Origin of the sequence: Vreelandella aquamarina, assembly GCF_044805175.1 — a bacterium.
GTDB classification, from domain to species: Bacteria; Pseudomonadota; Gammaproteobacteria; order Pseudomonadales; family Halomonadaceae; genus Vreelandella; species Vreelandella aquamarina_B.
In genome coordinates this window covers 1,666,330-1,721,609 of sequence record NZ_CP085232.1, presented here as the reverse complement: position 1 = coordinate 1,721,609, position 55,280 = coordinate 1,666,330, and the positions used below count along the sequence as shown (strand labels likewise).

61 protein-coding genes and 1 tRNA gene (2 of these 62 only partly in view) are annotated in these 55,280 nt (G+C 56.1%); 21 read left to right on the top strand and 41 right to left on the bottom strand.

The features are described from left to right. From LG300_RS08195 to LG300_RS08170, 6 genes are all read left to right on the top strand, one after another. Window positions 1-642, top strand: the 3' portion of a protein-coding gene (locus LG300_RS08195) for a class I adenylate-forming enzyme family protein (RefSeq protein WP_404377900.1). The gene continues 960 nt to the left of window position 1, outside the view; only the last 642 of its 1,602 coding nucleotides appear in the window; its start codon lies beyond the left edge, outside the window; the stop codon is at window positions 640-642. Beyond that, window positions 639-1,109: a PaaI family thioesterase gene (locus LG300_RS08190; RefSeq protein ID WP_404377899.1), complete on the top strand. Its 471-nt coding sequence runs from the start codon at window positions 639-641 to the stop codon at window positions 1,107-1,109. Before LG300_RS08195 ends, LG300_RS08190 begins: the two co-directional genes overlap by 4 nt. Next, window positions 1,106-2,491, top strand: coding sequence for a hypothetical protein (locus LG300_RS08185; RefSeq protein ID WP_404377898.1), 1,386 nt, complete (start codon window positions 1,106-1,108; stop codon window positions 2,489-2,491). The genes LG300_RS08190 and LG300_RS08185 overlap by 4 nt, the downstream gene beginning before the upstream one ends. Window positions 2,492-2,616: 125 nt before the next feature. Next, entirely contained in the window at window positions 2,617-3,366 is a 750-nt protein-coding gene (locus LG300_RS08180; RefSeq protein WP_159342059.1) for an electron transfer flavoprotein subunit beta/FixA family protein, read from the top strand. Window positions 3,367-3,411: 45 nt separating this feature from the next. Next, complete coding sequence (locus tag LG300_RS08175) at window positions 3,412-4,338, top strand: electron transfer flavoprotein subunit alpha/FixB family protein (protein ID WP_404374710.1); 927 nt, start codon at window positions 3,412-3,414, stop codon at window positions 4,336-4,338. Window positions 4,339-4,583: 245 nt separating this feature from the next. Then, a complete protein-coding gene (locus tag LG300_RS08170; protein WP_404377897.1) occupies window positions 4,584-5,543 on the top strand; it encodes an NAD(P)H-dependent flavin oxidoreductase in 960 nt (319 codons plus the stop codon). Here the strand turns inward: LG300_RS08170 and LG300_RS08165 are convergent. The 8 genes from LG300_RS08165 to LG300_RS08130 all read right to left on the bottom strand — a co-directional run bounded on the left by LG300_RS08165 (window position 5,525) and on the right by LG300_RS08130 (window position 16,600). After that, window positions 5,525-6,304: an enoyl-CoA hydratase/isomerase family protein gene (locus LG300_RS08165; RefSeq protein ID WP_404377896.1), complete on the bottom strand. Its 780-nt coding sequence runs from the start codon at window positions 6,302-6,304 to the stop codon at window positions 5,525-5,527. The two genes, LG300_RS08170 and LG300_RS08165, sit on opposite strands and share 19 nt — an antisense overlap. Before the next feature lie 10 nt (window positions 6,305-6,314). Then, the gene (locus tag LG300_RS08160) at window positions 6,315-7,433 is read right to left on the bottom strand and encodes an acyl-CoA dehydrogenase family protein (RefSeq protein ID WP_404377895.1); all 1,119 of its coding nucleotides are present in this window, start codon (window positions 7,431-7,433) and stop codon (window positions 6,315-6,317) included. A 10-nt stretch (window positions 7,434-7,443) separates the two neighbouring features. After that, window positions 7,444-8,637, bottom strand: coding sequence for an acyl-CoA dehydrogenase family protein (locus LG300_RS08155; RefSeq protein ID WP_404377894.1), 1,194 nt, complete (start codon window positions 8,635-8,637; stop codon window positions 7,444-7,446). Further along, window positions 8,634-10,085, bottom strand: coding sequence for an enoyl-CoA hydratase/isomerase family protein (locus LG300_RS08150; RefSeq protein WP_404377893.1), 1,452 nt, complete (start codon window positions 10,083-10,085; stop codon window positions 8,634-8,636). Before LG300_RS08150 ends, LG300_RS08155 begins: the two co-directional genes overlap by 4 nt. Window positions 10,086-10,273: 188 nt before the next feature. Further along, a complete protein-coding gene (locus LG300_RS08145; protein ID WP_404377892.1) occupies window positions 10,274-11,419 on the bottom strand; it encodes a TAXI family TRAP transporter solute-binding subunit in 1,146 nt (381 codons plus the stop codon). Window positions 11,420-11,439: 20 nt separating this feature from the next. Next, window positions 11,440-13,446 (bottom strand): TRAP transporter permease, encoded by a 2,007-nt coding sequence (locus LG300_RS08140; RefSeq protein WP_404377891.1) that lies wholly within the window; start codon window positions 13,444-13,446, stop codon window positions 11,440-11,442. 49 nt (window positions 13,447-13,495) lie between these two features. Continuing rightward, window positions 13,496-14,656, bottom strand: a complete 1,161-nt coding sequence (locus LG300_RS08135) for a TAXI family TRAP transporter solute-binding subunit (RefSeq protein ID WP_404377890.1) — start codon at window positions 14,654-14,656, stop codon at window positions 13,496-13,498. A 240-nt stretch (window positions 14,657-14,896) separates the two neighbouring features. Next, entirely contained in the window at window positions 14,897-16,600 is a 1,704-nt protein-coding gene (locus tag LG300_RS08130) for a SulP family inorganic anion transporter (RefSeq protein ID WP_404377889.1), read from the bottom strand. Between the two features lie 243 nt (window positions 16,601-16,843). On the opposite strand from LG300_RS08130, the gene LG300_RS08125 reads away from it, so the two are divergent. Beyond that, on the top strand, window positions 16,844-18,502 hold the full coding sequence (locus LG300_RS08125) for a methyl-accepting chemotaxis protein (RefSeq protein WP_404377888.1): 1,659 nt from the start codon (window positions 16,844-16,846) through the stop codon (window positions 18,500-18,502). On the opposite strand, the gene rarD is transcribed toward LG300_RS08125, so the two are convergent. Next, window positions 18,473-19,381, bottom strand: a complete 909-nt coding sequence (gene rarD / locus LG300_RS08120) for an EamA family transporter RarD (RefSeq protein ID WP_404377887.1) — start codon at window positions 19,379-19,381, stop codon at window positions 18,473-18,475. The two genes, LG300_RS08125 and rarD, sit on opposite strands and share 30 nt — an antisense overlap. Before the next feature lie 72 nt (window positions 19,382-19,453). Between rarD and LG300_RS08115 the strand changes: the two genes are divergently transcribed. Both LG300_RS08115 and LG300_RS08110 read left to right on the top strand, forming a co-directional pair. Then, on the top strand, window positions 19,454-20,269 hold the full coding sequence (locus LG300_RS08115; protein ID WP_404377886.1) for an amidohydrolase: 816 nt from the start codon (window positions 19,454-19,456) through the stop codon (window positions 20,267-20,269). After that, entirely contained in the window at window positions 20,269-20,973 is a 705-nt protein-coding gene (locus tag LG300_RS08110) for a pseudouridine synthase (protein WP_404377885.1), read from the top strand. Before LG300_RS08115 ends, LG300_RS08110 begins: the two co-directional genes overlap by 1 nt. A 159-nt stretch (window positions 20,974-21,132) precedes the next feature. On the opposite strand, the gene LG300_RS08105 is transcribed toward LG300_RS08110, so the two are convergent. The 6 genes from LG300_RS08105 to gloB all read right to left on the bottom strand — a co-directional run bounded on the left by LG300_RS08105 (window position 21,133) and on the right by gloB (window position 28,935). Next, entirely contained in the window at window positions 21,133-22,725 is a 1,593-nt protein-coding gene (locus tag LG300_RS08105) for an ABC transporter ATP-binding protein (protein ID WP_404377884.1), read from the bottom strand. After that, a complete protein-coding gene (locus tag LG300_RS08100) occupies window positions 22,718-23,806 on the bottom strand; it encodes an ABC transporter permease (RefSeq protein WP_404377883.1) in 1,089 nt (362 codons plus the stop codon). The genes LG300_RS08105 and LG300_RS08100 overlap by 8 nt, the downstream gene beginning before the upstream one ends. 1 nt (window position 23,807) lies before the next feature. Then, entirely contained in the window at window positions 23,808-24,881 is a 1,074-nt protein-coding gene (locus LG300_RS08095) for a microcin C ABC transporter permease YejB (RefSeq protein ID WP_404377882.1), read from the bottom strand. A gap of 82 nt (window positions 24,882-24,963) precedes the next feature. Next, window positions 24,964-26,835, bottom strand: a complete 1,872-nt coding sequence (locus LG300_RS08090; protein WP_404377881.1) for an extracellular solute-binding protein — start codon at window positions 26,833-26,835, stop codon at window positions 24,964-24,966. 72 nt (window positions 26,836-26,907) lie between these two features. Further along, complete coding sequence (locus tag LG300_RS08085; protein ID WP_404377880.1) at window positions 26,908-28,137, bottom strand: transglycosylase SLT domain-containing protein; 1,230 nt, start codon at window positions 28,135-28,137, stop codon at window positions 26,908-26,910. Between the two features lie 30 nt (window positions 28,138-28,167). Continuing rightward, a complete protein-coding gene (gloB, locus tag LG300_RS08080; RefSeq protein ID WP_404377879.1) occupies window positions 28,168-28,935 on the bottom strand; it encodes a hydroxyacylglutathione hydrolase in 768 nt (255 codons plus the stop codon). Window positions 28,936-29,034: 99 nt separating this feature from the next. Between gloB and LG300_RS08075 the strand changes: the two genes are divergently transcribed. Genes LG300_RS08075 through nudC form a run of 4 tightly spaced genes read left to right on the top strand, consistent with a single transcriptional unit; the run spans window position 29,035 to window position 31,807 of the window. Then, window positions 29,035-29,832 carry a class I SAM-dependent methyltransferase gene (locus tag LG300_RS08075; protein ID WP_404377878.1) on the top strand — a complete coding sequence of 266 codons (798 nt, stop codon included), beginning with the start codon at window positions 29,035-29,037 and terminating at the stop codon, window positions 29,830-29,832. Further along, window positions 29,825-30,304 (top strand): ribonuclease HI, encoded by a 480-nt coding sequence (gene rnhA, locus LG300_RS08070; protein ID WP_404377877.1) that lies wholly within the window; start codon window positions 29,825-29,827, stop codon window positions 30,302-30,304. The genes LG300_RS08075 and rnhA overlap by 8 nt, the downstream gene beginning before the upstream one ends. Further along, window positions 30,292-31,041, top strand: a complete 750-nt coding sequence (gene dnaQ / locus LG300_RS08065; protein ID WP_404377876.1) for a DNA polymerase III subunit epsilon — start codon at window positions 30,292-30,294, stop codon at window positions 31,039-31,041. Before rnhA ends, dnaQ begins: the two co-directional genes overlap by 13 nt. After that, entirely contained in the window at window positions 31,034-31,807 is a 774-nt protein-coding gene (gene nudC, locus LG300_RS08060; RefSeq protein ID WP_404377875.1) for an NAD(+) diphosphatase, read from the top strand. The genes dnaQ and nudC overlap by 8 nt, the downstream gene beginning before the upstream one ends. A gap of 10 nt (window positions 31,808-31,817) precedes the next feature. On the opposite strand, the gene LG300_RS08055 is transcribed toward nudC, so the two are convergent. Further along, window positions 31,818-32,129, bottom strand: a complete 312-nt coding sequence (locus LG300_RS08055) for an SCP2 sterol-binding domain-containing protein (RefSeq protein ID WP_404377873.1) — start codon at window positions 32,127-32,129, stop codon at window positions 31,818-31,820. Window positions 32,130-32,299: 170 nt separating this feature from the next. On the opposite strand from LG300_RS08055, the gene sohB reads away from it, so the two are divergent. Beyond that, entirely contained in the window at window positions 32,300-33,346 is a 1,047-nt protein-coding gene (sohB, locus tag LG300_RS08050) for a protease SohB (RefSeq protein WP_404377872.1), read from the top strand. Between the two features lie 64 nt (window positions 33,347-33,410). Here sohB and LG300_RS08045 read toward each other — a convergent pair whose 3' ends face one another. Continuing rightward, on the bottom strand, window positions 33,411-33,731 hold the full coding sequence (locus LG300_RS08045) for an ArsR/SmtB family transcription factor (protein ID WP_404377871.1): 321 nt from the start codon (window positions 33,729-33,731) through the stop codon (window positions 33,411-33,413). Between the two features lie 304 nt (window positions 33,732-34,035). On the opposite strand from LG300_RS08045, the gene LG300_RS08040 reads away from it, so the two are divergent. From LG300_RS08040 to LG300_RS08030, 3 genes are all read left to right on the top strand, one after another. Beyond that, the gene (locus tag LG300_RS08040) at window positions 34,036-35,952 is read left to right on the top strand and encodes a propionyl-CoA synthetase (RefSeq protein WP_404377870.1); all 1,917 of its coding nucleotides are present in this window, start codon (window positions 34,036-34,038) and stop codon (window positions 35,950-35,952) included. Window positions 35,953-36,156: 204 nt separating this feature from the next. Further along, a complete protein-coding gene (locus LG300_RS08035; protein ID WP_404377869.1) occupies window positions 36,157-36,825 on the top strand; it encodes a 7-cyano-7-deazaguanine/7-aminomethyl-7-deazaguanine transporter in 669 nt (222 codons plus the stop codon). A gap of 16 nt (window positions 36,826-36,841) precedes the next feature. Next, window positions 36,842-37,645 (top strand): alpha/beta fold hydrolase, encoded by an 804-nt coding sequence (locus LG300_RS08030; RefSeq protein WP_404377868.1) that lies wholly within the window; start codon window positions 36,842-36,844, stop codon window positions 37,643-37,645. On the opposite strand, the gene LG300_RS08025 is transcribed toward LG300_RS08030, so the two are convergent. Next, a complete protein-coding gene (locus LG300_RS08025) occupies window positions 37,626-39,011 on the bottom strand; it encodes an exonuclease domain-containing protein (RefSeq protein ID WP_404377867.1) in 1,386 nt (461 codons plus the stop codon). The genes LG300_RS08030 and LG300_RS08025 overlap by 20 nt on opposite strands. Window positions 39,012-39,059: 48 nt before the next feature. After that, window positions 39,060-40,217, bottom strand: coding sequence for an ABC transporter substrate-binding protein (locus LG300_RS08020; RefSeq protein ID WP_404377866.1), 1,158 nt, complete (start codon window positions 40,215-40,217; stop codon window positions 39,060-39,062). Between the two features lie 147 nt (window positions 40,218-40,364). On the opposite strand from LG300_RS08020, the gene LG300_RS08015 reads away from it, so the two are divergent. Continuing rightward, complete coding sequence (locus LG300_RS08015; protein ID WP_404377865.1) at window positions 40,365-42,071, top strand: potassium/proton antiporter; 1,707 nt, start codon at window positions 40,365-40,367, stop codon at window positions 42,069-42,071. A 58-nt stretch (window positions 42,072-42,129) separates the two neighbouring features. Continuing rightward, a tRNA-Ser gene (locus LG300_RS08010) sits at window positions 42,130-42,220 on the top strand. Between the two features lie 133 nt (window positions 42,221-42,353). Here the strand turns inward: LG300_RS08010 and LG300_RS08005 are convergent. The 22 genes from LG300_RS08005 to LG300_RS07900 all read right to left on the bottom strand — a co-directional run bounded on the left by LG300_RS08005 (window position 42,354) and on the right by LG300_RS07900 (window position 54,863). After that, entirely contained in the window at window positions 42,354-43,373 is a 1,020-nt protein-coding gene (locus tag LG300_RS08005; RefSeq protein ID WP_404377864.1) for a tyrosine-type recombinase/integrase, read from the bottom strand. Continuing rightward, a complete protein-coding gene (locus tag LG300_RS08000) occupies window positions 43,370-43,591 on the bottom strand; it encodes a DUF4224 domain-containing protein (RefSeq protein WP_404377863.1) in 222 nt (73 codons plus the stop codon). Before LG300_RS08000 ends, LG300_RS08005 begins: the two co-directional genes overlap by 4 nt. A gap of 456 nt (window positions 43,592-44,047) precedes the next feature. Continuing rightward, window positions 44,048-44,491 carry a hypothetical protein gene (locus LG300_RS07995; protein WP_404377862.1) on the bottom strand — a complete coding sequence of 148 codons (444 nt, stop codon included), beginning with the start codon at window positions 44,489-44,491 and terminating at the stop codon, window positions 44,048-44,050. 3 nt (window positions 44,492-44,494) lie between these two features. Next, on the bottom strand, window positions 44,495-44,851 hold the full coding sequence (locus LG300_RS07990; RefSeq protein ID WP_404377861.1) for a hypothetical protein: 357 nt from the start codon (window positions 44,849-44,851) through the stop codon (window positions 44,495-44,497). Further along, entirely contained in the window at window positions 44,848-45,348 is a 501-nt protein-coding gene (locus LG300_RS07985) for a hypothetical protein (protein ID WP_404377860.1), read from the bottom strand. The genes LG300_RS07990 and LG300_RS07985 overlap by 4 nt, the downstream gene beginning before the upstream one ends. 199 nt (window positions 45,349-45,547) lie before the next feature. Next, entirely contained in the window at window positions 45,548-46,087 is a 540-nt protein-coding gene (locus LG300_RS07980; protein WP_404377859.1) for a single-stranded DNA-binding protein, read from the bottom strand. Between the two features lie 52 nt (window positions 46,088-46,139). Then, a complete protein-coding gene (locus LG300_RS07975; RefSeq protein ID WP_404377858.1) occupies window positions 46,140-46,934 on the bottom strand; it encodes a DUF2303 family protein in 795 nt (264 codons plus the stop codon). Further along, on the bottom strand, window positions 46,934-47,293 hold the full coding sequence (locus tag LG300_RS07970; protein ID WP_404377857.1) for a hypothetical protein: 360 nt from the start codon (window positions 47,291-47,293) through the stop codon (window positions 46,934-46,936). Before LG300_RS07970 ends, LG300_RS07975 begins: the two co-directional genes overlap by 1 nt. A 60-nt stretch (window positions 47,294-47,353) precedes the next feature. Continuing rightward, window positions 47,354-47,599: a hypothetical protein gene (locus tag LG300_RS07965; RefSeq protein WP_404377856.1), complete on the bottom strand. Its 246-nt coding sequence runs from the start codon at window positions 47,597-47,599 to the stop codon at window positions 47,354-47,356. Beyond that, window positions 47,596-47,853, bottom strand: a complete 258-nt coding sequence (locus tag LG300_RS07960) for a hypothetical protein (protein ID WP_404377855.1) — start codon at window positions 47,851-47,853, stop codon at window positions 47,596-47,598. Before LG300_RS07960 ends, LG300_RS07965 begins: the two co-directional genes overlap by 4 nt. Continuing rightward, window positions 47,850-48,443: an exonuclease domain-containing protein gene (locus tag LG300_RS07955; protein WP_404377854.1), complete on the bottom strand. Its 594-nt coding sequence runs from the start codon at window positions 48,441-48,443 to the stop codon at window positions 47,850-47,852. Before LG300_RS07955 ends, LG300_RS07960 begins: the two co-directional genes overlap by 4 nt. Before the next feature lie 51 nt (window positions 48,444-48,494). Further along, window positions 48,495-49,457: a hypothetical protein gene (locus LG300_RS07950; protein WP_404377853.1), complete on the bottom strand. Its 963-nt coding sequence runs from the start codon at window positions 49,455-49,457 to the stop codon at window positions 48,495-48,497. Further along, window positions 49,450-50,289, bottom strand: coding sequence for a hypothetical protein (locus tag LG300_RS07945; RefSeq protein WP_404377852.1), 840 nt, complete (start codon window positions 50,287-50,289; stop codon window positions 49,450-49,452). Before LG300_RS07945 ends, LG300_RS07950 begins: the two co-directional genes overlap by 8 nt. 73 nt (window positions 50,290-50,362) lie before the next feature. Continuing rightward, window positions 50,363-50,653, bottom strand: coding sequence for a hypothetical protein (locus LG300_RS07940; RefSeq protein WP_404377851.1), 291 nt, complete (start codon window positions 50,651-50,653; stop codon window positions 50,363-50,365). Continuing rightward, on the bottom strand, window positions 50,650-50,946 hold the full coding sequence (locus tag LG300_RS07935) for a hypothetical protein (RefSeq protein WP_404377850.1): 297 nt from the start codon (window positions 50,944-50,946) through the stop codon (window positions 50,650-50,652). Before LG300_RS07935 ends, LG300_RS07940 begins: the two co-directional genes overlap by 4 nt. A gap of 8 nt (window positions 50,947-50,954) precedes the next feature. Continuing rightward, on the bottom strand, window positions 50,955-51,227 hold the full coding sequence (locus LG300_RS07930; RefSeq protein WP_404377849.1) for a hypothetical protein: 273 nt from the start codon (window positions 51,225-51,227) through the stop codon (window positions 50,955-50,957). A 122-nt stretch (window positions 51,228-51,349) separates the two neighbouring features. Continuing rightward, window positions 51,350-51,628, bottom strand: a complete 279-nt coding sequence (locus LG300_RS07925) for a PA3496 family putative envelope integrity protein (protein WP_404377848.1) — start codon at window positions 51,626-51,628, stop codon at window positions 51,350-51,352. Window positions 51,629-52,240: 612 nt separating this feature from the next. Next, the gene (locus LG300_RS07920) at window positions 52,241-52,603 is read right to left on the bottom strand and encodes a hypothetical protein (RefSeq protein ID WP_404377847.1); all 363 of its coding nucleotides are present in this window, start codon (window positions 52,601-52,603) and stop codon (window positions 52,241-52,243) included. Window positions 52,604-52,737: 134 nt separating this feature from the next. After that, entirely contained in the window at window positions 52,738-53,163 is a 426-nt protein-coding gene (locus tag LG300_RS07915; RefSeq protein WP_404377846.1) for a DUF6941 family protein, read from the bottom strand. Then, a complete protein-coding gene (locus tag LG300_RS07910) occupies window positions 53,160-53,648 on the bottom strand; it encodes a helix-turn-helix domain-containing protein (protein ID WP_404377845.1) in 489 nt (162 codons plus the stop codon). The genes LG300_RS07915 and LG300_RS07910 overlap by 4 nt, the downstream gene beginning before the upstream one ends. Beyond that, the gene (locus LG300_RS07905) at window positions 53,590-53,991 is read right to left on the bottom strand and encodes a hypothetical protein (protein ID WP_404377844.1); all 402 of its coding nucleotides are present in this window, start codon (window positions 53,989-53,991) and stop codon (window positions 53,590-53,592) included. The genes LG300_RS07910 and LG300_RS07905 overlap by 59 nt, the downstream gene beginning before the upstream one ends. Before the next feature lie 83 nt (window positions 53,992-54,074). Continuing rightward, a complete protein-coding gene (locus tag LG300_RS07900; protein WP_404377843.1) occupies window positions 54,075-54,863 on the bottom strand; it encodes a helix-turn-helix transcriptional regulator in 789 nt (262 codons plus the stop codon). A gap of 70 nt (window positions 54,864-54,933) precedes the next feature. On the opposite strand from LG300_RS07900, the gene LG300_RS07895 reads away from it, so the two are divergent. Both LG300_RS07895 and LG300_RS07890 read left to right on the top strand, forming a co-directional pair. Further along, entirely contained in the window at window positions 54,934-55,161 is a 228-nt protein-coding gene (locus tag LG300_RS07895; RefSeq protein WP_404377842.1) for a hypothetical protein, read from the top strand. A gap of 58 nt (window positions 55,162-55,219) precedes the next feature. Beyond that, on the top strand, window positions 55,220-55,280 hold the 5' portion of the coding sequence (locus LG300_RS07890; protein WP_404377841.1) for a hypothetical protein. Its footprint extends 269 nt past the window's final position; 61 of the gene's 330 nt are visible here — the first part of the coding sequence; it begins with the start codon at window positions 55,220-55,222; its stop codon lies beyond the right edge, outside the window.

Below are 55,280 nucleotides of genomic sequence, written 5' to 3'. Positions count from 1 at the left end.
TTAACACTACACAATGGCTACGGCTTGACCGAAGCCAGCCCTACCATCAGCCAAACCCGCATTGAAGACCGCCACCAGAGCAGCACCGTGGGCCGCGTGCTGCCGCTGTTGGAGTATCGGTTGGAGCCTTTAGGCAGTAGCGGAACCACTGAAAACGCGGGCGAGGAGATCGGCGAATTGTGGGTGCGTGGCCCTAATATCATGAAGGGCTACTTCCGCCAGCCGGACGCCACCCGCGCCACCCTAACGGAAGATGGTTGGCTCAACACCGGTGATATCGCCAAGCTGGATCACGACGATCAGCTCTATATCGTGGGCCGCAGCAAAGAGCTGATTATTCGCTCGGGCTTCAACATCTACCCGCCGGATGTGGAAGCAGTGATTAATGAGCATCCTGCGGTGACGTTAACCGCAGTGGTCGGGCGGCAAGTGGCAGGCAATGAAGAGGTCGTGGCATTTGTGCAGTGTGAGCCGGGCATTGAGGTTGATATGGCAGAACTCAAAGCCTTTATTGCCGAGCGGCTTGCGCCCTATAAGCGTCCGACCCAAATTGTGCTGATGGATGCGTTGCCTTCCACCGCCAGCGGTAAGATTTTGAAAGGGCGGCTACGCGACTTGGCCCAGCAGGAGAGCGCTTTATGAGCGACACAGGCAGCGCGATCGCTTCCACCACGCCCCAGGCGCTGATGGGCTATCACGAATTGCTGGGCATGCACGTGGTGGATTGGGAAGAGGGGCGCGCAGTGGTGGAACTCACCATTGAACCCAAGCACCTTAACCGCAGCGGCAACGTGCATGGCGGCGTACTGGCTTCCATGCTGGACAGCGCCCTGAGCCTAGCGGGCCTGCACTGCGAAGTGCCGGGGAATATTCGTCGCGGGATGACGCTGTCACTTACCACCACCTTTGTGGGGCCTGCTCGGCAAGGCGTGCTGCGTGCCACGGGCACGTTGCGTGGTGGCGGGCAAAAAACTTATATGACTAGCGGTGAGATCGTCGATGAACGGGGCAATCTTGTTGCCATGGGCGAAGGCTCGTTTCGTCGTCGCAGCGGCAGCGAATCGTCACAAGGTGTTCCCGACCCGCAGTTGAGGGAGCCTAGCGAGTGAGCCCTGCCCGCCTGCGGGTTTCCTTTTTACTACTGGTTACGCTTGCCACACTGATTCATTTGGTGGGTGGCAGCGTGGCGTGGCAAGCCGCAGGCGTTGGCGTGCTGCTGCTCTATTTGATGACCCTGAAGGGCCAACTCACCCGCATGGCTAAGGGGCTGCTGTGTGCCGCTGGCGTACTCACACTGCTCGCGCTGTGGCGCTCGCCCACGCCTGGGCAGCTGCTGTTTGAGGCGAGCGGACGTTTCGCGTTTTTTGCCACCTTTATAGTGGCGCTGAGTATGTTGCGCTTACCTGCCTATCGCTCCCGTTTAGTGCGCCGCTGCGGGCAAAGCATGCTGCTTCAGCCCCCCAGTCGTCGTTACCCGATCTTATCACTGGGCTCGGCGCTGTTTGGCATCATTCTTAACATTGGCGTGCTGAATCTGTTCGCCGCGATGATCGAGAAGAGCAATACCCTGAGTGCCGCCCAAGGGCGCGCCTGGGTGCGCGAGGCCCGCCAGCGCCGCATGATGTTGGCGCTGCTGCGTGGATTTTCGCTGGCACCGCTAATTTCGCCCATGGGGATTGGGGTGGCCGTGGTGCTCTCAAGCCTTCCCCAGGTCACCTGGCCACAGCTGGCGCCCTATATTCTCGGGGCCGCCGCGCTGATTTTTATGGCGGGCTGGGCGGTGGACTATTTCACCGGCCCGCACCCACCCGCCAATAAAACCTATGTCACCCCGTCGCTGCGCCCGTTGGCGCAGTTTAGCGTTTTGCTAATCGGCATTGTGGCGCTGGTGTTTTCCATTGCGTGGCTGTTGGATTTACGACTGCCCATTGCCGCGCTGCTGGGCGCGCCTACCGGGGCGCTTTTATGGCTGGCTTGGCAGCGGCGTAGGCTGGGCTTTGGCGGGCTACCTGCAGCTATAACGGCGGTGCATCGTCAGCTACCTTGGTTGCTGTCTCCCAGCGCTAATGAGATCGTGGTGCTGGGGGCGGCAGGCTATTTGGGGCATTTATGCGTGGGCTTGGTGGATACTCAGCAGCTCGCGCCGCTTTTGGCAGTGCTTGGCCCTTTAGGCGCTTTAAATTCGGTGTTGGCCATGCTGATGGTGGTGGGCCTAGCGCAAATAGGCGTCAACCCGATTGTTACGGTGACACTGTTGGTGGGCTTGCTCCCCACGCTAGGCATCGAGGGGTTAACGCCTGAGCTGATTGGGGCATCGTTAATGGTAGGCTGGGCGCTGGCGCTGATGTCATCACCAATGACCGCTTCCATGCTGATTCTCTCGCGCTTTACTGGCGTACCCGCCACCCGCATCGGTTACCGATGGAACGGGCGCTTTCTGATCGCGGCGATACCGCTGCTGGCGTTATGGTTTGGTTGGTCGCCTTTCTGAGGTGGGCTGTTCAAGGAAACGCTTGACCTTTGGCAGGCGTTTTTTTATTGTTATTTTTATAAAGTGAAATATTATTTTGCTATGCGGAATAAAAAGCCGATGGTTCAATCGCTGGAGCATGCCTTATGAAAATCCTCGTCGCGGTGAAACGCGTCATCGACTATAACGTCAAAATCCGTGTCAAAGCGGACCATTCCGATGTGGACCTTACCAACGTCAAAATGGCCATGAACCCCTTCTGCGAAATTGCCGTGGAAGAGGCGGTGCGCCTGAAAGAGAAGGGTGTGGCTACCGAGGTCGTGGCCGTGACCGTAGGCCCCAAAGCCGCCCAAGAGCAGCTGCGCACCGCGCTGGCGCTGGGGGCCGACCGCGCCATCCACATTGAGACCGACGAGCGCGCCGAATCGCTGGCGGTGGCCAAACTGCTGGCCAAAGTGGTGGACGAAGAGCAGCCCGGTTTGGTGATCCTCGGCAAACAGGCCATCGACACCGACAACAACCAAACCGGCCAGATGCTCGCCGCGCTGACCAATCTGCCGCAAGGTACGTTCGCTTCGGAAGTCGCGGTAGACGGCGACAAGGTTAATGTGACGCGTGAAATCGACGGCGGCCTGCAAACTGTCGCGCTGACACTCCCGGCGATTGTCACCACCGACCTGCGCCTGAACGAGCCGCGCTACGCCAAGCTGCCGGACATCATGAAGGCCAAGAAAAAGCCGCTGGATGTCAAAACCCCCGCCGACTACGGCGTTGAGGTGGCTTCCAAGGTCACGCTGCTCAAAGTGGAATCCCCCGCCGAGCGCAAAGGCGGCATCAAAGTCGCCTCGGTCGACGAGCTGATCGACAAACTGAAAAACGAAGCCAAAGTGATCTAAAGTCGGCACGACGTTGATTGTCCTGCTTTGAAAGGAGCGAATTCTATGAGCATTCTGGTACTTGCCGACCTGCACGACGGCCAACTGGCCAGCACCACCGCCCACGTCGTCGCGGCGGCCCGCGCCATTGGTGGCGAGATTGATGTGCTGGTCGCCGGTGAAGGCGTCCAGGCGGCGGCAGACGCCGCTGCAAAACTCGACGGCGTGCGCAAAGTACGCGTCGCCGATAACGCCGTGTACGCCCACCAGCTGGCCGAGCCCATGGGCGCGCTGCTGGTGGAACTGGCAGGCGACTATTCCCACGTACTGGCCAGCGCCTCCACCACCGGCAAAAACGTCCTGCCGCGCCTAGCCGCGCTGAAAGACGTCAGCCAGCTATCGGATATTATCGCGGTAGAGAGCGCCGATACCTTCAAGCGCCCGATCTACGCCGGTAACGCCATCGCCACGGTGAAAAGTGACGACGCGCTGAAAGTGATCACCGTGCGCACCACCGCGTTCGATGCGGTGGGTCAGGGCGGCAGCGCAGCCGTGGAAGCGGTAGCTTTCGCCGCCGACAACGGCCAATCCAGCTTTGTCAAAGAAGAGCTGGCCCAGAGCGACCGCCCAGAACTCGGCGGCGCCAAGGTGGTCATCTCCGGCGGCCGCGGCATGGGCAACGGCGATAACTTCAAGCTGCTGGACGGCATTGCCGACAAGCTGGGGGCGGCCATTGGTGCCTCCCGTGCAGCGGTAGACGCCGGCTTTGTGCCCAACGACATGCAGGTGGGTCAGACCGGTAAGATCGTCGCGCCCGAGCTGTACATTGCCGTGGGTATCAGCGGCGCGATTCAACACCTGGCGGGCATGAAAGACTCCAAGGTGATTGTCGCGATCAACAAAGACGAGGAAGCACCGATCTTCCAAGTGGCCGACTACGGCCTGGTGGGGGACCTGTTTGAGATCCTGCCGGAGCTGGAAAGTAAGCTGTAAGTTTAGGAGGCTGTCCGGAATAGCCCTAGGCGGGGGCGCTGTAAACCCGTCCATGGGCGCTACTTTCGCTTCTGACCGCCATGGATGGCGGGAATGCTGGTAACGTCAGGAACGTGTTACCTGCCATGGCGAAAGATCCCCGCTACGGGCTGTTCCGGCCATGCCAACTATTTTAGCCATGCTTTAAAACCCCTATTTGGGGTTTTCACGCTGATGGGCTTACAAACAATGATAATGAGCCACGTATGCTAACCCAACTGACTGCCTCCATGACGCTGCCGGTTATCGGCTCTCCCATGTTTATCGTTTCTGGCCCTGAGCTGGTCGTTGCCCAGTGTCAGGCGGGGGTTATTGGCGCGTTTCCGGCGCTGAACGCCAGGCCTGCGGAAGTGCTCCGGGAGTGGCTGCAGCAGATTACCGATACCTTAGACGACTATAACGCGCAGAACCCGCAGCAGCCCGCCGCGCCGTTTGCGGTGAACCAGATCGTGCACCCCACCAATGACCGTATGGATCATGATGTGGCGCTATGCGCTGAGTTTAAGGTGCCGTTGATTATCACCAGCCTGCATGCGCCTAACCGGGTGGTCGAGCAGGTACACGCCTATGGCGGCTTGGTATTTCATGACGTGACCACGCTGAGGCACGCTAAAAAAGCCATCGATGCAGGCGTGGATGGGCTAATTTTGGTCTGCCATGGGGCAGGCGGCCATGCGGGGCGGCTTAACCCCTTCGCTTTTGTGGCGGAGGTCAGGCAGTTTTACGATGGCCCGCTGGTGCTGGCAGGGGCGATTACCAAAGGCGAGCAGATCGCCGCCGCCCAGGCGCTGGGCGTGGACATGGTGTATATGGGCACGCGCTTTATTGCCACCCAAGAAGCCAATGCTCAGCCCGCGTACAAGCAGATGGTACTGGAAGCCGCGGCGGGGGATATCGTCTATACCAACCTGTTTACCGGCGTACACGGTAACTACCTGCGCCAAAGTATCGAGCTGGCAGGCCTGGACCCAGAGGCACTGCCAGAGGGCGACAAAAATGCCATGCGCTATGGATCAGGCGGCAGCAGTAAGGCAAAAGCGTGGCGGGATATTTGGGGGGCCGGGCAGGGAGTGGGGGGCATTACCACACTGAACAGCGTGGCGGATGAAGTAGCCACGCTGCGTGCAGATTATCAGCAAGCACTTGATCAGTTACGACGGCGCTGACGAAAAGCAGCCACGCGGGTGTGAAAATCCTCGGTGGCTTTACACTCATCCTGCAGTGCACCTTCAAGCGTTAGAGTGTCGTCAAGCGACAGGTTTGCGGCCTGTCGCATGGCCCGTTTCGTCGCCCCTAGTGCCTGGGGAGATTGGGCCACCAGAGCCTTTGCAAGCGCTCGTGCTTCCGCTAACAGCTGATCATCTTCCACAACTCGGTTGGCCAAGCCGAACGCCATGCAACGCTCGGCGTCGATGGGGGGAGCCAGCGCTGCCATCTCAAAAGCTTGAGCGTGGCCAAGTTTGCGTACCAAATGCCAGCAAGCACCGCCGTCGGGAATCAAGCCAATATTGATAAAGGCCAGTTTTAAATAAGCAGAGCGGCCCATCACCACCATATCGCTGGCCAGCACATAGGACACACCAATCCCCGCGGCAGCGCCGCTCACCGCGGCGATCACGGGCTTTTCCATCGTCATCATGCTGTGCAGCGCAGGCAAAAAAAGCGTTGCCAGCCGCTCGCTGGCAGGCTGGGTGGAGGCCTTTTCGAATTCCGCTAAATCAGCACCGGCACAAAAAGCGCTACCTTCACCGCTGAGGATCACGCAACGTACCTGCGGGTCGGTCGCCACGGTCGCTAATGCTTCATTGAGCGCCAGGGCCGTGGGCTCGTTGAGGGCATTGCGCACCGCAGGGCGCGCAATGGTCACTTCGGCGATACCGCCCTCGGTAGTCTCAACGCGTACAAGTGACGTTTCTTCACTGCGCATGAGCTTCTCCTTAGGCGGCGTCGAGCTGTTCGCTCACCGTCTCAAGGTGATAGTCGCTGTCGCCCAGGTAGTGATCAAACATCACCAGATGTTTGGCGTAGTGGGCCACGTAGCACTCTTCGGTCATGCCCATGCCGCCATGAAGCTGAATGGCCTGTTCCGCAATAAAGCGCGCAGACTCGCCGCAGTAAGCCTTGGCCGCGGCGATTTTATAGTTCCGCTCATCAGCAGGCAGCGAGAGGCTGGTGGCGGCGAGAATCGCCATAGAGCGCGACTGCTCTAAGTGAAGGTGCATATCCACCATGCGGTGCTGTAGCGCCTGGAATGTGGCCAGCGGCAGGCCAAACTGCTTGCGCTCTTTTAAATAGGCGAGGGTTTGGTCGCAGGCGGTTTCCATTGCACCGATGGCCTCGGCGCACAGTGCGGCGCGGCCCAGGGCCAGCACCTCTGCCAGGGCGTCACTGGCGTCTTCGCTTAGGCAGTTCTCTAGCGGCAGAGTCACGCTGTTCAACGTTAGGTCACCGGCGGGCTGGTCATCCATCGTGCGGTAGGTATGTAAAGCGATGCCTTGGGTATCCGCAGGCACGATAAACAGCCCTAACTTGCCGCTGGGCAGTTGGGCGGTCACCAGCGTGGCGGCGGCATTGCCGAGATTCATCACTACATCTTTGCGGCCGTTAAGCTGCCACTGGCCATCGTGTTGGCTCGCTTGGGTCGAAATATCGAAAGCGTCATAGCGGGCGATGTGTTCTTGCCAAGCCAAGGCGAGCTGGTGTTCACCTTCCAACAGCGGAGCCAGCCAGCGCTCCTGCTGTGCTGAGTTGGCGCATAACGCAAGCAACTGCCCCGGTATGACTAACCCAAACAGGTACGCTTCCGGCACCAAGCCGCGCCCCAACGCTTGCATAATAATCATTAAATCGGTGCCGTCGCCGCCTAGCCCGCCTACGTCTTCGCTAAACGGCATATGCAGCAGGCCTAATTCTGCGAACGTGCGCCATAGCGGGCTAGCCCCTTGGGCTGGCGCTTCCAGCATAGCGAGGCGCTGCTCGGGCGTTACCTGGTCGGCCACTAAGCGTGTCAGTGTCTCTTCGAGCATGCGCTGCTCGTCGGTGAGTGCAAAATCCATGGTGACCCCCTTACATACCTAAAATGGTTTTAGCGACGATGCTTTTTTGAATCTCGTTAGCACCGCCATAAATCGACAGCTTGCGACGATTAAAATACTGGGCGCTGGCGGCAGCACCTTGGGCGTATTCATCATCCAGCGATTCATTACCATGGAGAAACTCGGGGAAGAACGGCAGTGCAGCAGGCCCAAGCGCACGGCGGGTGAGTTCGCTGATCTCCTGGCGCAGCTCAGAGCCGCGTACTTTTAGCAGCGAGCTCTCTGCACCCGGCACGCCGCCATCTCGCGCTGCGGCAATTACGCGTAGGTTGGTCACCTCCAGCGCCATCAGCTCAAGCTCGGCTTTAATCACCCGTTGGCGAAAGCTGGGCAGTGATAAAAGCGGTTTGCCGCGATGCTGTACGCGAGAAGCGAGGGACTTCAAATGGCGCAGTGCTTGTTTGGCGTGGCCAAGACCGGCAATGCCGGTGCGCTCGTGGGTTAGTAGGAATTTGGCGCAGGTCCACCCTTGACCCTCTTCGCCTACGCGGTTCTCCACCGGCACGCGAACGTTGTCGAGAAATACCTCGTTGACCTCATGGGCACCGTCGAGAGTAATAATCGGTCGTACAGTAATACCAGGGCTCTGCATATCAATCAGCAAGAAGCTGATACCCGCCTGCTTTTTTGCATGGGGGTCGGTGCGCACCAAACAGAACATCATGTTGGCGTGCTGGCCCAGGGTGGTCCAGGTTTTCTGGCCATTGACGATGTAGTGGTCACCATCGCGTACGGCGCGGGTGGATAAACCAGCCAAATCCGAGCCAGCACCCGGTTCGGAGTAGCCCTGGCACCACCAATCCTGATTCTTCAGGATACGCGGCAGGTAGTGCTGTTGCTGCTCAACGCTGCCAAATTTCATGATGACCGGCGCGACCATGTTGACGCCAAAGGGCACCACCGTAGGGGCGTGGGCGGCCGCGCACTCTTCATCGAAGATATGCCGCTGCACCGATCCCCAGCCTGGGCCGCCGTGCTCAACAGGCCAGTTGGCGGCAAGCCACCCTTGATCGCTGAGAATATTCTGCCAGCGAATGTGGTCATCGGCACGCAGATGGCGGCCTAGGCGCACTCGCTCACGAATATCACTCGGCAGTGCATCGGCTAAAAATCGGCGGACTTCCTCGCGGAATGCCTGCTCTTCGGGGCTAAACGTCAGATTCATGAGTGTGCATCCTTGGAAGGCGTCTTTTTGTGAGTCGATGAATGAGTAGAAAGCAGAGTGGCTTGGCGATGTGGCCCGCCCAGGTGGCGTGGGTAGCCCAGCGCTTCCACTGCCAGCAGGTCAATATCGCTCTCGCGGTAGCAGGCGCCTTGCTGCGCTAGCGTCAGGCTCGCCTGCTCCATGGCTGACTGAGCGTCGTTGTTGGGCGCTTGCTTTGTGGCTTTATAAAGGGTGCTCAGCACGCTATTCGACTTGCTCACCACCACGTTGGAGCGCAGGGCTTTAAGCGTTAATGCCACCCGCTGCTGGTCGGTCGCGCTGGCGCTGTGATTGACCAACTCATGGAACTGGCCGCGCTCGGCAACTACGAGGCTGAGAGGCGTGGCTGTGGCGCTGGCGGTTAACGACTGCAGCGCCACGGTAACCGCCTGAGAGGGGCAGGCGCTTGCATCTGCGCCAGGGGCGAGCAGGCACAGCTCAGTGCTGGCGTCAGGGGTGTCGGTAAGTGTCACGTTAGCGCGCTGGGCAGCGTGATGCAGCTTGTCGAACAGCGGGTGCTCGCCGATCAAAGCAACATGCTCAAAAGGCCCAGCGTTGTCTACTCCAGGTACCACGTGTGGGCTTCTTGCGGCAAAAAAGAGGTGAATCAGCCCAGCGCGCTGTGGGGAGTCCATACAGGCCAGAAACAGCTCCCGCTCGCGGCGCAGACCCTCTTCCAGCGATGCCGCTTTCGTGCAGGCGTCAATAGCTTCCACAATGCGAAACGGTGAAAACAGTGCCGGTGTGTTGGTTTCAAGCTGTTCTTGCACAGCGGCAATGGCTTGGGGGTTGGCCTCTGGGGCAGGTAACTGCCCGGTGATGCGCGCCTGCTGTTGTCCCGCTAATACCTCTTTTGCCGCTGCCAAACCTGCCTCCAGCGGCGTTTGGGCATCACTGATGCCATCAATAATGCCGATTTCAAGCGCTTCATCGGCCTCTACAAAGCGTCCGCTGGTGATGATGTCTAAGGATCTTTCCACACCTACCAAGCGGGGCAACCGCTGGGTGCCGCCAGCGCCGGGCAGTAAGCCAAGCTTCACTTCTGGTAAGCCAACGCGGGTGCCTGACAGTGCAACCCGATAATGGCAACCCAGCGCGACTTCCAAGCCGCCGCCTAGCGCGGTGCCATGTAGCGATGCGATGAGCGGTTTGGGGCAGGCTTCCAACTGTGTAATCACGTCCGGTAGCAGCGGCGCTTGGGGCGGCTTACCAAATTCTCGTATATCGGCACCGGCAATGAAGGTTCGCCCCTCTGCCATCACCACCAGTGCCTTAGCCTGTTGATCGGCCACTCCTTCTTTAAGGGTGCTGAGCAAACCGTTACGCACCGTTTGGCTTAAAGCATTGACGGGCGGGTTAGCGATACTGATGACGCCAACCTCGCCGTGTCGCTGGTAGTGAACACTCATAGAGGCTTCCTTGTTTCGCTATGTGGAATATAAGATTGTTGTTCGGAATTTGGTGATCATGGCGAAAGACGCCGTTGGAGTCAATAATGCAAAATATGATTCTGCATTGCGGAATTTAGCGGGCTAAACAAAAGGCCGCTCAGAGGCGGCCTTAAGTAAGAACTTTTCGTAATGATATTAAAATATAATTAGAAAATGGGGTTTAACCCAGCTTCCTGTAAGGCGGCGCGCCGGGTTTCCATCCAGCCGTCGATAAATGCCGCTTCCTCTTCGGGCGCATTGGCTTGATAGGTTTCCCAGGTGTCCATTAGCAGCTGTTGACGTTCAACCAGAGCGTTTTGATGAGCCTCCATTTCATCGGTCCACACACCGCTTTCCTGGTAGTACTCCACCACGGCATCGTGGAAAGGCACCACCCAGGTCATGTTTTGATTCTCAAGCGCATAGCCGCTAGCCCCTGGGGCGTTGTCTTTATAGTCGTCAAACGACTCCACCAACGTGGTAATCAAGCCAGTGACCGTTTCCGGCGCTAAATCGGCGTTACTCACCATAATAGGGTAGGGGTAGCTGGCGCTGGCCAGCGGCTGCTCGGCATCAATGCCAGCGCCTGAGGTAACCTCGTGAGGTTGAAAGTAGGGCGCTATGTCCAGCATCCGCGCCCAGCCAGCCTTATCATCAGTAGGCAGTTCTGGCCACTGTAAACCGCGGGGGCTAGCCGCCAAGCGTTGGGCGGCGGGGGTGACGGTGGTGGTAATCGCGGCATCGGCGCGGCCGCTGATAATACCGTCGAAGGCGGCGTTGTAACCTGGGAAGTCGACGCGCTCGACGTCATCCCAGGTCAAACCAGCAAATGCCAGGTAGGCCTCGGCGGCTTTATTCAGCGCGTCGTCGCCGCGTAGGTAGGCTAACCGCTTGCCTTTAAGATCGGCGATGGACTCAATGTCCACGTCGCCTGCCACCGCCATGCCTAACCCAAAACTTGCCATGGAGGTGGAAATCACGCGTATCGGTTGCGGGCCCCAGTCAGGCCCAGCGAACATCATCACGCCTTCGGAACCGTAATAGCTGGCAATACCGCAGGCGCAGAGATCTACACGACCGGTTTTCAGCGGCGTCATACGCATAGTGTCGTTTTCACCGGGAATAACGCGGGACTGAGTACCATGCTCCTCCTGCAGCAGCTGGCTAATCGCCATGATCTGTGCATGTCCGCTGGTGCCGGTGCCATAAGCTGTCCAATTCAGCGTGTTGGGCATGGCGCTGGCGCTGCCCGCAGTGAGCAGGCCAGCGGTTAGGCTACTAAGTACGAGGGTGAGGGTTGTTTTTGTGCTCATAAATATCCTCGATAGTGGTATTAAGCGTTAGCAGTGTGCGAACGCTGATGATAGCGCTGGCTAAGGCGGGCAAGGACAACGCCCGGTAGCAGAGCCGCTGCGGCTAACCCAATTAATTCCCATTGGCTTAGTGGCACCATGCCACCGCCTGGTAGCGCCAGCAGTAGCCCGGCGATCAGTACCAGGGCGCGAATCACGATTTCCTGCAGCGCGCCATAGCCCAGTCGACCAACCCCCATGAGGTAGCCTTGCATCGCGGAGGCAAACAGGATGATGCCGATGACTGCCTGGATAAATACGGCGATGATCATCAGCGGCTCGCCCTGCATAATCAGCGCCGGGTTAAGCACGAATAGGAAAGGGATAAAGTAAATGACGCTGCCTAGGCGCATGGCTTGCAGGCCGGTTTCCATCGGGCGGGCGCCAGCTACGGTGGCGGCGGCGAAGGCACCCAGCGCCACGGGTGGCGTAATAAAGCTGAGCATGCCCCAGTAGAGAATGAACATGTGTACCGCCATGGGGTCCAGTCCGCCACCTTGAATCAGCGCGGGTGCTAGGGCGACTGCTAGGAAGATGTAGGCAGCGGTGACGGTCATGCCAATGCCCAGCACAAAGCTGGTGACCGCGCCCATAATCAGCAGCAGCGGCACGCTACCACCAGCAATATTGATAAAGTCGTTGGCAATGGTGCCCGACAGGCCGGTCATGGAGAGCGCGCCTACCAGCATACCCACGCCCGCCAGAATGGCGATGAGCTCGGCAAACAGCTTGGCTGCAGATGACAGCGTTTCGGTGACATCCTTCCAGCCCCAGCGATTTTGTTTAGAGAGTTGGTTCAGGATCAGCAGCAGAGCGGTGGCGTAGAAGGGGGCAACTGCTTCCCGTTGCATGACTAGCAGCATCCAGACCAGCAGGCCAAAGACAAAGATAAAGTACCAACCCTCTTTCAGAGTTTGCTTGATGGAAGGTAGCTCAATCGCCGGGAGGCCTTTAATGTCATTACGCGCGGCGTAAGCATCGATTTGGATAAACAGGCCAAGGAAGTAGAGAATGGACGGAATTACCGCTGCCAGGGCAACCGCAGCGTAGGGAATATCCAAAAACATCGCCATGACGAAGGCGGTAGCACCCATCACGGGGGGCATCAGCACACCACCCGTTGAGGCACAGGCTTCCACACCGCCGGCAAATGAGCGGCTCATGCCAATGCGGCGCATGGCAGGAATTGAGAGAACGCCGGTGGTCAGCACGTTGCTAATCACGCTGCCGCTCATAGAACCCATCAGGCCGCTTGAGAAAATCGACACCTTAGCCGGTCCGCCGCGGACGTGGCCGAGCAAAGCAAAGGCTAGGTTAATAAAGAATTTGCCGCCGCCGCTTTTTTGCAACACCACGCCAAAGACTAGAAAACCAATGACTAAACCTGCAAAGGCCTGTAGAGGTACCCCCATGATGCTTTCGGTGCTCATGGTGTGGTACATGGCGGTCTCTTCTAAACTGGAAGGGAAGGCCTGAATAGGTCCGGGAACAATATCTGCCACCAAGGGGTAAAGAGAGAACATCCCGGCGATAATGGCAATCGGCAAACCACCGGCCCGGCGTGCTGCCTCGATAATCAATACCCAGTAGGCGTAGCTAAAATAAATGGCGATATCTGGGGCTGCAAACGCCCAGCCGCGCTCCAGAATAGGTACTGCGTTGTAAACAAAGTAGCCGCCAACGATCAGTGTGATAGCACTGAGCAGGTAGTCATACCACGGGATTGTCTGTTCCTGTTGGCTGCTGCGCATGGGCCAAAGCAAAAACACTAACGGCAGCAGTAGCGCGACAACTGCGTAGTAAAACTGGGTTTCCAGCCCGGTCACGAAAGTGAGCCAGCCCCAGTTAAACAGGTAGTCCAGCGTCATCATCATCAGTAACACGGTGACGGTGGCGGGCACCCAACGAAGTACCGGGGGCAGCTCGCGTATTTGGCTGATCTTTTCTTTAACCTGCGGCGTGTTAGCAGGTGGCGTATCGGTGGTCATAGGACGTTCCATCAATCAGCAGGGGCGGCGAGCGCCGCCCCGTGGCGAGTTACTCGAAGATTGGTTCGAAGCCAGCATCCGTTAGCGCCGTAGCGCGGGCTGCCATCCACTCGGTAGTGAATGCATCTGCGTCGCTAGGAGCGTTTTGCATAAACTGCTCCCAGGCTTGCATTAATAGGTTTTGCCGCTCTACGAGCTTGTCTTGATGTGCTTGCATTTCATCGGTCCACACATCGATCTCTTTGTAGTACTCCACGACGGCGTCATGGAAGGGAATGACCCACTGTAGATCTTGGTACTCCAGTGCGTAGCCAACGGCACCTGGCGCGTTATCTTTGTAATCGTCGTAGTTCTCCTGCATCGCTTTGATTAAACCGTAAGCGACGTTGTCATCAAGATCTTGGTTGGCGACCACAATCGGGTAGGGGTAGCTGGCACTGGGTACTGGGTTGTCGGCGCTAATGCCGCCTGCACCGGCAGTGACTTCATGAGGGCGGAAGTAGGGCGCCACAGCGGTCATCCGCTCCCAGCCGGCTTCATCGTTGGGATCGAGCACCGGCCAGCTAATGCCACGCGGGCTGCTGGCCAGCTGCTGAGCGGGCGGCGTGACCGTGGTCGTAAACGAGGCGTCTACATCACCGGCAATAATGCCGTCAAAAGAGCGGGCGTAGCCGGGGTAATCAACGCGTTCAACGTCATCCCATGTTAGTCCACCAAAGGCGAGATAGGCCTCGGTGCCTTTGTTCAAAGCGTCGTCACCGCGAATATAGGCAATACGCTTGCCTGCCAAATCTGCGGGGGTTTCAACGTCTAAATCTCCCGCGACGGCCAGTGACAGTCCAAAAGAGGCTGTAGAGGTGGTAATAACGCGCAGCGGCTGTGGACCCCAATCCCGGTCGGCAAACATCATGACCCCTTCAGCACCGTAATAGCTGGCAATGCCACAGGCGCAAAGATCTACTCGGCCTTGTTTCAGCGGTGTCATACGGGAGACATCGTTGTCGCCAGGCAGAATACGCACAGAAGAGTCGTACTTGTTCTGCAGCATATTGCCAATGGCAACGGCTTGGGCGTAACCGCTGGAGTTGGTGCCATAGGCGGTCCAGGCCATAGTATTGGGAAGTTCCACATCGCTGGCATGGCTCATCGATGCGCTTAACAAAGATAGGGGAAGTGCTGCGATAAGTAGGCGGTGAGCAAATGGACGCATTGAGATGCTCCTTTATTGTGGTTGTTGGAAATGAAATGGCGGTTGTTACGTTTAGTTACTTTATGTTTTGCTATGCGGTATTTGGTTTTGCTAAGTGGTCGAATGATAGTAGGTAAGCCCAGAGAGGCTGTCAACGCCGTTCTAGAAAGAAGAAAAAAATAGTCATAAGCCATACGCAAAAAGCCAGGCAATCGCCTGGCTTTTCAATGGGTTAATGGTAAGTAATGCTCGGAAGTGGGGCTAGGAAAATTCCCGCCATGCGGCGTAGGTGCTGAGAAATACCCGGCCGGTTAATGCGCCGAGAAAGTCGCTTTTTTTCAGCTGATCCATGACCGGCCCTTTCACCTCGGAGAGGTGCAGCTTGACGTCGGAGTCTTTCAAACGGGCGTTAATGGCATCCAGGCTCTCTAGGGCGGACGCGTCGATCAGGTTCACCGCAGAACATATCAGCACTACATGCTCAAGTTCGGGGTGGCTTGCTACTAGGTTGTAAACGGTATCTTCCAGATAGCGGGCATTGGCGAAGTAGAGGCTTTCATCGATACGTAACAGGGCGGCGTTGCTGACCGTTTCCACATCGTGACGCTCTACGTTACGAAAGTGCTCGGTATCGGGCACTCGGCCCACCAAGGCGCTGTGAGGACGGCTGGTGCGGTATAAAAAGAGTGCGATAGACAAGGTCACACCGCCAATAATGCCTGCTTCGACCCCTTCTACCAGGGTTAATAGAATAGTCACCGCCATGGCCGCAAAGTCGCTGCGGGAGTAGCGCCAAGTTTGGCGCAGCATGGGAATGTCCACCAAGGTTAGGATAGAAACCGTGATGGTTGCCGCCAAGGTAGCAATGGGCAGGTAGTAGAGCCAGCCGGTAAAGGCCATGGTCACCAGCGCAATGCCGAGTGCAGCAAACGCACCAGCGGCAGGCGTTTGCGCGCCGGCATCGTAGTTGATTACGGTGCGTGAAAGACCACCTGTTACCGGCATACCGCTGGTAAAACCAGCGGCTAGGTTGGCTGCGCCCAGGCCAATCAGCTCCTGATTGGGGGAAATTCGCTGGCGCCGTTTTGCGGCCAGCATCTGGCCCATGGAAACCGACTCCACAAACCCAACCAAGCTGATCAGCATGGCAGGTATCAAAAGCGCTCGCCACAGCGAGGCGTCTCCCCAAGGAAAGCTAAGCGCCGGCAGGCCGCTGGGAATGGTACCTACTACTGCGACTCCTTTTTGATAAGCCAGCTGCCAGTACCAGGTAGCGAGCGTGGTAACGATGACCGCAAAGACGGGGCCTGCTTTGGTAATCAAATCAGCCAATGTGGCTGATAAGCCCATGTTTATTAAACTCTGTTTGCCATAGCGGCGCATGAGCACTAGAAACAGCAGCGTTCCGCCGCCAATAGCGAAGGTATAAGGGTTAAATGTGGGCAGGTTAGGCAGCAGCGTCACCAAACGCTCTACCAAAGTGAAGCCGCTACTGGCGACTCCTAACAGGCTTCCTAATTGGCTGACGGCAATTAGAATCCCCGATGCGGTTAAAAATCCAGAAATAACCGGGTGGCTTAAAAAGTTGCTGAAAAATCCCATCTTCAGCGCCCCCATGGCCACCAAAATGCCGCCTGAGAGTAACGAGAGCACCAGCGCTGCCTGCAGGTACTCGGCGCTGCCAGGAGCCGCCACTGCGGATAACGCCGCGCCGGTCATCAGCGCAATAATGGCGACTGGGCCTACCGCCAGGGTTCGGCTAGTGCCAAGAAAGGTATAGAGCAGCTGGGGAAGAATGCTTGCATAGAGTCCTACCACGGCTGGCAAGCCTGCCAGCAGGGCGTAAGCCAGCGATTGAGGGATCACCATGATGGTTACGATGACTCCTGCTAAGAGATCGGCACCTAGCAAGCGTTTGTGGTAATGGGGTAGCCAAGTGAAAATGGGTAAATAGCGCTTAAACATAAGCTCCTACGGCATCCGCCGAGAGTTCTAAAGAACGGCCTAAAAAAGTGGGCACATTTTAGCGCGTTATGCCGTTAATTACGGCATTGATCTGTTCCCTTGTCAGTACGTATTGCCAGCGCTCTTCCCCCAAAGTGCTACTTCTTTCATTAGCATAACCCGTTAAGCTAACTGAGAAGAAATACTCTCCCGATTCGCATCGCTCCATGGCGCAAACATGTTAACTACAACAGAGTACCTCACATGCGACTACTTCGTTTGCTGGTGTCACTGCTACTCTTGATCGCTTCTATCTGGTTGGTGTCGCTACCAGAAGGTTGGCAATACCTTGCGGTTCCGTGCGCTGCATTAGGCGGTATGGGAGTTGTGGTGAGCGGGTTGTATAGCGTTTATGGCGCTGACCGGCAGCGCTTGAATCAGTCGGCCGTCGGCCTAAAGCCGCTGCGTGATTATAGAGCCCTACGGGCGATGGCGTATCGGTTGATGAACCAGGCTAGCAGTACTGCGATTGCCTCGGCGGAGGTGTCTCACTATGCCGACCTGATGGCCCAACGTCTGGGGAAACAGGAGAGTATGGCCAGCGAAGCGTCCTCCAGCATGGGCGCGATTAATACGGCGATTATGCAGGTCAGTGCAAGTGCCTCTCAGGTAGCAACGCTGGCGGAAAATGCTCGTCAGGCCAGTCATCATAATCACGATGAGCTGACCGCTATCATCCGTGACATGACCGATGTTGCAGAGCGTTCCGACCAAGCCTTGGAGATGCTGACCGCACTGAACGATAAAATCGAACGGGTTCGCAGCGTTACTTCGATGATTGAGGGTATTGCTGAACAGACACACCTACTTTCGTTGAATGCTTCCATTGAAGCCGCCCGTGCGGGTGAGCATGGTAGAGGCTTTGCCGTAGTGGCAGGGGAGGTAAGAAACCTCGCTTTGAAAACCTCGACTGCGACGCAAAGTGTTGATGAGCTGGTGAAAGATATGCACCAGAGCGGTCAGAGTGTGGTTTCCACCATGGGGGATTTGATGACCCGTGTCCGCGAGCGCTCCCAAGGGATGCAGCGGGTGGGCAGCAGTTTAGCCACGATGACCGAAGAGTTTGATGAAGTCCAACGAGAGATCACCAGCGTTGCCGATGCCATGGCCAGTACGAAAGAGCATAGTCAAACGGTTGCCGATGGCTTGCGCCAGTTGGAAGATGATGTGGATGAGGGCAATCGCAATATGCACGAGCTGGCGCTTCAGGCACGCGCGCTCATGGATGCCGCGGAGGGCGTTGATGGAGAGTTGGCACAGCAGCGTCTACAAGGGCGACATCAAACGGTTTTCCTGGCTGCCCGCCAAACGGCTGACCGCATTGGCAAGCTGTTTGAAAAAGCCATTGCCCGCGGTGAATTATCGGAAAGAGCGCTGTTCCAACCGGACTACGCCGCCATTAGCGGCACCCGGCCGCCGCTTTACCATACAGGCTTTGATACCTTTACTGACCAGCATCTTCCTACCCTGCAGGAGCCACTACTAACCGAGTATGGACTGGGCTACGCCATTGCCTGCGACCGTAACGGCTATGTGCCTACCCACAATGCCGCAGTGAGCCGCGAACCAACCGGTGATTATGACCACGATCTGAAGTATTGCCGCAGCAAGCGTATTTTCGACGATCCTACCGGTAGTCGCTGCGGTGCCCACGAGAAACCGCTGCTACTGCAAACCTACAAGCGTGATACTGGTGAGATCATGCACGATCTTTCGGTGCCAATTTACATTAATGGCAAGCACTGGGGTGGTTTCCGTGTTGGCTATCAGCCGGAAAAAAGCACGGAAACGAGTGTAGCTCATGAAGAGCAGCCAGCGCTGCCATCTGCTTCGTCAGGAAACCGCCGCTTGGCGCGGGCGTGACTGCCATGAGGACCATGAGTAGAGCGCAAGCCCGGTCCAGATCATTAAGAATGTCACTAGTTGGATCATGCCCAGCGGCTCACCGAAGATTGTCAAAGCAATTAAGAATTGCATGCTGGGGTTGATATACATTAAAAACCCCAGCGTGGCTAAGCGTAGGCGCCGCGCCGCGCCTGCGAAGGCCATTAACGGTAGAGCAGTTAAGATGCCACTCACGACTAATAGCGCGGACATGGGGGCATCGTGGAGAAAGTGCGATTCGCCTTGCCAGCTCATCCAGGTAAGCGCCATTAGCGCCAGCGGGAACAGCAGCAGCGTTTCCACAAACAGGCCTGATAACCCATCTAGCGGCACCTGCTTACGAAACAGCCCATAGCTGCCGAAACTAAGGGCAAGCAGTAGGCTAAGCCACGGTAATTCCCCTAGCATGATAAATTGAATCGCAATAGCAAGGCTGGCAAGACCCAGTGCGACTAGCTGCAGTTTTGCCATGACTTCGCGTAGCACTAACATGCCTAGTGCTACGTTTACCAACGGCGTTAAAAAGTAGCCTAAACTGGCTTGCAGTACCTGCTTGCTCTCCACCGCATAAATATAGATACCCCAGTTAAAGGCGATGAGCAGCGCACAGGCTAATACCCGGCCTAAACGCCTAGGCTCCACTAGCGCCGCCACAACCGGTGGCCAGCGGCGCAGCGCGCTAATTAGCCCCACTAAGAACAGACATGACCACACAATTCGGTGGATCAAAATCTCAAAGGCCGGGATACCGTCAAAAAGGGCAAAGAATAGCGGGAAGCAGCCCCACATGGTATAGGCGGTTAAGCCAAACATGACGCCTTTGACTGCTTCGGGGTCTTTAGGTGGCGATGGAAGCATAGCAGCCTCATTAAGTAAAAATGCTAATCTAGCACACAATTCATAAAGACACCGATGTAAAGGAGACGCGGCATGAGTCAATTAAAAACTAGCCTGGTGCAATGCGACTTACGCTGGGAAGACCCCCAGGCCAACCATACGCATTTAGAGGCGTTACTAGGCGAGCTGGATAGCCGCGACACTGACCTGATTGTACTGCCTGAAATGTTTGCCACCGGTTTCACCATGAATTCCCGGGAAATGGCGCAGCCCATGGGAGAGAGCCAAAGCGTTGCCTGGCTGCAAACCCAGGCGAAGGCAAGGGGCTGCGTGATGACCGGCAGTGTGGCCATTGTTGACAACGGCCAGTACTACAACCGTATGGTGTGGGCAACGCCTACGGGGGAAGTGAGCTACTACGACAAGCGCCACCTGTTTCGCATGGCGGGTGAGCATGAACGCTATGGCATGGGCAAGCAGCGCCACATCGTAGAACTCAACGGTTTTAAGCTGCAGCTTAGCGTCTGCTATGACTTGCGTTTTCCCGTGTGGATGCGCCAGCAGCCAGCAGAGGGCGAGCATTTCGAGTATGATGCCATCCTGTGCGTGGCTAATTGGCCCGCTCCTCGGCGGCATCCGTGGCGTACCTTGCTTCAGGCGCGTGCGGTGGAAAACCTCGCCTACGTGGTGGGCGTTAACCGCGTGGGCGAAGACGCCAAGGGGCTGGCCTATAGCGGCGACTCCATGCTGGTCGATTTTAAAGGCGAACCGCTGATCGACCATCCTGCCCATACCCCGTTTATTGAAACGGGGACGCTAGATAAAACGGAACTCGATGCCTTTCGTGAAAAATTTCCTGCCTGGCAAGATGCCGACCGCTTTTCGTTACTGCCAGGAGTGGGGCAATAATGCGCCTTGATCGTTTTTTAAGTGAGACCACGCCGCTAACCCGCAGCCTCGCAAAACGTGCGCTCAAAAACGGTGAAGTGACGCTCAACGGCGAGCCGATCAAGCAGGCGGCCACCCAGGTAGATACCGAACACGACGAAGTGAAGCTTAACGGCGAACGGCTTGCCCTGGTAGGGCTGCGCTACGTGATGATGCACAAACCGGTAGATGTGGAGTGTACGGCCCGCCGCGGCCTGTACCCGAGGGTGATCGATATTATCGACTTGCCCAAAGTGGAGCGGTTACAGCCGGTAGGGCGGTTGGATGTGGACACCACCGGCCTACTACTGCTCACCGATGACGGCCAGTGGTCGCACCGAGTGACCTCGCCACGCCACCGCTGTGCCAAAGTCTATGTGGCTGAGTTAGCCGAGCCGATGGAAGGCGAGGCCGCCCAGCGGGCGATAGACCAAGTGGCTGAGGGTATTTTACTGGAAGGCGAGGAAACGCCTACCCAGCCCGCCATGCTGCGCTTTATTACCCCGCAGCAAGCGGAACTTACCATTACCGAAGGGCGCTACCATCAGGTGAAGCGCATGTTTGCCGCTTTAGGCAACCACGTTAACGCGCTACATCGCCGCTCGATTGGTGATGTAGTGCTGCCCGATGACCTTGCTCCTGGCGAATGGCGGGAGCTTACCCCAGAAGAAATCGCCAGCTTCTAAGCGACTGCTTTTCGTTGAGACGCCGCAATTGGGCTAGATGCTTATTGCGGCGTTTTGCTTGTGCAAAAATACTATTTTTTATACCGTTATCTTAATAAATTAAATACAACAAATTACCCGAAAAATTGCTTAAACAAAAAGTAAAAGTTAAACAGGTACTTAGTGCAAGTGCGCAGCTTCAATGAGTGCTTTGGTGTAGGCGTGTTGAGGGTCGGCAAGCACATTCAGGCAGTCGCCTTGTTCAACCACTTCACCATCTTTCAGCACCATTACTCGGTGGGCCATCGCCCGTACCACGGCTAAGTCGTGGCTGATAAAGAGGTAGCTAAGCTGGCGGCGGGCTTGCAGTTCGCGCAGCAGCACAACCAGCTGCTTTTGCACGGTGCGGTCAAGCGCTGAAGTTGGTTCATCTAGCACCAACAGTTCCGGCTCTAGAATAATTGCCCGCGCCACCGCAATGCGCTGACGCTGTCCACCAGAGAACTCGTGGGGGTAGCGGGCCGCACAGCTTTCCGGTAAGCCAACTTCCCTCAAAGTGCGGTGAACCCGTTCGGTGACCTCTGCTTCACTCAGCGTTGGGAAGTGAAAGCGCAAGCCTTCACTGACAATATCGAATACCGGCATCCGCGGTGAAAGGGCGCCGTAGGGGTCCTGGAACACCATCTGTAGCCGGTGGCGTTGGCGGCGGAGCGCATCCCCCGAAAGCTGGCTGAGCGGTGCATCGCCAAGCTGCACCTCACCCTGGCTGGCGACCAAACGCATAATCGCTGAGGCGAGCGTCGTTTTACCGGACCCCGATTCCCCAACAATGCCCAAGGTTTCACCGGGGGCAATAGTCAGGTTGGTGGCCTTTAACGCCTCAAAGGCGGGGGGCTGGCGCTGAAACAGCCCCGTTTTAGGCCGCTTAAAGCTTACCCGCAGTTGCTGTGTTGTCAGTAGAGGCGTGGTGTTTGCGGGTTCTGTAGGGCGGCCTTCGGGTTCGGCGGCAATCAGCGCCTTGGTGTAATCGCTTTGTGGGTTGCTAAACACTTCAGCAACGTGGCCGGTTTCCTGAACCTTGCCCTGATACATCACGCAGACGCGGTCGGCGTGGCGGCGTACTAGGTTTAAGTCATGGCTAATCAGCAGTACGCCCATGCCGTGCTGGTCGCGCAGCTCTTTAAGCAGCGCGAGAATCTCCTGCTGCACGGTGACATCGAGTGCGGTGGTGGGTTCATCGGCAATCAGTAGCGCGGGGTTGTTGGCAATGGCCATGGCAATCATCACCCGCTGGCGCTGCCCGCCAGAGAGTTGGTGGGGCCAGGCATCCAGCAGCTCTTCGGCACGGGGCAATTTGACTTGCTCTAATAGCGTTTTTGCCCGCCTGCGGGCTGCTTGGCCGCTCAAGCCTTGGTGTAGCCGCAGCGTTTCGCCAATCTGCTTACCAATGCGGTGCAGCGGGTTAAGCGAGGTCATCGGCTCCTGAAAAATGAACCCAACGCGATTGCCACGAATGCCGTTCCAGTCGCGCTTGTTTAGTCGCGTCAAGTCGGTCTCTTCTAGCCAGCGCTGACCGCGCACTTCTGCATTGCTTGGCAGTAGGTCGATGGCTCCCAGGGCGGAAACCGACTTACCCGAGCCGGATTCCCCGACAATGGCCAGCGTTTCGCCAGCGTGAATCGAGAGCGAGAGGGCGTCCACGACCACATTGCCATCAAAAGACACCGTTAGCTCTTTAAGTTGCAGTAGCGGTTTGGCAGTGGGTTCAGACATGGGACGTTTCCTGGGCAGAGGTTTCCTGGACAGAGAGTGGCCGCGGTTTAACGTGGCGTGGGTCGAAGGCATCACGCAGGCCTTCGCCAATAAATACCAGCAGGGAAAGCATGATCGCCAGGGTCATAAAGGCGGTGATCCCTAACCAGGGGGCGTGCAGGTTATTTTTGCCCTGGGCGGCTAGCTCACCCAGCGATGGAGCGCCCGGTGGCAACCCAAAGCCGAGGAAGTCCAGTGCGGTTAACGTGCCGATGGCACCAGTGAACAGAAAGGGAATAAACGTCAGCGTGGCGACCATGGCATTAGGCAGTACGTGCCGCCACATAATCAGCCGTGAAGGAAGCCCCATGGCTTTGGCGGCGCGAACGTACTCTAGGTTGCGAGCGCGCAAAAATTCGGCACGAACAATATCCACTAGCCCCAGCCAGGAGAAGAGCAGCATGATACCCAGCAGCCACCAGAAGCCTGGCTGTACAAAGCTGGCTAAAATGATCAGTAAAAACAGCACCGGCAGGCCCGACCAAATCTCGGTGACTCGCTGGCCAATCAGGTCCACCTTGCCACCAAAATAGCCCTGTACGCCGCCTGCGAATACCCCAATGACCAAGGACCCAGCGGTGAGCACGAGCGCAAATGCCACGGAAAGCCTAAATCCATAGATGACTCGCGCCAGTACGTCGCGGCCCTGGTCGTCGGTGCCCAGCCAGTGGCGGCTATCCGGCGGCGCAGGCGAAGGCCGCGTCATCTGCATATCCAGGGTTTGATAAGAGAACGGAATGATCGGCCAGAGCGCCCAGCCGTGGTCGCTGATCTGTTGCTGAATAAACGGGTCCAGGTAGTCGGTACGGGTAGGCAGGAAACCTCCGAACTCGGTTTCTGGATAATCCACCAGCAGCGGCACGTACCACTGGCCGTCATACTGCATCACAATTGGTTTGTCGTTGGCGATCAGCTCGGCAAACAGGCTAATAATGAATAAGATGCCAAAGAGCCACAGCGAGATACGAGCACGGCGGTTAGCTTTAAACGCCGCCAGTCGGCGCAAAGTGATCGGTGAGAGGCGTGGGGTAATGGCGTGCATATCAAGACTCCCTCGACGCGAAATCGATACGCGGATCAACCCACACATAGGTTAAGTCCGAGATCAGTTTGAGCAGCAGGCCGATGACGGTATAGAGAAACAGCGTACCGAAGATTACCGGATAGTCCCGCTGCATAACGGCCTCAAACCCTAAAAGGCCCAGCCCATCCAGGGAAAAAATCACCTCAATCAAGAGCGCGCCGGTGAAGAAAATACCGATCATCGCCGAGGGCAGGCCCGCGATAATAATCAGCATGGCATTGCGGAATACGTGCCCATACAGCACGCGCTGCTCATCGGCGCCTTTGGCGCGGGCGGTGAGTACATATTGTTTGTGGATCTCATCCAGGAAGCTGTTTTTGGTCAGCATGGTAAGGGTGGCGAAGCTGCCAATGGCCGCCGCGATGACCGGCAGGGTGATGTGCCAGAAGTAGTCTTTCACTTTGTCCCAGGCGGATAGCTCGGCAAAGTCTGGCGAGGTCAGCCCGCGCAGCGGGAACCAGTCCAGGTAGGTGCCGCCAGCAAACAGTACGATCAGTAGAATGGCGAACAGAAAACCAGGAATCGCATAGCCGATAATGACCAGCCCCGATGTCCATACGTCGAAGCGTGAACCGTGGCGCAGGGCTTTACGAATGCCCAACGGAATAGAAATCACATAGACCAGCAGGGTGGTCCATAAACCGAGGGAGATCGACACCGGCAGCCGCTCGATCATCAGGTCAATCACCGGCCTGTCTCTAAAGAAGCTGGTGCCGAAATCGAAGGTGAGATAGTCCGCCATCATGCCGATGAAGCGTTCGTGGGCAGGCTTATCAAAGCCAAACTGCTGCTCCAACTGTTCGATAAAGCGCGGGTCGATACCGCGCGCCCCACGGGAGTCATCGTTGACCTGTACATCGGCACCGCCCATATCCAGCCGCGTGCTGGCCATGGCGTTGGCGCCTTCAAAACGCGCCAGCATTTGGTCAATTGGCCCGCCGGGGGCGGCTTGCACAATCATGAAGTTAAGCAGCATGATCCCGAACAGGGTCGGGATCATTAGTAGCAGTCGGCGTAGGGTATAACGTGCCACAGCGCACTCCACGAAATGATGTCAACTCAACAAGCGATTGTTTTGGGCGATGCCCAGCGGCGAGCCCATGCTAGCATCAGTGCTAGCGGCGGCGATTACGTTGCTGCAGCACTGCTTCACGTTCGCTATCTACCCACCAGGCATCTAAATCCATGGCGTAGGCGGGAAATGGTTCCGGGTAACCAAACTTATCCCATACTGCAATGCGTGTCTCGCCGGAGTGGTAGTGGGGGATCACATAAAAGCCCCAGCGCAGCACCCTATCAAGGGCACGGGTTGCGGTATCCAGCGACTCTCGGTCATCGGCCCGAATGATCTCTTCCACCAGGGCATCAACGGCAGGGTGGGCCAGTGCCATTCGGTTGCGGCTTTGCGGCGCTTCAGCGGCGGCGCTGGTCCAGTAGTCCCGCTGTTCGTTACCGGGATTGTTAGATTGCGGGAAGTGACTGATCACCATGTCGTAGTCATAATCCCGCACGCGGTTAAGGTACTGGTTGATATCGACAATGCGTAGGGAGGTCTGAATACCCAAGCGCGCCATGTTCCGCAGCATGGGCTGCACAACGCGCTCTAAGCCTGAGTCGTAAAGCAGTACTTCCAGCGAAAGCGGGCGGCCTTCGGGGTTCACCAATATCCCGTCGTCGACGCGGTAGCCCGCTTCGCGCAGCAGCTCAAGCGCTAGCCTTAGCCGCTCACGCAGCGCTACGGGATGTTCAATCGGCAGAGGGTCGGTAAACAGCCGCTCTGAACGATGGGAGGCCAGCAGCTCCTCACGAAAGGGTTCAAGTAGCGCCAGCTCCTCCTCCGAGGGCTTGCCTACGGCTTCCATTTCCGAGTTTTGAAAGAAGCTTTCGGTACGCTGGTAAGTGTCGTAGAAAATGTTGGTATTTAGCCACGGGAAGTCAAACGTCAGGCTCAGGGCTTCCCGCACTCGGGGGTCCTGGAACTTCTCTTTACGCAGGTTGAAGACAAATGCCTGCATCATCGACGGGTTGACGTCGGGTACCGTGATGCGTTTGATCAGACCGTCGCGGTAAGCGGGAAAGTCATAGCCAATGGCCCAGGTTGCCGCGCGGGCATCGATACGAAAATCGGTGAGGCCGGCTTTAAAGGCTTCCCAAGCGATATCTCGGTCGCGGTAGTACTCGTAAATCACGCGGTCGATGTTGTAACGGCCGACGTTGACCGGCAGGTCCTTGCCCCAGTAGTTCTCGTCGCGCTGGTACACAATACGCCGCCCTGGGTCGACTTCGCTGATGCGGTAGGGGCCGGAACCTGGGTGTGCTTCCAGGGTTGGGGCGCTAAAGTCACGGGGTTCCCAATAGTGGCGGGGAAGAATGGGTAGCTGGGCCACAATCAGCGGCAGCTCCCGCGACTCGGTATCGTTGAACTCGAAACGTACCTGATGTTCGTTTATAGCGATGACCCGCTCAACGCCCGCATAATAGCTGGCATAGAAGGGGTTACCCTCTTCACGTAGCAAGTCAAAGGAGAATACTACGTCGTAGGCAGTGACCGGCTCGCCATCCTGAAAGCGGGCTTCCTCACGTAGGTCGAACTCAATCCAGCGGCGCTCTGGGTCCAGGCGCACCCCTTTCGCTAGCAAACCATAGAGGCTAAACGGCTCGTTGGGATTGCTGGCCATCAGCGTGTCATAAATTTGCGAAATGCCGGTGGCAGGGGTGCCGCGGATAATAAAAGGGTTGGTGGAATCGAAGCTGCCGCCCACGGCGGTATGGGTGATAGAGCCGCCCTTAGGGGCTTGCGGGTTAACGTGGGGGAAGTGTTCGAAATCTTCCGGCAGCTCCGGGCTATCGTAAAGCGATAGCCCATGCACCGTTTCAACGGGAGTGGCGGCGGTGTCAGTGATCGCGTCTGAGGCAAACAGCGACGCACTCAGCAGCAAGCCGCCCATCAGTAACAGCGTTTTAGTGAATATCACACCGCGAGGCATTGGTAACTTCCTGTAATAACAAAACCTAGGTGAGCACCCCGTAAGGCCTTACCCTCATCTACACTCCCCTATCTACCGGCCAGAGAGTGACAGCAGCTGTCCTGGCTGCAGCGCTTCCGGGCGCTCTATGGCATTCCACCTGATTAAGTCTTGCTGATCAAGATTATACTGCGCGGCAATGGCGGAAAGATTGTCGCCTCTTTCAACGCGGTGCACGGCAGGCGTGCTGGCTGAGGCCAGTGCAGTATCGTCTGACTGCGAAAGCTGAGCTAATACCTGCGTATCAACTTCTTCAGGCACGAGAAGCGTTTGTGCGCTGCGTGGGTCGAGACTGCCGTTTAGCAGGCCAGGGTTTAGCTCGGCCAGCGCGGACTGGCTGACATCCAACAACTGGGAGGCTTGGGCAAGGCTAACCGGCTGTTCCAGCTGTACCTTGGCAAAAGCAGGGTCTGGATGAATTTCCGGTAGGCTAACGCCGTACTTCTCTGGGTCGTTAATAATCGTTGCAATCGCCTTGAGCTTAGGCACGTATTGCATGGTTTCGTGGGGTAGGGAAAGATCCCAGTACTTGCCAGCTAGCCCTTGGCTCTGGGCCTGGCGCTGTGCGCGGTTCACGGTGCCGGCGCCGGCATTGTAGGCCGCCAGTGATAGCATCAGGTCGCCTTCGTACCACTGATCCGCCTGCATCTCCAGGTAATCAAGCGCTGCTTTCGTAGAGGTTAAGACATCCAGGCGGCCATCGTAATTACCGTTACGGACGAGCCCCAAGGCATCGCCGGTGCCCGGCATAAACTGCCATAGGCCTGCGGCACCAAGGTGGCTGCGCGCATTGGGGTCAAACGAGCTTTCAACAAAGGGGATCAGGGCAATTTCACCGGGTAGGCCGCGGTCGCTAACCTGTTGAGTAATCCAGGCAAGCCAGGGGGTGGCACGTTCGGTAATGGCCGCGATGTTGTGAGGGCTAGAGCGATAGTACTCAATCCACTCATCGACCCTGGCTTGGGCATCGGCGGGCAGGTTTTTGTCCTGCCATTGAAAGCTTGAGCGCAACGAGCTCCAAGCGTCCTGTGGTTCAAGCACCAATGCTTCCCAGAAGTGGTGGTGCAGCGCGGTGGGCTGGAGGCGATTGGCGTTTAGCTGGTTGCCATCGTCGATTGCTGCGTCATTAGAAATGGGGGGGTAGGTGTGATTCGTATCAGTGGCAGAGGCCTGGGAATTTGCCGCTGCGGCCATAAAAAGGCCCATTATTACGGTGCTGCCAGCGCTTAACAGTAAGCGCTGGCGAATCGTTCGATAGGTCATAGTTTGGTTCGTTTCTATTCGATAGCGTTCTTAAAAACGGTTCTTCCACTCCCGCAGAGTGGTGAACGTGGCGAGATCATCATCGTTTGCCCCCTGACTGCCTGCTGCCTGGCGCACGCTATCGGTGCCCACGCGCAGGTAGGGGTTGATTTTCAGCTCGCGTCCTATCGTGCTGGGTAAAGTTGGCCGGTCTAACGCCCGTGCCTTCTCACACTCCTGCAGTGCATGTGTGACAGCATCATTGTCAGGGTCGGCAGCACGGGCAAACGTTAGATTCGCCTGCGTATATTCATGTGCTGCAAAGACCAGGGTATCTTCAGGTAGTTCCGCAAAGCGCTGCAATGAGCTGAACATCTGCTCTGGCGTACCTTCAAAAAGACGCCCGCAGCCGGCACAAAAAAGTGTGTCGCCGCAGAATAGTAGCGCGGGAATGCCCGGCGTAAAGTAACTGATATGGTCAAGAGTATGGCCGGGGGTTGCCATGACTTCAAACAGGCGGCCCATAATACGCACTTGGTCGCCATCCCCTACACGCTCATCAATACCTTTGATTTCGGGGTTATCAGGCCCAATAACCCGAGGAGCGTAACGTTGGATGAGTGTATCTAGCCCGCCGGTGTGATCTTGGTGGTGATGGGTGATTAACACACTATCCAGCGTGAGGGATTCACGCTCTAGGAACTCGATGACAGGTGCCGCTTCACCGGGGTCCACCACGCAAACACTTTGACTGGTATCCTGTCTTAATAGCCAAATATAGTTATCGCTTAGGGCAGGAATCGGTGTCACGCTCATCATGGGCGAGATCCTTTAAGGTTCAAAATGACGGGCTGTGTGCGCGGAAGCTAGGCGCATAACGACGTTAAAAAGACGTTACTGTGGAGGGAAGCGCTGTTTATGTCAAATTCGCCAAAGGCCACCAGCCTCGCCCAGCGCATGACCAACGCGCAGGCATACTGGCAAACAGAGGCAGGACGCGCGCTATGGGAAACCCAGCGGGCCTGCCTTGGCCCGGTGGTTGAGGGCCGTAAGGGCGGGCATAGCCTAGAGATGGGTATGGGGCCGGCATTAATGACAATGTCAGCAATCGCTCACCCGATTCGCTGGGCACCCAGCCTTGCGTTGGCAGACAGCGACTCGACGTTGGTATGCCCACCGGATCGTTTGGCGCTCCCCGACCGCTGCCTGGATGCTGTGGTTATCCACCATTGGCTTGAGCACCTTAACGATGCCCATTACACCCTGCAGGAAGCCGCCCGCGTCACGGCGGATAATGGCGTGTTGGTACTGTTTGGCTTTAACCCGCTAGGTTTGAACGGGCTGACCCAGCGCTGGCGCAAGCAGCAGGCAGACTTCCCTTGGAGCGGCCATTGGCGCTCTGCGAGCCGGCTCAAGGATTGGCTGGCGTTTGTCGATTTTGAGGTGGAGCGCGTAGACTATTGCTGCTTTCGTGGCCCGATGAGCACCGCCTGCGGAGAGCGCTGGGAGGCGTTAGGGCGTCGGCATAATCTTCCTCTGGGCGAAAGTTATATGATTCAAGCTCAGCGGCGCCAGCACCATGCACCGGTTCAGCGTGTGAAATTTGGGTTGCGCGCGCCTGTGTCGCCCTCATCGTTAGGGGCCACACGCACGGGTGCGCCTATGCGGTATCCGGCAGGTCAACGTCGTCTAAAGAAGGATAGTGAACGTGAGTAAGCAAGCAGCCGAGGGGCTGCCCCGTGTGACGGTATATACCGATGGGGCCTGTCGAGGAAATCCAGGCCCGGGTGGCTGGGGAGTGGTGCTGGCCAGCGGCCCCCATGAGAAAACCTTAAAGGGTTATGAAGCGGAAACCACCAACAATCGCATGGAGCTAATGGCTGCCATTATGGCTCTACGCACGCTTAATAAGCCCTGCGACGTGGCACTGTGGACCGACTCTCAATACGTGCGCCAGGGCATTACCCAGTGGATTCATAACTGGATTAAGCGCGGCTGGAAAACGGCGGCCAAACAGCCGGTGAAAAATGCCGAGCTGTGGAAAACCCTCCACGAAGAAACTCAGCGCCACCAGATAGAGTGGCATTGGGTAAAAGGGCACAGCGGCCACCCCGGCAATGAGCGTGCGGATGAATTAGCCAACGAAGCCATCGATGAACATCAAAGGAGAGCGGCATGCGCCAAATAATCCTGGATACGGAAACCACCGGTATTGACCCCAAGGATGGCCATCGGCTGGTAGAGATCGGTGCCGTAGAGATGGTTAATCGGCGGTTTACCGGGCGTACTTATCACCAGTACATCAACCCCGAACGCCACATCGACGCGGAAGTGGTCGCGGTACACGGCATTGACGATGCCAAAGTGGCTAATGAACCGGTTTTTGCCGAGATCGCGGATGAATTCTGGGCGTTCATTGAAGGGGCTGAGCTGGTTATCCATAACGCGCCCTTTGACGTTGGCTTTATTGACCATGAGTTAGGCATGCTCAATAAGCGCCGCCAGGCACCCGCGTTAGGCCCGGTGCGCGACCACTGCCGTATTCTGGATACGCTGGTCATGGCGCGGGAGATGCACCCCGGCCAGCGCAATAGCCTGGATGCTCTATGTAAGCGCTACGATATCGATAACGGCCACCGGGTACTCCACGGCGCACTGTTGGACGCCGAGATTCTTGCTGATGTTTACCTAGCAATGACCGGCGGCCAAACGGCACTAACGCTAGATGCAGAGAGCGGCGCAGACAAAAAACAGCAAAATCAGGCGAGCGAAGGGCTTTCAATACAGCGCCTTTCGCTAACCCCAGGCCAACTTCGGGTGGTGAGGCCAACTGCTGAAGAGCACGCCGCTCATCAAGCCAAGTGCGCAGCGCATCAGTTGCGCTGGTTTCAAGAGTCGCTAGACGGTGCCTCTGCCGATGCTTAAACGTGAAATTCCCCACTATGCCAAAGAGGGGCGGGTCATCCGTGTTTCCCGTAGCCATATTGCGCCAGCGCTGATAGCTGGAGAGCTAACGCCGCTACAGCCGCGGCAACCCTGGAGTGAACAGATGCAGCCGCTGTGCTACTGGCACGACGAACCCGTGGCGCTGCTGGTGGAGAATAAGCCGGGCGATGACTGGATTGACGGTCGGCAGTGGTTAGGAGAGCTACCCGCTTCTTGGTTTAGCCTGCTTTCGACTGCCTTGCAGGTAGGCGCCTGGCTTGAGAATCATAGATTTTGCGGCCGCTGCGGTGAAAAGGCGACCAAGCTTGAAGCAGAATTTGCGATGCACTGTTATGCATGCGGGCATCGTAACTATCCGCGTATTTCACCCTGTATCATTACCTTAGTGACCAGCGGTGAGGCGATGCTGCTAGCCCGCAGCCCGCGCTTTCCACCAGGACGTTACTCCACCCTGGCAGGGTTTATCGAGCCTGGTGAGTCAGCGGAAGAGGCGGTGCATCGAGAGGTGTTTGAAGAGGTGGGTGTGCACGTAGAGCAGCTGCGCTATCACCATAGCCAGGCCTGGCCTTTCCCGCACTCGCTGATGTTTGGTTTCTTTGCCGAAGCCACCACGCGGCGTATCAGGATAGACGGCGTAGAAATTAGTGATGCCGCGTGGTTTTCGCCGCGGCAGCTACCGTCGCTGCCGCCGCCGTACTCAATTTCGCGTGACTTGATTGAAACTCACCTAGCGCAATGGCGCTAGAAGGGCAGGCTTACTGGTCAGGAAACAGACTGGTAAGCTTGGTCGCCAGCATCACGTTGCCAGTCGCTTTTAGTTTGCCGGTCATAAAAGCAGTCATGCCGTTGATTTCGCCACTCATAATGCCCTTAAGCGTGTCGGTGCTCATGCTTAGGCTGACCGATGGATCGTCGTGCTCACCTTCATGTACACCCAACGTGCCGTCCTGAATATCTAGGTAATAGTTACCAGCGTCGGAGAAATGAAATTGAAAAACCTCATTCATCCCTTTAGCTGCCTCTGGATTGAAGCGGGACTGCAATTTTTCAAGCGTATTAGATGACATAGATTAGTTCCTAAGCGTTAATTGGGTAACAAACAGATGGTGCCTCAGGTGAGACTATTTCAAACATTTGTTTTAATCAAGTCTCATTCGCCATCTACGCAAAGCCTGCGTGCTAGAGAGCAAAATATCCTCATCTTAAACGTAATAACATGGAATATAGGAGAGTAATAATGGCTGAATGGCTCGCTGAGATGGGCACGTTTTTACTGCAAACAACGCTTGTGATGGTGGCGGTTGGGGTTCTGTTGGTCATTATGCGGCGCAATAAAGAGAGTAGCGAGCATGGTTTTAAACTGCATGTAGAGTCGATCAATGACCAGCGCCGTGCGCGCAACCGCCGGCTTCGTGTGACCACAACTGCGCATGGTGCACGTAAAAAGCTGGTAAAAGCCTTTCGCCAGGAGGAGAAGGCCCGCCAAAAAGCCGCCAAACAAGGCAAAGGCGAATCCCACAGTACCCAAAAAGTGTGGGTGCTAGATTTTCATGGGGACATTAAAGCCTCACAAACTGATCAGTTCGCCCAGGAAGTCTCGGCGGTTATTGATGTCGCTAGCGCTGATGATGAAGTGATTGTCCGCTTAGAGTCAGCGGGTGGGTTGGTACACGCCTACGGTTTAGCAGCCGCTCAGTTAGATCGGCTAAGGGAAGCAGGGCTTACCACCACCGTTTGCATTGATAAGGTAGCTGCTAGCGGCGGTTACATGATGGCCTGCACCGCCAACCACATTAAAGCCGCGCCGTTTGCGGTAATTGGTTCTATTGGCGTGGTCGCCCAGGTGCCCAATATTCATCGCCTGCTTAAACGCAACGATATCGATGTTGAGCTATTAACCGCCGGTAAATATAAGCGCACGCTAACCGTGCTGGGAGAAAACACCCAGGAAGGGCGCGAGAAGTTCATCGATGATCTGGAAAACACCCACCGTCTCTTCAAAACCTATGTATCGAACCATCGTCCCGATATGGATATTGAAAAACTAGCCACCGGCGAAATCTGGTATGGCAGCGAAGCGCTGGAACAGAAATTGGTGGATAGCGTGGGAACCAGTGAGGCCTATTTAGTAGAGCGTATTGCCCAAGCTCAGGTCTACCACGTAAAGCTAGAGCGGCCGAAAACCATTAGCCGCAAAGTCGGGCTAGCAATATCGGCGGGCGTGGAGCACGCCACGGTAAAAGCGCTGGGCGTGATTGACGCGGCGGGCTGGCAGCGTCGCTAGATTCGCTTAAACAGTAAGTATGAAGTAGCCAGGACGAAGAGTCGCCAGCACGGAGTTTCCAGTACTAGGCTGCGTAGTGTTGCGCCAAGGTGTTAATAATCGCCTTGGCGCTTTCGCTACTCAGCGAGTAATAAATGGTTTGTGATTCCCGCCGAGTATTGACCAGCTGATCACGACGCAAAATCGCCAAATGCTGTGAAAGCGCTGACTGGCTCAAAGAGAGCTGCTGGTTGATCTGAGTGACCGACAGCTCTTTTTCCGCTAGTAGGCAAAGAATTTGCAACCGTTTCTCGTTAGCTAGCGCTTTTAGCAGACTGGTGCCTGCCTCAATGGCGTGGCAGTTATGCTCCAGAAGACGTGCAGCGGCGCTTGTAGAAGCAGACATGAGGACCTCCTTGCCTACACTGTAGTGACAGCGTTGTTATAGATTATTTAGCCATCGTCGCGTCGCGAGGATTGGGTTATTTAATGATCAGTAATTTAGCGGTTTTTGTCCAAATATGGGTTTAACGCTCTATCAATGGTAGCGGCGGGCTATTTGTTGACAATGTTCGTGTAAATATACGGCTTTGGTCGCGTTTTATCCCATAGTATGAGGGTGTGATCAGGTTTTACTTTATAAAGTGTCAACAATCTATCCTGGCTTCCAAGAAGCTTTTCAACTGGCACAATAATGACAAGGTCTCACCATGAGCCACTATCAGCGCACCTACCAACACGCGATTGAACATCCTGAAACCTTCTGGGCTGAGCAGGCCAAAAAGCTGCCCTGGTTCACGCTGCCCAACACCATACTTACCTACGATGAGCAGCAGCACGCTCGCTGGTTTGGCGATGGCGAACTGAATATTTGCTACGCCGCCATTGACTACCATGTTGAGCAAGGGCGCGGTGATCAGCCTGCCATCTATTGGGATTCACCGGTTACTCAGTCCAAGCAAACCATTAGTTACCTGGAGCTACGCGACCGAGTGGCGAGGTTTGCTGGCGGTCTTGCGAAGCTGGGGGTAACGAAAGGCGACCGTGTCATTATTTATATGCCCATGGTGCCTGAGGCATTGATCGCCATGTACGCCTGTGCACGCCTAGGCGCGGTGCATTCGGTAGTGTTTGGTGGTTTTGCCCCCCACGAGCTAGCGGTACGCATTGAAGATGCCGAACCTAAAGTCATCATTGCCGCCTCCTGTGGGGTAGAAGTCGATAAGGTACTGCCGTATAAGCCGATTGTGGAAAAAGCCATTGCGCTTAGCAGCTTCAAGCCAGAAGCCTGCGTGGTGTTCCAGCGTGAGATGCACCGTGCTGAGTTGCAGCCAGGCGATGTTGATTGGCAGGCGTTGGTGGCGGATGCCCCCGCTGTTGAATGCGTGCCGGTGAAAGCCACCGACCCACTCTATATTCTCTATACCTCCGGCACGACCGGTAAACCCAAAGGGGTCGTGCGCGATACGGGTGGCTATGCGGCGGCTTTGGCCTACTCCATGGAAGTCATTTACGCCCTTAATCCAGGTGATGTGATGTTCACCGCCTCGGACGTAGGCTGGGTGGTGGGACACTCCTACATTGTCTATGCGCCGCTGCTGCGCGGTTGCACCACGGTGGTGTACGAAGGCAAACCGGTAAAAACGCCTGATGCGGGAGCTTTTTGGCGCTTGATTGATGAGTACAAAGTGAAGAGCTTCTTCACGGCCCCCACGGCATTCCGGGCGATCAAAAAAGAGGACCCCGACGCCAAGCAGTTGGAAAAGTACGATATCAGCAGCCTGCAGCACCTGTATGTAGCCGGGGAGCGGCTGGACCCGCCCACGTTCCACTGGTTGGATGACCTGCTCGATGTGCCAGTCATTGACCACTGGTGGCAAACCGAAACCGGCTGGCCGATTGCCGCTAACCTGCCAGGCATTGAAGCAGCACCAACCAAAGCGGGTTCAGCCACTTACCCGGTGCCCGGCTTCAACGTGCAGATTCTGGATCGCGACGGCGAACAGGCACCTGCCATGCAGCAGGGCAGTGTCGTCATTAAGCAACCACTGCCGCCGGGCTGCCTGGTAGGTGTCTGGCGCGACCCCCAGCGCTTCCACAGTGCTTATATGGCCGCGTACCCTGGCTATTACCTGACCGGCGACGGTGGCTATTTTGATGAAGAGGGCTACCTATTCATCATGGGGCGCACCGATGATGTGATCAACGTGGCGGGGCATCGCCTCTCCACAGGCGAAATGGAAGAGGTCGTGGGCGCCCATCCCGCCGTGGCGGAATGCGCGGTGATTGGCATTCACGATGAGTTAAAAGGCCAATTGCCCGTCGGGTTAGTGATTCCCAAAGATGGCTTTAACGGTGACGAAGCGGCGTTGGAGGCCGAACTGATTGAGCGTGTACGCGAACATATTGGCCCCATTGCCTGCTTCAAGCAGGTGTTGGTGGTGAACCGGCTGCCCAAAACCCGTTCGGGAAAGATCCTGCGGAAGCTGCTGCGTAATATTGCCGATGGCAAATCCTTCGGCATTCCCTCCACCATTGATGACCCCACTAGCTTGGAAGATGTGCACGCGGCCATGCGCGATCGCAATGTGGGGGCTGCTGACCAAGCGACCCCTACCGATAGCTAAGTACTTTGAGCTAAGCACCTTTAGCCAAGCACCTTCCTCTACCACACCTACAGCCGCCCAACCCAGAGGGCGGTTGTAGGACGTTCAGTTTTATGCCGCCTTTTATTACCGCCAGGAACGCGTATAATGCGCGCCCCAGTGGCGCTCACGCGCTTTTTCGAGGGTTCCCTAACCCCTCTATCAACCAAAAAAAGGCCCATCCGCATGTTTGCATTAACCGACGCTCAGCATCGCCGTTGCCTCATGGTAATGGTCGCCTTCCATATTGCCATCATTGCCGCCAGTAACTATCTGGTGCAGCTGCCGTTTACGTTGTTTGGCTTTCATACCACCTGGGGCGCGTTCAGCTTTCCGTTTATCTTCCTAGCCACCGACTTAACAGTGCGCCTGTTTGGTAAAGGACCGGCACGTAGCATCATTCTGCGGGTGATGTTCCCGGCACTGCTGGTCTCTTACGTGGTGTCAGTGATTTTCCCACGCGGCAGCTTCGCCGGTATCGAGGCGCTTGGTGAGTGGAACCTGTTTGTTGCCCGTATTGCGGTGGCTAGCTTCCTCGCTTACGTGCTTGGGCAACTGCTGGATGTGCAGGTGTTTGACCGCTTGCGCCAGTGGGCTTGGTGGGTTGCACCGGTATGCTCGACGATTTTAGGCAACCTAGCCGATACGTTTGCCTTCTTTGCCACCGCCTTCTATAACAGTCCTGACCCCTTTATGGCCCAGCACTGGGTAGAAATCGCCGCCGTCGACTACGCCATCAAGCTCGGTATTAGCCTGCTGTTCTTCCTACCGCTCTACGGCCTACTGCTCGCATGGCTAACGCGCCGCTTGGTGGTATGGACAGGACAGCACGATGCTGCGCCGCGAACCGCTTAACCGATAAGGAAATAGCATGACCGACCATGCCCCCGTGGAACTCTACACGATTGACTTGCCCGCCGAAGCTGACGTGGATAGCCAGCCGCTGGTAGTGATTCATGGCTTGCTCGGCAGTGCCGATAACTGGCGCTCGCATTTGAAAGTATGGCAACGCAAGCGCCGGGTAGTGGCGGTGGACCTGCGTAACCACGGACGCTCCCCACACGCAGAAGGCATGAGCTATAGCGCCATGAGCCAGGATGTGCTGGCAGCGTTAGATAAGCTGGGTATTGAGCAAGCGCATATTTTAGGCCACTCCATGGGCGGCAAGGTAGCCATCACGCTGGCGCGCCAAGCGCCGCAGCGCTGCCTCTCGCTCATGGTGGCCGATATTGCCCCGGTGGCCTATCAGCACGGCCATGACGATGTGTTTGCCGCCCTGGAACAGGTGCGGGAAGGTAAGCCGACCAATCGCCGCGAAGCGGATGCTTTGCTAGCAGAACATGTCGATTCCCGCCCCACGCGGCTGTTCTTGGCTACTAACCTAGTGCGTGACGAGCAGGGCGTGATGGGCGTGCGGGTTGGCCTGGATGAGATTCAGCGGGGCTATGAGGCGATCATCGGTGAACCCGATGGTGATGCCCCGTTTGAAGGCCCAACACTGGTGCTGCGTGGCACCGATTCCCACTACGTGAGCGACGATATGCTGCCAGCGCTGCGGGAGGTGCTGCCACGGGCTCGGTTGGTGACGCTGAAAAATGCCGGCCACTGGCTGCACGCTGACCAGCCCGAGGCGTTTCAGCAGGCCATCGACGCCTTTATAGCGGCGCAATCGTAAGCTGGTGCTGTTCTGGAGTGTTTAAAAACCGGTTCAGTATGCGGTAAGTATCCACATCGAACCGCGGCGTATCGCCTTTTAACGCTTGGGCTCGCCGCTTAGTAGTGGCACTGCCCAGGTAGCACCAGTGATCGACTACATGGTAAGCCACAGGGCCGCCTTTGCGGCTCTGCTCACGAATAGCAATCCGCCCTGGCCATGGCCACGCGCTTACCTGCAGTTTGGCAAGCGCCTGATGTGCCCGTTGGGTGTGGGCATCCAGCGATTCTTGCTGGTAACATGCTCCTCGGCACTTGCCTAGCTGGTGGGCAAAGCAGCGCCCCTTGCCTTTTTCTAACCCCATCACCTGCGGGCAAAGCTGGTACTCCTCGGTAATGCTGCGTAGCGTCTCTTTTGCCTCCTTGGCACTTCTAAACAGCCCGAACAGTTTGCCAGGCTGGGGTTGGCTGATGGCTTTACCGCTCACCAGCGTGGGGCAGGGCGCATCGCTGGGCCAATACCAGGTTTTCAAGTTGCCCTGACGGCGCAGCTGACGGTTCATAATCGGCATCAGGGTTTTGACGAGCTGTGCTTCCCGTAGCTGGGCGCTTAAATCTCCGGCGGTCTCTTCCCACTCGATATGCTGGACTTGCTGGGCGAGGCGCATCTCTTTGTCGTCTTGATGATCACGCTGAAAATGCCCTAGCACTCGGCTGCGCAGATTCACGCTTTTGCCCACGTAAAGCGGCAGGCGGTTATGGCCATAAAACAGATACACGCCAGGCGCACTGGGCAAGTCGGCGAGCTGTTCGCTGGATAGATGAGCGGGCAGGGTGCGGTGGCGTTGCTCATCGGCCAGCGCTGCCTGCCAGGTGTTCGCATCAAACTCATCCTGCCATGCCTGCCACAGCTCCCATAGCGCCGTGGCATCCTCTTCTGCGCGGTGCTGGCACGTTTGCTGAATATGGTAGCGGGCTAGCAGGGCGGCTAGGTTGTGCTCGGGCAAAGCGGGAATTAAACGGCGGGATAAACGCAAGGTGCATACCAGCTTAGGCCGATAGGTGTAACCCGCGCGTTTAAATTCATTACGTAGAAAGCTGGCATCAAAACGTGCGTTATGGGCCACTAAACAGGCATCGCCTAACCATGCCAAAAGCTCCCCCGCGATGGCCTGAAAAGTGGGCGCATCCGCCAGCATATCGGCATCAATACCGGTTAGCCGGCTGATATGGGCGGGCACGCTGGTACCTGGATAAACCAAGCTAACAAACTGCTCGACCACCTTACCTTCCACCACCTTCAGCGCCGCAACTTCGGTAATCCGGTCTCGGGTGGCGCGGGTGCCGGTAGTTTCCACATCAATAAACACTAAAGGGGTATCGTGCATAGTGCTCCGGTGTGCTGAGGGCTTGGCGCCGTTCGTCATCGTTAGGCGCTATCTTTCCATGAGCGCGTGGGGGTTCACCACCAGCCGTGCAACTGGCAGGGTGTTTTCCGTTATGCCAGCCTGCTGTAGAAAGCTTTCAAACATCGCGTAGCGCCGCTCATCCAGTGCCGCAGGGCTTAACGCAATGCGGCGTAGCAGGTCATCCCACGCGCCCTGGTTAATCGGGTTATCCAACACTGGGTGGGTAGTGGTCAACAGTGTCCAGGCTTCCTCCGGGTGCTCAATTACCCAGTTGCTAGCCTCTTCCAGGGCAACCAGAACCCGCGACCAAGTGATTGCACGGCGGGCAACGGAGTCGTTATTCGCTAGCAAGATGAGCCCATCATGGCGGGGAATATCAAGGTCGCTATAGCGAACGGTATGGGTAGCGATGCCATCGGAGGCAAGCTGCTGGGGCAGCGTATGGAAAAAGCCGTCCGCAATGGCCTCTACTTGGCGCTCTCGTAGTGCATCGGCGGCATCAAAATGCACGCTTTCAGGCTGCACAAAGTCATCGACTTGGCGCACCGAAAGCGGCAGCAGCCGCTCTATCAGTACATCACGGCCCTCGCGGGTGGAAAAACCGTAGTGCAGGTCGGCCAGAGCATCGTTAATGGCCGCTGGCGCGGGTGCTTCGCCTGCTACAACCACTGCATTGAGCGGTGTTTCTATCAGCGTGGCGATGCGCGTGATCGGTGCGCCATCGTGGGCATGTAAATGAAGCAGCGGCTGGCGGGTTAGCGCTAGGTCGACTTCTCCGGCAGCCAGTAGCTTGATGGCGATAGAAGGGTCGGCGGGTGTTAACAGTTCGATTTCAAGCCCCTGGGCGGCGAACAGCCCCCGCTCTTTTGCCACGATGAGCGAGGCATGCTGAGGGCTTAGATACCAATCTAGCATTAACGTGAGCTGCTTGAGCGGCGGCGGGTCCAACGGCGGTGGTGGAATCACTGCCATACTGGGTGCTTCTTCAGGCACTTCAGCCACGCCGCCTTCCCCTGCGGGCCATAGCCCTTCAGAAAGCGTTATGTCGCTTTCCAGCGAAAGCGGTGCGGCGGAATCGTCTGCTTCACGCTCTTCGTTTGCGTAAGTTGCTGAAAATGAAAATAATAAAAAAAAGACCAATAGCAGTACTATAAATGAACGGCCGCGCCAAAAAGCGTTCAGCATAACCTCAACTCCCTGTGGTAGGACGGCGGAGTTTAGCTTTCCGGCAAAGCGCCTGGCTAGCCCCTTGCATAAACCAAACGAACACGCTCAGTAAATTCAGCACTGGCATGTAATAATAGAGCGGCATTGGTGTAGAGACGGAGAGACATGGACGCAATTTATACGTTCTTCCTAGTAGGCGGTTCCCTCATGACGCTCAGCATATTAGCGAGTCGTCTTTCATCAATGGTCGGTGTGCCATTGCTGCTGATTTTCTTGGGGCTTGGTATGCTGGCGGGGGAAGAGGGAGTGCTAGGCGTCGAGTTTGACGACTACTCCATGGCGTTCACCATCGGCCACCTAGCGCTAGCGATGATTCTGCTGGATGGTGGTCTACGCACCCGGCTCAAAACCTTCCGCGTAGGCTTCCGGCCGGCGCTTTCGCTAGCCACTTTCGGCGTATTTATTACCAGCGCCATTGTGGGCGTCATCGCCATGTGGGTCTTCAACCTTTCGCTGGTGCAGGGGCTGTTGGTGGGGGCCATTGTAGGCTCTACCGACGCTGCTGCCGTATTCTCCATGTTGAGTGGCCGTGGGGTAAACCTGAACGAGCGGGTAGGGGCTACGCTTGAAATCGAATCGGGTACCAACGACCCGATGGCCATCTTCTTGACGCTAATGCTGGTAGAGCTGCTGGTAGGCGACATTGGCGGCATTACCGAAACTCTGCTGTTCTTCGTTTCCCAGTTTGGTATTGGTTTGGCAGTGGGCATTGGAGGTGGCTGGCTAAGCGCTAAACTGCTGCGCTGGCTGGATTTAGCCCCTGGCTTGTACGCTATGCTGGCGTTGGCGCTTGGTTTCAGCGTGTTCGGGCTAACCAGCGTGCTGGGCGGCAGTGGTTTCCTCGCCATCTACCTGGCGGGCCTGATGATTGGTAACCAGCCGGGGCGCCACCTTAACTTCATTCTGCCAGTACACGATGGCTTAGCTTGGTTAAGCCAGATTGGCCTGTTTTTGGTGCTGGGCCTGCTGGTGACTCCCAGCCAGCTCTGGGAGGTAGCCTTGCCCGCCGGCTTTGTGGCGCTGGCGCTGATCTTTGTTGCCCGCCCGCTGGCGGTACTGATTACCATCAAGCCCTTCTTTAAATTCCGCTGGCGGGAGACCTTCTTTATTGCCTGGGTTGGCCTGCGCGGTGCGGTGCCGATTGTGCTGGCGATTTTTCCGGTGATTGGTGGTGTGGAGAATGCCTCGCTCTACTTCAACGTAGCCTTCGCGGTAGTGCTGATGTCGCTGCTGATCCAGGGTGGGTCGTTAACGTGGATGGCCCGCTGGTTAAAGGTTGAAGTGCCGGTGGGCACCACCCCCAACCGCCGTGGGCCGTTGGGGATCCTGCCCGACAATGACTTTGAGATGTTCGTTTACGTGGTCGAAAACGAAGACTTGGAAGACGTACCCATTCGCTTGCTGCGCTTTCCCTCCGGCGCGTTGATCTCCGCGCTATTTCGCAACCACGTTATGCTGCACCCTAAGGGCAGCACCCGGCTAAAGCTGGGCGATGTGATTTGCGTGATTGGCCGCACAGAAGACCTAGTGGCGCTTAACCGACTGTTCAACGGCGATGCCAAGTTGAAACAGGAGCGTGCCTTCTTTGGCACCTTTACCTTGGATGGCAAAGCGCAGATGCAGGATATCGCCCAGGCCTATGGTTTAACCCTAAGCCATGGCGAGCAGGAGATGACGCTAGCGGAGTTTGTCTCCTTGCGGGTAGGCGGGCACCCGGTCATAGGTGACGATGTTGATTGGCACGGCATTCATTGGGTCGTCAGTGACATGGAAGGTGGTGAGATAACCCGCGTCGGCTTAAGACTCTACTAATTTATTCAAAAGGCGTTGACTTACAAGGGGAAGCTGTTATTATACGCACCCATAAGCCGGAGGGATGGCAGAGCGGTTGAATGCACCGGTCTTGAAAACCGGCATAGGTTAATAGCCTATCCAGGGTTCGAATCCCTGTCCCTCCGCCACAACATGAAGGGAATCAGCTACTTAGCTGGTTCCCTTTTCTCGTTTCTGAGCACGAAAAAAGGTGAAAGTATAACGAGGGGAACACCTACCGTTATACTGCTCCAGCCAGACCAGTGCATAATAGACTAATGTCTAATCTTCTAGGAACTCTCCCGCCCCCAACGTGCTTACCGTCAACACCCGCTTAGCACGTAGATAGACCTCAGTCGTTCGCCGGTCGCTGTGCTGCAAATTGGTCATGGCGTCATAGCCTTGCTCATCGGCATCGGTCGCGTGCTTGGCTCGGATATCATGCTCGGTAAACCGCTCGACGTGGCCCTCATGCATCGCCTTCCGCATTCCGTACTGCCAGCGACTATGAAACTTATCCTTGTTGTAGGGCATACCGTCCCGCTTGCAGAACAACGTGGGGCCTTGCTTGCCACGGCCTAAATTGTCGGCTTTTATCTCCTGCACTAAACGCCTCAGCTCATCATCCCAGGGAATGACGGCCTGCTTGCCTGCCTTGCTGCTACGTAAAACGATGCCGTCCGGTGTGAGCTGGTCCAGCCGGAGCGTTAGTAGGTCGCGTTGGCGTAATCCGGTTTTGTATTTCAGTAGGGCGTAGCGGCGCACCCAAGGGGAAGTGAATTTCAGGAAGCGGCTAAACTCTGCGTGCGTGATATAGCGGTCACGAGGCTTGAGCTTGAATTTAGTCACCGGATCGGCGGGGTTGTTTTCCACGATTCCCCAGCGCTGGGCGTACCGGAAGATGTGCTTGAGCAGAGCCAACTCATGGTTGGCCTGCGTTTTCGACTGAACGCCCCGGGCATCCATATAACGATAAATGTCGTGCACCGTTATATCGCCTGGTTCGCACTCGGCAAATACAGCGCGCAGCTTCTTAAGCTCCTGCAGGTTGGAGCGTCGTGTCGCTTCAGCAGGTTTGGCGGGGATGATCTCAGCTTCATAGCGGTCGAAAATGCGGCCCATTCCCGCTTTAGGGAACAGGCGCTCCAGCCACTGTTCATAGGCTGTTTGGGCTTCTTTGGCTGTTTCTCCCAAGCGTATCCAGCTTTTGCCCACCAGCGCCTTCTGGCGGGCGTTGCATTTATAGCGCCAAGCGCCACTTTTCCAATACACCCGGGGGATGCCTGGGTTCTCCTGCGTCATGCGTGTAAGGCCTCGAAATTAGGTCGCTTGGTTTCTGGTGTTTGGCTGACGTTCTCGCCGCACAGCACTTGCTCTACATGCCGACGACCAACGATCAGCGCGCCGCTGGCGTTGACCTTCCAGCGCACCCCCATGGCATCAAGCGCGGCGCATTGCTCCTTGGTTCGCTTGCGGCCAGTCAGGGTTTCTATCTCACCTGGCGTTAATAACAGGTCCATGATGGCGTCTCCCTTGGTGGACAGCGAGGCCCGAGCAGGGCCTCCGGACATAAAAAAACCGCTCAGCGGCGGCTATTTATTGCGTGTATTCGCGTTTGATTATTCGTCGCACGGCTGGCGGCCAAGTGCTACGCAGAATGTCGTATGCGCTACGTGGAGTCATAAACACCTCGCAATAAAAAACCGCTCATTAGCGGCGGTAGTCTTTGAATAACCTTGTCGATAATCGCCAGCGTGGCGTATCAGGAATAAGCCGCCGTTTGCGGACTATCTCGGCGATCCGCTTGGCGTTCGGAAGCTGGTCGAGCATCTTGGTACTCCTTACAGCTGACGATAATACGATGCTTGCTTTTGCTCAGTATGGGCATTGAAGAAAAGGGTAGGTGGCCACAATCGGCTATGGCATGGCGGCAGGACATACACATGGCGGGTTTGGGGTAATAGCTCATGTTTCTTCTATGCCACCAGCGAGCCAGTTGCTTTGATTTTCGGCAAGCCGTCGATGCGCTCGAAAAGAACATCGGCTTCTATATCGGTTGCCTTCTCGAAGCGGTAGAAACCTGCTTTCTTGGCTGCTTCCATAAAGTTGGGTGTCATGTTCCACAAGGCTTCGTCCGGTAGCTTTGTTGCGCTACATGGTTTGCCGTTGATGACCGCAATAGCATGGACCCGCTCAAGGCAGTGGCCCGTTGATGACTCGGTAATATTGATGGTCGCGCTTTCTTCATCGCAAGCGAGCCAAGCAAAGGCTTCTATGATGCGCCCTTTGTGCTTACCTTCGGTGACTTCGGCTTTTAGGTCGCCCAGGGCGCTGGCCATTTCGACTTTCCCTCCCGCTACCAGCGGGCGTTTATCGTTTTCGTCGTCACCGATGATGTGGGTTGTGATCTTGAGCTTCATACGTCACCCCTTGATGATGTTGCCCGACATGGTTTTGCAGTTCCCGGCAATGCTCTGGCAGGTAACGTCGCCGCTCATCGTGCTGACGCTCCCTTTAACGTCGCCGCATTCAATATCGCCGCTCTGCGTGCTGGCACTACCACACGTTCCAGCCACCTTTATCGTCCCTGTAGACGATTCAACGCGCTCGGCATCACCGTGAATCTCAACGCTCACCGGCCCGACCAGCGAGCCATTTTGAACAACGCCATCCACAATGACTTGGCCGTCACTGTTGATCACAACGTTTCGGCCCACGAAGTCGCGCCCGTCAATCGTGACCCGGCTTTCAGTTTTGCCGCTTGTTTGGAAAATCTTCACACTTCACCTCGTAGCGCTTTGATATCGTCGTCACTCAGGCCTGCAGCCTTGGCGCGCTCCAGAGCGTCACGCTTCTTCCTCTCAGCGGCACGCTGTTGCTGCAGTTCCCTTTCTGCCACTCTGTCTTCGGCGTTAGGTTCATAAATCCGGCACGGTGCCAGCCAAGAGCAGGGGGTGGCATAGGCTTGATTGCCGATCCGTATAGCCACTGTCGGCACAATGCCGCAATCTGAGCCTTGCACATCTTTACCTTTTCCCAAGCGGCGAGCTGTTGACTCAGCCTCGCATACCGCCATCACGTAATTTGGCCCACGACCTTCTGTGCCATCGGCGTTCTGGATGACGGCAAACACTTGCTTGGTTTCAATGATGGCAGGCTTCTCAAGCAGCTCTAGCACTGCCTCGCTCAACTCGTGTACTTCAGACATGCTCAAACGCTGGCATTTGGTGCCCGGTTCGGTCAGGCGCTCCGCTAATTCTTTCAGTCTTTCGTACATGATCGTCTCCCATGGTTGCCGCACTCACGCGGCGGCTTACGGCTTGCTCACGGCCCTACTGCGTCGCAGTTTCGCGCATCCGGTGGGCTAGCACCGGGTAGCGTCATCAAAGGCGGCACCGCGCAAACTGGTGCGGTTATTATCCCCACCGCATCCTGGGGTTATAGCGTTGCTGGTATTTGAGCGCCCCAGTCAGGCATCAACTAAAAGGTATTTCGTCGTCAAAACCGTCGTACTGAGAGGGATCAGGCGCGCCATACGGTTGTTGTCCTTGTAGTGGTCGCTGGCCCTGGGGCTGCTGGGCGCCATAGCCCGTATTATTAGGCGGTGGTTGCCGGTGGCCACCGCGCTGCTGATTCTGAGGTGGTTGCTGGTAACCGCCTTGTTGTGGTGCTTGCTGCCCGCCGCTATCCAGCATTTGCATATCGTTAGCGACGATTTCAGTGGTGTAGCGGTCTTGTCCGCTCTGGTCTTGCCATTTGCGTGTTTGCAGTCGGCCTTCGATGTAGACCTTTGCGCCTTTTCTCAGGTACTGCTGGGCAATCTCTGCCGTTTTCTTGAATAAGATCACGCGATGCCACTCGGTGCGCTCCTGTCGCTGACCGCTGTTGCGGTCTAGCCAGCTGTCACTGGTGGCAATGTTGATAGTAGCGACAGCGGTGCCGCCTGTGGTGAAGCGTACTTCTGGGTCTTGGCCCAGGTTGCCAATCAAGATGACTTTGTTAATGCCTCGGGCCATGTGACCTCCAAAAGAAAAGGGCCCGAAGGCCCTCTGTGGTTGGGTGCTGCTGTTAGGGCTGGAAGGTGCCCAGCAAGCATTCGCTCTCCGGTAAGCCGTCCGTCACCAGCTTGGCGAACTCGGCGGCGATCTCTTCCTTGGCCGCGTCCAGCGCGATAGCGCGTAACCCAAACGATGGCCCGCCTTTGGTCTTGCTGGAAACGCGCATCGCTAGGGTGCGCTCTGTCAGACCTTCATAAGGGTTGAGCTTCCAGTAAATCACCGTGGGCAGGCGGTCAGCATTCTTCACGGTGACGCTATTCATCACGCCCACGCGGCTGGAATGCTCCTGTTTGTCACTTTCGATGCTGGTCAGGTCGTCCAGGCTGACCTTGCGGAACGCATGAATGACTTTGCCGCGCTCCAGCGCTTCGCCCTTGCTGTTCCCAAACGTCAGCAGATGCCCCCAGTCTTCTACCAGCTCGACCATTTCCTCCTGCCCGAAAGTGCTTCCGTCAGCATTCAGGTAGGCGCTGAACTCTGGGGTTTTGGGTAGATTGAGCGTAGCGGAGTGGTCGCAGTGGCCAGGCAATGACTTATCGCCGATATCCAGATAGGAACATGCCGCCATGGCGTCGCGATCGATGAATACCGGGGCATCGGCTTGACGAGCCGATACGTAAGAAATGAAGTCCCGCAAGCCCTTGGTTTTGAACTGGCCACGGAATCGGCGGCGGTTATCCTGGTACTTCTCCATGTCTACCAGCTTGAAGTTATCGCCCACGATCAGCGCGTGACCCTCGGCGGCTTCGGTACCGGTTTTATGGCTAGCTTCAATGTGCTGCAGGGCTTCTTTAGTTAATGACATTAGTGCTTCTCTCCTTGTGAGGCATCTTTACGATGCGCGTGTCCGAGCATGTCGAATTGGTTTTTAGGCTCAAGCGTCATTTCGCCGCCTGTGTTCACGCACATGACCGTTTCGGTGGTGTGTTCTTCCGACTGCGTGCCGTGCTCAGTCGGAATCTTGAAGGCCAGCTTATGAGCCACGCCGACCCGGCTGCCGGAGCCAATGTTCTCGATTGTCAGATCAATCGATACTTTGGCTTTCTTCTTCGGGTTGTTCGTTGCCGCCGCTGCTGCGTGGCTCAGAACAGTACCCAGGCGTTCAGCCAATACGCCGCCGTCCAAGTCCTCTAGGAACTTGGTCACATCGGTTGGGTGTGACATTGCGAGTTACCTCATGGAGGTGGGGGTAGTGGGGCCAATGGCCCCGGTGTGGGGGAAGGGTTAAGCAGCTTTCGCCTTGTCACTGGAGTGGCCAGCGCAGGAGCCGTCTGGATGGCGGTTATCGCAGCTGCTATCACAAACTAAGACTTGCTTGCCCTTTTCGAGCATTTGCTGAAGCTCTTTGCGGGCTCCGTCCACGCCTTCGGGATGCGTGACGATATCCCCGAGGCGCTTGTCGCCATAGCTCAGCAGAACGCGAACGGGGATATGGATATGAAATGTGGTTGGGGTGCTGGTAATAGTCATTGAGAGGCCTCATTTTCATCGTCAGCTAAATCTGTGGCGCATGTTTGGCATAGCGCTTTATTGCCATGCTTCCCGAAGCCACCAAGCGCCATGACGTCACCATCCTGAAAGGGCGTATTGCAGGCGAAGCAGCGGCTGTACTTTTTACGCGACCGCTCGCGCGCCTTTCTGAATTCCGGTCCGTAAACCAAAAACTCTTTTTTGATCCATTCAGGCGTGTAAGTGGTGGTGACGGTTTTGGTAATGGACCTCATGCGGCCTTGGCTTCGTGGTCGAGCAGGTGCCAATAGACTTCCATGCAGGCACGGGCATCGGCCATTGCGCTATGCGCGTTTTCCAGCGGTTTGCCGGTGAAAAACTCGTAGGCTTCGGACAGCTTCGGTGACTTGTAGCCATACTTGCCTTTCGGCAGCAGCTGCATGATGGGCTTGGCTAGCAGCATGGTATCGGCGAACTCGTCTTTATCGGCCCATGCCTCGGTATCGCCCTCGCTCATATAGCGCTTGGCGGCGATACGTATAATTCGCTGGTCGAAGGTGCGGTTATGGGCGACGCGTGGGTACCGGTTCCAGAGCTGGAAGAACAGATTCAGGGCAAGCGATTCATCGACGCCTACTGCAGCGGCATGATCGTGAGTAATGCCATGAACCTCAGAAACCTCGGCGGGAATTTCCCAGCCGTCCGGAGCAATGATCAAATCCAGTGTCGCGATTTCCTTACGGGTGTCGGTGTCGGCCAGGATTGCACCGAGCTGAACCAGGTGGGGCTGGTGGTCGCTTTCGCTGGGAGATTTCCAGTCCGGCAGGCCGGTAGTTTCTGTATCGAAGAAGAGAACAGGGTTCATAGTGAGCTCCAAAGAAAAGGGGCCTTGCGGCCCCAAAGATAGCGGGAAGGTTTAAGCGGCTAGCTGCTGCATGGCTTGTTCATAGCCCGACCAGTTATCAACGCCCATGGCTTCCAAGGCGCGTAGCTTCGCTTGAGCGGCGAGTAGCTGGTCGTATTCGCTGCGGCTGATCGTGACCGTTTCCGGTTTTGACGCCGGTGCTGGTGACTTGCTGTAGGAATCAGCGGCAGCGCTCAGGCGGCTGGCATTCAGCGGCTTATGCTCAGCAGCATCGGGAAGGGGAGCTGGCTCAGGTTCTGGTTTCGGCTGTGGCTGAGGTGCTGGGCTACGCTTCGCTTCCTGCTCGGCTTTGAAGCGTCGCAGCTCTTCCAGCTCTTTCTGCTCGGCCTCACGCTTTTCAGCTTCTTCACGCAGGCGGCGGCGCTCGGCTTCCACTTCGGCTTGCTCGGCTGCCAGGCGCTCTTTCTCAAGGGCGCGGCCGTGCATTTCGATGATATGCTGCAGCACTTCCGCTTTTGCGTCCTCGGCCTCTTTGGTCACGTCAAAATAGCCATCGGTGTTGATGTTGTCGGCTTCATCATGAAGCTCAGCCAGGGCGTTGGAGTCGAGCCCAACAGCAGTATCCTTGTAGCTGAGAATTTCGACCTGAATGCGCTCACGCAGCTTGGCAATGCGCTGCTGCTTTTCCCGCTCGGCGCGCTCGTCCTCATGCTGCTTTGCGTCTTTCAGCGGCTGCTCGATTTCCTGCAGCTTCTCGATCAGGTCTTTGCCGTAGTTATTCACGCGCTCGATGAAGTCACGGTGAGGCTTTGTGATCTCTTTACGCAGTTTATCGGTGCTGGTTCGATAGCTGGTTAATTCACGAATACCTTTCTTGCAGAGCGCGTAACCCTCTTTGGTTTGCACGTCGGGCACGGTGCCGTATTTCTCCCGCAGCCCTGCGAGGGCCTGCTCGACGGCATCCAGCTCTACCAGTTCGCCTTTGTAGTCGGTGTTGGGGGCTGCATTAATCATTTTGCGTTACCTCTTGTGTTTGCTTGGCCTTTTCCTTCTCGGCGTATACCCGGGCAATACCTTCATCACGGGCCTTGGTGATCATGTCCCGGCCTTTGTCGGGCTCGACGCGGGCCATGGATGCCTTATCCGGTAGGCGCTGGAGAATGCCGTTAGCGGCCAGCTCGATACTCTTAGGGTGGGGGATTTTGTGACGTAGGGTGTCGCATTCGCGCTTAAGCCAATCGGCGTAATCGGCGCGGTACTTCTCAAGCTCGGCATCCTGGTTCTCAGCGACGGCAATGCGTGTAGCCGCTTGCTGTGCCTGGGTGTAGTCCTTGTTGTCGAACTTGCCGTAATAGACATCAGCAGCGAAGCCCAACAGTGACAGGCACTTCTTGATAGCGTCAGTGATCGACTTCTTTGGCGCTTCGCCATCTGTTTTCCATTTGCCGGTACCGGTGCGATAGACGTAGCGGGTATGGCCAAACTGCGTGACTTCGCCGCGGTCGCCTTGCCAGCGGTACCAGAGCGCCAAGCGGATCGTGTGGGTTTGCTCGTGAGCGATAAGCTCGCCTTTGTTGCCAAGGATTGGAGCACCTACGTCAAAGCGCTCATCCTCAATGCGGTAGCCCCAGCCAATGCCCATGGGGCCAAAAACCTTGGTGGCCAGCTCGATGACGTGCATCGCATCCAGCGTGGTGATCTGCTGGCCGTCTACGCTGGCTTCACGAACTGCCGTGGTCGGCGTCTTATCGACTTGGCGCCACAGCTCAAGGTGATCGGCGCTATCGACCACGCGATAGCGTCCAGAAGGCACGCGAATGCGTGGCTTCTCGTTGGTAGGTGTCATGGTTTATACTCCGAAGTGATCAATCTCGACGATGATCGGTGGCCCCTGACGTGTTCCCGCACGAAAGGGGCTTTTATTTGTTCAGCGCTCGCCACTCGCCCAGCGCTTCGCGTGCCTCGCAGAATGAGTCGCTTAGCTCAGTCATTCCGTCTTGGTCACTGGCGGCTAACTGAACGGTAAGCTCCGATAGGGCGGCCGCCATTCGCTCGGCGCTATCATTGCGTTCCTGAATGGCAACTAGCAGCCGATCCAACTCCAAATGGTCACCAGCGCACAAGCTCTTACTGCCTTTGGTGACGTGGTAAATGGCGTCGCCGGTTTCTTCGTCCCAGCCTGCTCGGCTGGTTGATCGCCAGTTGCTCATGCTGCCCTCCAGTTGGCTGCCATTTCAGCGCGATCTGCTTCTTCGTCTAGCAGCTTCGCCTCGGCAACATCCTTGGCCCATGCAAATAGCACTGCCTCACCGGCAGCTGATTGGATATAGGCATCGACCATATCCGCGACAGTGGTGGTGGCGGTTAGCTCTTCCACGGCACTGGCCAGGTCGCCAACCTCATTCAAATACGTTCCAAACTTCGCTACGCCCTCGGCGTCACCGTCATGGATCGACTCACTAATGGATTCGGCGTGTAGCTGGATTTGCTTGTTGCGGTTCATAAGGCACCTCAGAACTGAATCAGTTGAAAGGGAGCGTAGGAAGGCGAGTACGCAGCGGGCCGCATACCCGGGCAAACCTCTGCAGCGTTACCCCGGTAGTCCGGGTGGCCGGTGCGGTCTAGCGGATCAATGCCGCGCGCTTTTTCTGCCTCCCAAACAGCGACTTCTTGGCAGTATTTACGATGCATCCGCTCTTTATCAGATGCGTCTAGCTTGCTGGCCACAATCATGCTGCCGATGATGGCGGCAAGCGCGATGAGGCTAAGCGTTCTCGTAGGCATGTCGTTTCACCTTAAAGATGAGTTCAACGGGGTAGCCGCGACGCTTGGCTGCTCGCTTAGCATTTTTGCGGCTACAAAAAAGCCCCAGATCGGGGCGGGGGATCACCAAGTGATGGTGCTGCTCACGCAAAATGAAGCGGGTCATCCCACACCTCTCCAATTTGGCGTTGCAGCGCTCTGCGTTCATTACGCAGATCAATCTCTCGGCGCTTGCTGTAGTGAACGGCTGCCGCTTTGTCGTTACGGCTGTTTAGCTCGCCTTTCGTGATTGCCTTAGTAGGTAGGGTTTCCATAAAGCCTCCTGTGTAGTGCGCGCTGCCTCGGCAGCTCTCGCAGTGCCAGTGCAGTGAGTCGGGGTAGGGAAGCAGCGCGGGCATGGCCACGATGCGCGGCCATGCCATAAAAAAAAGCCCTCCGTAGAGGGCAAGGGGACTGAGCGACGCTTTCGCATCCGTGTAGCGCCCTGTTGATGATGTCTAGTCCGCGTTAGTTGCTAAAACGGCACTGGAACCAGGGCGCTACCGGATGCCGCCTTTATTCTTAGCCAAGGCGGCAGGCATTTGTCCGCACTGCGTAGCGGATCACGATCATTTTCCCGAAGCCGGGAAGATGATGGTTTAACGTCATCGCCTGCGGCGCATCTCTGCTACTGGCATCTAGTCCAGTTCGCACTCGGCTCCACCCTATGTTTCAGACGTTCGGGCTTCATCGCGTCGGCAGCTAACCGGCTGCTCGGTGTTTGTGCTAATAAAATTAGCTTGATGCTAAATTTCAGTCAATAGCAAAATGCTAAATTTTTTGTTTGGCGCACAAAAAACCCGCCATGTAGGCGGGTTCAGTGATTCAAAATTCTGCTACATGCTACATAGATCGAAGTCAGGTATTAGGTTGTGAGCCAAGACTACGATGGCGTAGCTGTCTACCCAAGTCGCTTCACCGCATTTCACGGATGCTTTTATGCCAAAGCCAAACACTACTGCGACGAATAGCGTGATCCCTATCCAATGCTTCAATCAGTTGCAGCCGTACTGGTTACAAGTGCGGTTGTAATAATTGCCGTCTGAATCGGTGCCCTGGTGGAAGGTCGTGCCGCCGATCCGAGTAGACGTTCCATTCCAAGTATTGCCGCTTGCTGACGTGCCGTTATGGTAGGTCGTATTGCCAATGGTTTGGCTGTTCTGGTTCCAGGTTGATCCAGTGCGAGGGTTACTACCTTGAAGGCTAGTGGTGTTGCCGTATCGTTGGATGTTGTAGTTGTTGCCTGACTGTGTGTCGTAGCAGGTTTGATAAGAGTCAGAGCCGTAACAGTTACTCTGCGCTAGCGTTGGGCCTGAAAAGGCGAGGGCGGCAATAGCCGCTAACAGTAATCGTCCCATGTTGATCGTCCCTCTCATTAGATTCTTAATTGTGTCGCACTTTCAGCTTAGCAAAGATGGCTTAGATTAGGCACAAAAAAACCGCCATGAATAGGGCGGTTTTTAATAACTAAATGTTGGGCCAGAATATATAGCTATTGAACATTTTCATCATTCATTGTTGATATTTTAAAAGGAAATACCTGCAGATCCTCTCCATCAGCGTTTACTTCTACTCTGAGCGTACAGGGCTCTGGTATCTGTAGCGGAGTAAAGAACAAGTTAGCCTGGATGACCTCTGGATGTTCTGTATCCATATTGCGTTCTTGTTTAGAAGGCTGATCACCGGGCGAAAATCTTTCATCCGCTAGGACCTGCTCTCCTAACAGTACTTTCATGTGCAATGATTCAACCGGTTTCTCGCTGTCGAAACAACAAAAGATAGAGATACAAAATTTCGGAAGTGTGGCTGGAAACTCAGGTACTTGCATTGAGCCAGTATACGTACCGACGTAAGTGATTTTACCGCCCATTTCTTGACGTATATCATCACTGAAAATGGTAAATACGCTGCGACTCATTTTTTCTTGCTCTCCCAGGCGTGCTTTTGCTTGTGCAGCATTTCGTCAAGTTGATTCATGTTGACATGGAGTGCTTTGCAAAGCTTTCTCATTGTTTCTAAAGTTAAATTTTCCGTACCTTTCTCGATTCGAGCAATATGAGGCTGGCTTGTGTTGATCATGTCTGCCAGCACTGACTGAGATAGGCCTAACTGTAGCCTAGCGGTTCGCACAGTCTGACCTTCATCACCATAATGCTGTTTAGCTAGATTTGCCCTTGCCTTTTCTAAGGCAGCCTTACGCGCTGGGTTTTGCTCCGATTTTGCGATGATATCGGAAATATCTTTATAACCTTTAGGCGCATTCATTTCAGGATACAAATGTTTCTCAATATTATATATCCTGGCCGAAGGATTTGATCGAGTACTACTTGTGGTGGCACCAGCCTCACCGAAGTTTTTCGTAAGCTGCCAAGATTCGTTTTGAGATTGGATGTTCTGCATCATAGTTAAACTCCCGAGGAACTACCCCTAACACGTAATATCGCTGCTCAGCAGGAAAAAAGGCGTACACAACACGCCATCGATTAGGGCCGGTTTCCAACTCCCATACTTTAAGGCGCCAGAGATCCTTTCCAGAACGCCACATGGAGATCCATTTGTTTACGTGGAAGACGGAATTTGAACGATCCACCCCAAAATCATGATCTGTGAGGGCATCAAGCAACCCCTGGTCAGCCTTGATTTCCTCCAGCGTCACCTCGATCGTTGCAGCAGCAGCTTCATCAGTTTCCCATAGGTTTTCCAAATCTGCTTCGGCATCAGCGTGGACATAAAGCTGCAGCATCATATCTACCTAGGTATATTCCGTCAATCTAGCTTGATTCAAAGAAGCAACGCAAGAAATATTTATCTTCAAGTCATCCATCGCCATCAGTCGAACACCTCCCACCAGAATACTCTTCCAATGATTTTCGGTGCATCTGGGCCCATTAGACTGTGCGTTTCTTCCGGGTATTCGTCACTGTTGTCGCTTACCAGGCGCACACGACCTAGTGGCAGCTTGTAGAGACGTTTGATGCGAAGCATGCCACCGTGATCGAGCGCGTAGATCTTGCCATCGATGATGTGGCGGGTGCCCTTGTCGATAGCGATAGGAGACCCATCGGCAATTGTTGGCTCCATTGAACTGCCGCTTGCAGTAGCACAAGCCGCGAATTCAGGCGAGACACCGCGCTTAGCCAGTTTTGATAGCGGAAACCTCATGGTGTGACCACCATTCTCCACAACTTGGGTGCGCCCATCTCCTGCTGAAAATTCCACTTCTCTGAAACAGGGAAGCTCTACTTCGCCCTCTCGCAAAGGGACTTCTTCATCAATGATCTCAGTTTCGTGTAGCTCCAGCTCGTTGGTCACCTTGGCCTTAGAGATGAAGCTGACGCCTGCGTTGTGACTGTCAATTTCGGTCTCGTCGTGCGTTCTATCTAGCCAGCCGATCGGAAGGCCTTCTGCCCTTTCTATCTTGCGCGCAAGGGCGTCCCCCAGATTCCTTACCGATTTTTTCGAGGTTATCTGGCTGAGCGTTGAGGCTGACGTATCCCATTTGTCGGCACACGCAGCTTTAGTGCGCGTCCGCATGAGCTTCAGCAGGTTTTCTTTGCGAATTTGATAGGCGTCCATAGCCGAATATTCGCAGTATTTAGCAGTATGATAAATATGCAAAACGCTAATCCTTGCTTGATTTTAAGTTAGCGCAAAGCTAAATTATTTAGCATCGAACAGGAGATGCCGTATGTCTCACCAATTACGAACTTGGCTTAGCAAAACACCTCCCGAGCAACGTCAGCAAGTTGCACAGAATGCTGAAACATCCGTGGCTTATCTCTGGCAGCTCTCGGGAGGGCACCGAAAGGCCTCTCTTGAAATGGCTAAACGTCTTCAAGACGCGACAGAAGGCCAACTAACTATTGAGGGCCTGCGCCCTGACATTTTTGGTGACCCTGCTTCTCAGGTTGCCTAACCCAAACCGCCTGCCTGTGAAGGCCGCGAACTCAGCAAACCGTAAGAAGGAAATCGCAATGCTGAACCGTGAACCCCGTATTCCCACCACTCGGAAAGCGGAAGGCGAGCACCTGGATA

Bases quoted from the DNA above. Each gene is read 5' to 3' on its own strand.
- LG300_RS08035 (WP_404377869.1), top strand. From the start codon at position 36,157: ATGTTTGCATTAACCGACGCTCAGCATCGCCGTTGCCTCATGGTAATG.
- LG300_RS08160 (WP_404377895.1), bottom strand. From the start codon at position 7,433: ATGGATTTTGCACTCACCGACGAGCAGCGCATGCTCGAAGAGACACTG.
- rarD (WP_404377887.1), bottom strand. From the start codon at position 19,381: ATGCTTCCATCGCCACCTAAAGACCCCGAAGCAGTCAAAGGCGTCATG.
- LG300_RS08005 (WP_404377864.1), bottom strand. From the start codon at position 43,373: ATGACGCAGGAGAACCCAGGCATCCCCCGGGTGTATTGGAAAAGTGGC.
- LG300_RS07910 (WP_404377845.1), bottom strand. From the start codon at position 53,648: ATGATGCAGAACATCCAATCTCAAAACGAATCTTGGCAGCTTACGAAA.
- LG300_RS07980 (WP_404377859.1), bottom strand. From the start codon at position 46,087: ATGGCCCGAGGCATTAACAAAGTCATCTTGATTGGCAACCTGGGCCAA.
- LG300_RS08135 (WP_404377890.1), bottom strand. From the start codon at position 14,656: ATGCGTCCATTTGCTCACCGCCTACTTATCGCAGCACTTCCCCTATCT.
- LG300_RS07905 (WP_404377844.1), bottom strand. From the start codon at position 53,991: ATGATGCTGCAGCTTTATGTCCACGCTGATGCCGAAGCAGATTTGGAA.
- LG300_RS08130 (WP_404377889.1), bottom strand. From the start codon at position 16,600: ATGTTTAAGCGCTATTTACCCATTTTCACTTGGCTACCCCATTACCAC.
- LG300_RS08180 (WP_159342059.1), top strand. From the start codon at position 2,617: ATGAAAATCCTCGTCGCGGTGAAACGCGTCATCGACTATAACGTCAAA.
- LG300_RS07950 (WP_404377853.1), bottom strand. From the start codon at position 49,457: ATGATTAATGCAGCCCCCAACACCGACTACAAAGGCGAACTGGTAGAG.
- LG300_RS08090 (WP_404377881.1), bottom strand. From the start codon at position 26,835: ATGCCTCGCGGTGTGATATTCACTAAAACGCTGTTACTGATGGGCGGC.
- LG300_RS08025 (WP_404377867.1), bottom strand. From the start codon at position 39,011: ATGCACGATACCCCTTTAGTGTTTATTGATGTGGAAACTACCGGCACC.
- LG300_RS08145 (WP_404377892.1), bottom strand. From the start codon at position 11,419: ATGAGCACAAAAACAACCCTCACCCTCGTACTTAGTAGCCTAACCGCT.
- LG300_RS08100 (WP_404377883.1), bottom strand. From the start codon at position 23,806: ATGCACGCCATTACCCCACGCCTCTCACCGATCACTTTGCGCCGACTG.
- LG300_RS07975 (WP_404377858.1), bottom strand. From the start codon at position 46,934: ATGTCATTAACTAAAGAAGCCCTGCAGCACATTGAAGCTAGCCATAAA.
- LG300_RS08030 (WP_404377868.1), top strand. From the start codon at position 36,842: ATGACCGACCATGCCCCCGTGGAACTCTACACGATTGACTTGCCCGCC.
- LG300_RS08040 (WP_404377870.1), top strand. From the start codon at position 34,036: ATGAGCCACTATCAGCGCACCTACCAACACGCGATTGAACATCCTGAA.
- LG300_RS07955 (WP_404377854.1), bottom strand. From the start codon at position 48,443: ATGAACCCTGTTCTCTTCTTCGATACAGAAACTACCGGCCTGCCGGAC.
- LG300_RS08170 (WP_404377897.1), top strand. From the start codon at position 4,584: ATGCTAACCCAACTGACTGCCTCCATGACGCTGCCGGTTATCGGCTCT.
- LG300_RS07930 (WP_404377849.1), bottom strand. From the start codon at position 51,227: ATGCCTACGAGAACGCTTAGCCTCATCGCGCTTGCCGCCATCATCGGC.
- LG300_RS07935 (WP_404377850.1), bottom strand. From the start codon at position 50,946: ATGAACCGCAACAAGCAAATCCAGCTACACGCCGAATCCATTAGTGAG.
- LG300_RS08075 (WP_404377878.1), top strand. From the start codon at position 29,035: ATGTCAAATTCGCCAAAGGCCACCAGCCTCGCCCAGCGCATGACCAAC.
- LG300_RS07960 (WP_404377855.1), bottom strand. From the start codon at position 47,853: ATGAGGTCCATTACCAAAACCGTCACCACCACTTACACGCCTGAATGG.
- LG300_RS07925 (WP_404377848.1), bottom strand. From the start codon at position 51,628: ATGGCATGGCCGCGCATCGTGGCCATGCCCGCGCTGCTTCCCTACCCC.
- LG300_RS08015 (WP_404377865.1), top strand. From the start codon at position 40,365: ATGGACGCAATTTATACGTTCTTCCTAGTAGGCGGTTCCCTCATGACG.
- LG300_RS07940 (WP_404377851.1), bottom strand. From the start codon at position 50,653: ATGAGCAACTGGCGATCAACCAGCCGAGCAGGCTGGGACGAAGAAACC.
- LG300_RS08125 (WP_404377888.1), top strand. From the start codon at position 16,844: ATGCGACTACTTCGTTTGCTGGTGTCACTGCTACTCTTGATCGCTTCT.
- sohB (WP_404377872.1), top strand. From the start codon at position 32,300: ATGGCTGAATGGCTCGCTGAGATGGGCACGTTTTTACTGCAAACAACG.
- LG300_RS08105 (WP_404377884.1), bottom strand. From the start codon at position 22,725: ATGTCTGAACCCACTGCCAAACCGCTACTGCAACTTAAAGAGCTAACG.
- LG300_RS08140 (WP_404377891.1), bottom strand. From the start codon at position 13,446: ATGACCACCGATACGCCACCTGCTAACACGCCGCAGGTTAAAGAAAAG.
- LG300_RS08115 (WP_404377886.1), top strand. From the start codon at position 19,454: ATGAGTCAATTAAAAACTAGCCTGGTGCAATGCGACTTACGCTGGGAA.
- nudC (WP_404377875.1), top strand. From the start codon at position 31,034: ATGCTTAAACGTGAAATTCCCCACTATGCCAAAGAGGGGCGGGTCATC.
- LG300_RS08165 (WP_404377896.1), bottom strand. From the start codon at position 6,304: ATGCGCAGTGAAGAAACGTCACTTGTACGCGTTGAGACTACCGAGGGC.
- gloB (WP_404377879.1), bottom strand. From the start codon at position 28,935: ATGATGAGCGTGACACCGATTCCTGCCCTAAGCGATAACTATATTTGG.
- LG300_RS08055 (WP_404377873.1), bottom strand. From the start codon at position 32,129: ATGTCATCTAATACGCTTGAAAAATTGCAGTCCCGCTTCAATCCAGAG.
- dnaQ (WP_404377876.1), top strand. From the start codon at position 30,292: ATGCGCCAAATAATCCTGGATACGGAAACCACCGGTATTGACCCCAAG.
- LG300_RS08175 (WP_404374710.1), top strand. From the start codon at position 3,412: ATGAGCATTCTGGTACTTGCCGACCTGCACGACGGCCAACTGGCCAGC.
- LG300_RS07895 (WP_404377842.1), top strand. From the start codon at position 54,934: ATGTCTCACCAATTACGAACTTGGCTTAGCAAAACACCTCCCGAGCAA.
- LG300_RS08085 (WP_404377880.1), bottom strand. From the start codon at position 28,137: ATGACCTATCGAACGATTCGCCAGCGCTTACTGTTAAGCGCTGGCAGC.
- LG300_RS08150 (WP_404377893.1), bottom strand. From the start codon at position 10,085: ATGAGTGTTCACTACCAGCGACACGGCGAGGTTGGCGTCATCAGTATC.
- LG300_RS08020 (WP_404377866.1), bottom strand. From the start codon at position 40,217: ATGCTGAACGCTTTTTGGCGCGGCCGTTCATTTATAGTACTGCTATTG.
- LG300_RS08190 (WP_404377899.1), top strand. From the start codon at position 639: ATGAGCGACACAGGCAGCGCGATCGCTTCCACCACGCCCCAGGCGCTG.
- LG300_RS07970 (WP_404377857.1), bottom strand. From the start codon at position 47,293: ATGTCACACCCAACCGATGTGACCAAGTTCCTAGAGGACTTGGACGGC.
- LG300_RS07985 (WP_404377860.1), bottom strand. From the start codon at position 45,348: ATGTACGAAAGACTGAAAGAATTAGCGGAGCGCCTGACCGAACCGGGC.
- LG300_RS07915 (WP_404377846.1), bottom strand. From the start codon at position 53,163: ATGAGTCGCAGCGTATTTACCATTTTCAGTGATGATATACGTCAAGAA.
- LG300_RS08155 (WP_404377894.1), bottom strand. From the start codon at position 8,637: ATGAATCTGACGTTTAGCCCCGAAGAGCAGGCATTCCGCGAGGAAGTC.
- LG300_RS07995 (WP_404377862.1), bottom strand. From the start codon at position 44,491: ATGAAGCTCAAGATCACAACCCACATCATCGGTGACGACGAAAACGAT.
- LG300_RS08045 (WP_404377871.1), bottom strand. From the start codon at position 33,731: ATGTCTGCTTCTACAAGCGCCGCTGCACGTCTTCTGGAGCATAACTGC.
- LG300_RS07965 (WP_404377856.1), bottom strand. From the start codon at position 47,599: ATGACTATTACCAGCACCCCAACCACATTTCATATCCATATCCCCGTT.
- LG300_RS08110 (WP_404377885.1), top strand. From the start codon at position 20,269: ATGCGCCTTGATCGTTTTTTAAGTGAGACCACGCCGCTAACCCGCAGC.
- LG300_RS08000 (WP_404377863.1), bottom strand. From the start codon at position 43,591: ATGGACCTGTTATTAACGCCAGGTGAGATAGAAACCCTGACTGGCCGC.
- LG300_RS07920 (WP_404377847.1), bottom strand. From the start codon at position 52,603: ATGGGACGATTACTGTTAGCGGCTATTGCCGCCCTCGCCTTTTCAGGC.
- LG300_RS07945 (WP_404377852.1), bottom strand. From the start codon at position 50,289: ATGACACCTACCAACGAGAAGCCACGCATTCGCGTGCCTTCTGGACGC.